The organism is Acinetobacter sp. V89_7, from assembly GCF_029967895.1.
Taxonomy (GTDB): domain Bacteria; phylum Pseudomonadota; class Gammaproteobacteria; order Pseudomonadales; family Moraxellaceae; genus Acinetobacter; species Acinetobacter soli.
This window is the reverse complement of record NZ_JASCAJ010000031.1, coordinates 57,672-115,342: the sequence shown is the minus strand read 5'-3', so window position 1 is coordinate 115,342 and position 57,671 is coordinate 57,672. Positions and strand designations below refer to the sequence as shown.

39 protein-coding genes (2 of these 39 cut by a window edge) are annotated in these 57,671 nt (G+C 44.0%); 9 read left to right on the top strand and 30 right to left on the bottom strand.

Translation table 11 applies throughout. The annotated features are described in order from the left end of the window. The 5 genes in view from QLG00_RS11855 to QLG00_RS11835 are tightly spaced (at most 21 nt apart) and all read right to left on the bottom strand, a layout consistent with a single transcriptional unit that may run on beyond the window. A protein-coding gene (locus QLG00_RS11855; protein WP_104124459.1) for a VOC family protein crosses the window boundary here: on the bottom strand, positions 1–653 show its 5' portion. 283 nt of this gene lie to the left of the window's left edge; 653 of the gene's 936 nt are visible here — the first part of the coding sequence; it begins with the start codon at positions 651–653; its stop codon lies beyond the left edge, outside the window. 11 nt (positions 654–664) lie between these two features. Then, entirely contained in the window at positions 665–1,429 is a 765-nt protein-coding gene (locus QLG00_RS11850; RefSeq protein ID WP_208476980.1) for an SDR family oxidoreductase, read from the bottom strand. A 9-nt stretch (positions 1,430–1,438) separates the two neighbouring features. Then, positions 1,439–2,491, bottom strand: a complete 1,053-nt coding sequence (locus QLG00_RS11845; RefSeq protein WP_208476981.1) for an aromatic ring-hydroxylating dioxygenase subunit alpha — start codon at positions 2,489–2,491, stop codon at positions 1,439–1,441. Between the two features lie 18 nt (positions 2,492–2,509). Further along, positions 2,510–2,809 carry a recombinase-like helix-turn-helix domain-containing protein gene (locus QLG00_RS11840; protein WP_004935877.1) on the bottom strand — a complete coding sequence of 100 codons (300 nt, stop codon included), beginning with the start codon at positions 2,807–2,809 and terminating at the stop codon, positions 2,510–2,512. Between the two features lie 21 nt (positions 2,810–2,830). Then, positions 2,831–3,136: a non-heme iron oxygenase ferredoxin subunit gene (locus tag QLG00_RS11835; protein ID WP_004935872.1), complete on the bottom strand. Its 306-nt coding sequence runs from the start codon at positions 3,134–3,136 to the stop codon at positions 2,831–2,833. Between the two features lie 275 nt (positions 3,137–3,411). On the opposite strand from QLG00_RS11835, the gene QLG00_RS11830 reads away from it, so the two are divergent. Then, positions 3,412–4,224 (top strand): IclR family transcriptional regulator, encoded by an 813-nt coding sequence (locus QLG00_RS11830; RefSeq protein WP_004935867.1) that lies wholly within the window; start codon positions 3,412–3,414, stop codon positions 4,222–4,224. 234 nt (positions 4,225–4,458) lie between these two features. After that, positions 4,459–5,607, top strand: a complete 1,149-nt coding sequence (locus tag QLG00_RS11825) for an FAD-dependent monooxygenase (RefSeq protein ID WP_119690231.1) — start codon at positions 4,459–4,461, stop codon at positions 5,605–5,607. A 117-nt stretch (positions 5,608–5,724) separates the two neighbouring features. Here QLG00_RS11825 and QLG00_RS11820 read toward each other — a convergent pair whose 3' ends face one another. Beyond that, on the bottom strand, positions 5,725–7,077 hold the full coding sequence (locus QLG00_RS11820) for an MFS transporter (protein WP_004946021.1): 1,353 nt from the start codon (positions 7,075–7,077) through the stop codon (positions 5,725–5,727). Positions 7,078–7,610: 533 nt separating this feature from the next. Between QLG00_RS11820 and QLG00_RS11815 the strand changes: the two genes are divergently transcribed. Next, complete coding sequence (locus tag QLG00_RS11815; RefSeq protein WP_282471069.1) at positions 7,611–8,687, top strand: aromatic ring-hydroxylating dioxygenase subunit alpha; 1,077 nt, start codon at positions 7,611–7,613, stop codon at positions 8,685–8,687. Between the two features lie 11 nt (positions 8,688–8,698). Next, positions 8,699–9,646, top strand: a complete 948-nt coding sequence (locus QLG00_RS11810) for a PDR/VanB family oxidoreductase (RefSeq protein WP_119690228.1) — start codon at positions 8,699–8,701, stop codon at positions 9,644–9,646. 43 nt (positions 9,647–9,689) lie between these two features. Here the strand turns inward: QLG00_RS11810 and QLG00_RS11805 are convergent, their stop codons facing one another. The 3 genes from QLG00_RS11805 to QLG00_RS11795 form a co-directional block, all read right to left on the bottom strand. Then, positions 9,690–10,370 (bottom strand): GntR family transcriptional regulator, encoded by a 681-nt coding sequence (locus QLG00_RS11805; protein WP_004935859.1) that lies wholly within the window; start codon positions 10,368–10,370, stop codon positions 9,690–9,692. A 163-nt stretch (positions 10,371–10,533) separates the two neighbouring features. Then, positions 10,534–11,535, bottom strand: coding sequence for a 2OG-Fe(II) oxygenase family protein (locus tag QLG00_RS11800; protein WP_119690227.1), 1,002 nt, complete (start codon positions 11,533–11,535; stop codon positions 10,534–10,536). Positions 11,536–12,005: 470 nt separating this feature from the next. After that, positions 12,006–14,120 (bottom strand): TonB-dependent receptor, encoded by a 2,115-nt coding sequence (locus QLG00_RS11795; RefSeq protein ID WP_282471068.1) that lies wholly within the window; start codon positions 14,118–14,120, stop codon positions 12,006–12,008. Positions 14,121–14,292: 172 nt separating this feature from the next. Here QLG00_RS11795 and QLG00_RS11790 point away from each other — a divergent pair, with 172 nt between their 5' ends. From QLG00_RS11790 to QLG00_RS11780, 3 genes are read left to right on the top strand one after another with little or no spacing between them, the layout of a single operon-like run. Further along, positions 14,293–15,300: an ABC transporter substrate-binding protein gene (locus QLG00_RS11790; RefSeq protein ID WP_282471067.1), complete on the top strand. Its 1,008-nt coding sequence runs from the start codon at positions 14,293–14,295 to the stop codon at positions 15,298–15,300. Between the two features lie 3 nt (positions 15,301–15,303). Beyond that, positions 15,304–16,320, top strand: coding sequence for an iron ABC transporter permease (locus tag QLG00_RS11785; RefSeq protein ID WP_282471066.1), 1,017 nt, complete (start codon positions 15,304–15,306; stop codon positions 16,318–16,320). 5 nt (positions 16,321–16,325) lie between these two features. Beyond that, a complete protein-coding gene (locus tag QLG00_RS11780) occupies positions 16,326–17,102 on the top strand; it encodes an ABC transporter ATP-binding protein (protein ID WP_228274187.1) in 777 nt (258 codons plus the stop codon). Here QLG00_RS11780 and QLG00_RS11775 read toward each other — a convergent pair. Together QLG00_RS11775 and QLG00_RS11770 are read right to left on the bottom strand one after the other, a co-directional pair. Further along, on the bottom strand, positions 17,092–17,781 hold the full coding sequence (locus QLG00_RS11775) for a GntR family transcriptional regulator (protein WP_171496902.1): 690 nt from the start codon (positions 17,779–17,781) through the stop codon (positions 17,092–17,094). The two genes, QLG00_RS11780 and QLG00_RS11775, sit on opposite strands and share 11 nt — an antisense overlap. Positions 17,782–17,890: 109 nt before the next feature. After that, positions 17,891–18,772, bottom strand: coding sequence for a LysR family transcriptional regulator ArgP (locus QLG00_RS11770; RefSeq protein ID WP_119025076.1), 882 nt, complete (start codon positions 18,770–18,772; stop codon positions 17,891–17,893). Between the two features lie 155 nt (positions 18,773–18,927). On the opposite strand from QLG00_RS11770, the gene QLG00_RS11765 reads away from it, so the two are divergent. Then, a complete protein-coding gene (locus tag QLG00_RS11765; protein WP_151977481.1) occupies positions 18,928–19,521 on the top strand; it encodes a LysE/ArgO family amino acid transporter in 594 nt (197 codons plus the stop codon). Positions 19,522–19,572: 51 nt separating this feature from the next. Here QLG00_RS11765 and QLG00_RS11760 read toward each other — a convergent pair whose 3' ends face one another. Then, positions 19,573–21,507 (bottom strand): phosphatase PAP2 family protein, encoded by a 1,935-nt coding sequence (locus QLG00_RS11760; protein WP_282471065.1) that lies wholly within the window; start codon positions 21,505–21,507, stop codon positions 19,573–19,575. A gap of 255 nt (positions 21,508–21,762) precedes the next feature. On the opposite strand from QLG00_RS11760, the gene QLG00_RS11755 reads away from it, so the two are divergent. Continuing rightward, on the top strand, positions 21,763–22,077 hold the full coding sequence (locus QLG00_RS11755; protein ID WP_004946000.1) for a hypothetical protein: 315 nt from the start codon (positions 21,763–21,765) through the stop codon (positions 22,075–22,077). 88 nt (positions 22,078–22,165) lie between these two features. On the opposite strand, the gene QLG00_RS11750 is transcribed toward QLG00_RS11755, so the two are convergent. The 18 genes from QLG00_RS11750 to QLG00_RS11665 form a co-directional block, all read right to left on the bottom strand. Continuing rightward, a complete protein-coding gene (locus tag QLG00_RS11750; RefSeq protein WP_282471064.1) occupies positions 22,166–23,554 on the bottom strand; it encodes an NAD-dependent succinate-semialdehyde dehydrogenase in 1,389 nt (462 codons plus the stop codon). 263 nt (positions 23,555–23,817) lie between these two features. Next, the gene (locus QLG00_RS11745; RefSeq protein ID WP_282471063.1) at positions 23,818–25,296 is read right to left on the bottom strand and encodes an MFS transporter; all 1,479 of its coding nucleotides are present in this window, start codon (positions 25,294–25,296) and stop codon (positions 23,818–23,820) included. Between the two features lie 194 nt (positions 25,297–25,490). Then, positions 25,491–26,882 carry an LLM class flavin-dependent oxidoreductase gene (locus QLG00_RS11740; RefSeq protein WP_149930496.1) on the bottom strand — a complete coding sequence of 464 codons (1,392 nt, stop codon included), beginning with the start codon at positions 26,880–26,882 and terminating at the stop codon, positions 25,491–25,493. Between the two features lie 70 nt (positions 26,883–26,952). Beyond that, on the bottom strand, positions 26,953–28,308 hold the full coding sequence (locus QLG00_RS11735) for an acyl-CoA dehydrogenase family protein (protein WP_282471062.1): 1,356 nt from the start codon (positions 28,306–28,308) through the stop codon (positions 26,953–26,955). 223 nt (positions 28,309–28,531) lie between these two features. Next, positions 28,532–30,724 carry a TonB-dependent receptor gene (locus tag QLG00_RS11730; protein ID WP_282471061.1) on the bottom strand — a complete coding sequence of 731 codons (2,193 nt, stop codon included), beginning with the start codon at positions 30,722–30,724 and terminating at the stop codon, positions 28,532–28,534. Between the two features lie 82 nt (positions 30,725–30,806). Further along, positions 30,807–31,409 carry a GNAT family N-acetyltransferase gene (locus QLG00_RS11725; RefSeq protein ID WP_282471060.1) on the bottom strand — a complete coding sequence of 201 codons (603 nt, stop codon included), beginning with the start codon at positions 31,407–31,409 and terminating at the stop codon, positions 30,807–30,809. Position 31,410: 1 nt separating this feature from the next. Then, on the bottom strand, positions 31,411–32,037 hold the full coding sequence (locus QLG00_RS11720; RefSeq protein ID WP_208477877.1) for an RraA family protein: 627 nt from the start codon (positions 32,035–32,037) through the stop codon (positions 31,411–31,413). Beyond that, a complete protein-coding gene (locus tag QLG00_RS11715) occupies positions 32,022–32,837 on the bottom strand; it encodes a (2Fe-2S)-binding protein (protein ID WP_282471059.1) in 816 nt (271 codons plus the stop codon). Before QLG00_RS11715 ends, QLG00_RS11720 begins: the two co-directional genes overlap by 16 nt. Before the next feature lie 15 nt (positions 32,838–32,852). After that, positions 32,853–34,760, bottom strand: a complete 1,908-nt coding sequence (locus QLG00_RS11710; RefSeq protein ID WP_282471058.1) for an IucA/IucC family protein — start codon at positions 34,758–34,760, stop codon at positions 32,853–32,855. Beyond that, positions 34,757–36,607, bottom strand: coding sequence for an IucA/IucC family protein (locus tag QLG00_RS11705; RefSeq protein ID WP_282471057.1), 1,851 nt, complete (start codon positions 36,605–36,607; stop codon positions 34,757–34,759). Before QLG00_RS11705 ends, QLG00_RS11710 begins: the two co-directional genes overlap by 4 nt. Before the next feature lie 21 nt (positions 36,608–36,628). After that, positions 36,629–38,062: an MFS transporter gene (locus tag QLG00_RS11700; RefSeq protein WP_282471056.1), complete on the bottom strand. Its 1,434-nt coding sequence runs from the start codon at positions 38,060–38,062 to the stop codon at positions 36,629–36,631. Between the two features lie 10 nt (positions 38,063–38,072). After that, positions 38,073–39,479, bottom strand: a complete 1,407-nt coding sequence (locus QLG00_RS11695; RefSeq protein ID WP_282471055.1) for a SidA/IucD/PvdA family monooxygenase — start codon at positions 39,477–39,479, stop codon at positions 38,073–38,075. Continuing rightward, positions 39,472–41,262 carry an IucA/IucC family protein gene (locus QLG00_RS11690; RefSeq protein WP_282471054.1) on the bottom strand — a complete coding sequence of 597 codons (1,791 nt, stop codon included), beginning with the start codon at positions 41,260–41,262 and terminating at the stop codon, positions 39,472–39,474. The genes QLG00_RS11695 and QLG00_RS11690 overlap by 8 nt, the downstream gene beginning before the upstream one ends. Positions 41,263–42,036: 774 nt before the next feature. Further along, positions 42,037–42,192 (bottom strand): hypothetical protein, encoded by a 156-nt coding sequence (locus QLG00_RS11685; RefSeq protein WP_213064095.1) that lies wholly within the window; start codon positions 42,190–42,192, stop codon positions 42,037–42,039. Beyond that, complete coding sequence (locus tag QLG00_RS11680; RefSeq protein ID WP_282471053.1) at positions 42,189–42,524, bottom strand: hemagglutinin repeat-containing protein; 336 nt, start codon at positions 42,522–42,524, stop codon at positions 42,189–42,191. The genes QLG00_RS11685 and QLG00_RS11680 overlap by 4 nt, the downstream gene beginning before the upstream one ends. A 155-nt stretch (positions 42,525–42,679) precedes the next feature. Further along, on the bottom strand, positions 42,680–43,180 hold the full coding sequence (locus tag QLG00_RS11675) for a hypothetical protein (protein ID WP_282471052.1): 501 nt from the start codon (positions 43,178–43,180) through the stop codon (positions 42,680–42,682). Between the two features lie 11 nt (positions 43,181–43,191). After that, positions 43,192–56,229 (bottom strand): hemagglutinin repeat-containing protein, encoded by a 13,038-nt coding sequence (locus tag QLG00_RS11670; protein WP_282471051.1) that lies wholly within the window; start codon positions 56,227–56,229, stop codon positions 43,192–43,194. A 72-nt stretch (positions 56,230–56,301) separates the two neighbouring features. Next, positions 56,302–57,671, bottom strand: the 3' portion of a protein-coding gene (locus tag QLG00_RS11665; RefSeq protein ID WP_282471050.1) for a ShlB/FhaC/HecB family hemolysin secretion/activation protein. Its footprint extends 388 nt past the window's final position; 1,370 of the gene's 1,758 nt are visible here — the last part of the coding sequence; its start codon lies off the right edge, out of view; the stop codon is at positions 56,302–56,304.

Below are 57,671 nucleotides of genomic sequence, written 5' to 3'. Positions count from 1 at the left end.
ACAAAAGCCACATGATTTAGGCCCGCAGGTTTATTTGGAACGGACAACAAGAACAGATCATGGTGATAGCCTTCGCCACGACAGCGCAGAAATGCCCCACGATTGACATAAGCATCGGATAGGTAAAAGCCCAATTTTTCTTTATAAAAATCTTCGGTCTTTGCTAAATCAGGTGTAAAGAACACCACATGACCTATGGCAATCGGCTCACCTTTTTCATATACGGGACTGGCGGCATTAATGCGCTGGATATTGCCGTATTGATTGATACCTTCTGTTTTTTGTTCAGGTATATCGTGCGTGATTGAACGCTGAAATACGATGGTCATACCATTTGGATCGCGGCACTGAACATAACCTTCACCTTGCTCAAAACCGTCGACGTCTTTTAAACACAGCGCAAAGTGATTCAAGTCAGTGTCTTCGCTTACCCCCCATGTCACTTCACGTAAGGTGGAACCCGCTTCAATTGCAGCAGGTAAACGTGAATCGGCGAGATCAAATATATAAAGTTTGCTGCCGTTTTGTGTTTGAAAGAGTTCAGTATTGTCCAGATCAGATGTATGCTGAGACAACCCGAAATCACGCAGAAACTTTGTGGTTTGAGCCCTGTCTTCTACACCAAATTTTAAAATTTCGATTCCCTTGATCATGCATAACGCTCCTAATTAAAGACAAAGCCACCATTGACCGGAATATTCTGTCCCGTCACAAATGAAGCCAGATCGGACAATAAATAAATTGCAGTGCCGTTTAAGTCTTGCGGATGCTGCTGACGCTGGATTGCGCGTCCAGTGACATAAAGATTGTGACGTTCTTGCGGTACATATTCAGTTGCTTCCACCAAGGTTAGGCCCGGTGAAATGGTGTTGACGCAAATCTCAAATTCGCCTAACTCTCGCGCCATTGAACGCGTCATGGAAAGAATGGCCCCTTTACTGGCCACATAAGCCATCAATCGAGGTGCTCCCCACAATGCGGTATCCGAGGCGATATTGACGATTTTTGCGCTACCAGATTGCTTCAAATATGGCACGCATGCCTGCACCATCAGCCATGTGCCTTTTACATTAATGGTCATGACCCGATCCCATAGCACAGGATCATATTCCATTAAATCTTGACCACCGACTCCGGTTGCCAGTGCAGCACAATTGACCAAACCATCCAGCCCGCCCATTTTTTGAATGGCAAACTCAGCACACTGATGTACAGATTCAGGCTGCGACAAATCGAGTGCAGTTGAATAAACCGTTAGGCCCTGCTGTTTTAACTCTGCGGCTTCTTGGTGAACCAGTTCATCTAGAATATCTGCCATCACAACCTCCGCGCCCGCTTGTGCGATAGCTTGTGCAAAGCCAAGCCCCAAGCCACGTGCCGCTCCGGTCACAATGATTTTTTTACCTTGCAGTAATGTATGAGAAGACATAACCAATCCTTAAGGCGTTTGTGCCAGCGCCGAGGTATCCAGCAACGCGATTTTTTTCAGCTGCTTTTCGGCATCTTTTTTCATCAGACGGCGTAAGCGCGATAAGCCCACATCGTGTTGATACAAAAACTCTTTTGAACGTGCATTTGGCGCAAGATTTTCCAAAATGATGCGATCTTGCTCCAGTACATCCCAGTGGAGTTTTTCAAGATGATTGCGATACAAGAACCGCCATACGTGGCGTTGCCAGCCAGACACCTGACGGCAGCGCCAGAAAAACACGCGCGTATTATTGGCATCGATAGGCGTGGCAAAGCCGACAATCCAGAACACTCCACCCGGACCAAATTCTTTGCGATACGGAATAGATAAACGTAACCAGCTGGTTCCAGTTTGGCCATATTCGACCCAGTCGAAGTTCACCCCAGTTTGACCTTCTTTTTCGAAAATAAAGCCATGTTCGGTATTGCGATGCTTCATCTCGGCTGTACGCTCACCTTCTGCCATAGAATGCGAGGTACAGTGCAAATACGTTCCATGCATAGGATCCATCACGTTATCAATTGCATACTGATGATTGACCTTCCAGTCGGCCTGACACAAAAATGAACTCCATTCTTCACTAGCCAATTGCTCCGGGAAAGCTAGTTCCGCTGGTGGTTCGTTCAGATCCAGACCAAACCAAATAAAGATGGCATCGTGCTTTTCTATCACTGGATAGCTTTTTACACATTCAGCGCCTTTGAGTGGACATTCATGTACAGCAGGTACATCTTCAACCATCCCCTTGCCATTCACTTCTACACCGTGATACCAGCAGGCAACTCGGTTTCCAAGATTCCAACCTAACGACAAACGAGCGCCACGGTGCGGACAGCGGTCTTCAAGTGCATGCAATTGACCGTCATGATCACGCCACACCACAATATTTTCACCTAAACGAGTGATTCCAACCGGATTTGCATTGACTTCCCAACTGGCCAGAACGGGATACCATTGATCACGTAAACCCAGTTCAAGATAGTCTTCTGTACTTGAAGCTTGTTGATAGATTGCATTCATGTCTTTTCTTCCCTGATCTCAATAACCCAAACGCTGCATTTCTTCGCTAAAGCTCTGCATGGTCCAAACTTCACCAGATTCGCGACGAAAACCTTGCTGATTTAGCGCTGCAACCAGATCATTTAGCTCTGTAACCCCAGAAGCAAAAGCCTGGATCAGGTGTTTAACAAAATCCTGTTCATATGCAGTAGGTGATTTATAACGGGTTTGCCAAACCAAATGCTCTACTTGACCCGGAATCTGGATATTGTTGATACCAGCTTCCAGTGAAGGTGTGGCGTTAATCCAATTGGCCAGTTTTTCGTTAAATTGTTTCACGGCAAATTTCCTTGCTTGCTATTACAGTTGAATCTGGATCTGTTGCCCGTCCACGCGCACGGGATAAGTACACAGATCACGACATCCTGGTCCGCTTTTTAGTTCACCGGTTTGAATATCAAAAATCGCTTCGTGCAATGGACACTCTACGGTTTGATCTTCAATAAAGCCTTCTGTGAGCAACGCAAACGCATGTGGACACACATTTTCGATTGCAAAGTACTGCTCATCGATAACGAATACACCAATTTTTTTGTCGTTTACTTCAACTGCTTTTGGTTCATCTTCCGAGACATCATCAATGCCACAAACTGAAATCCAACTCATCGTTTGAGCCCTCGATATTGTTTTATATACAAAACATTTGTTTATTTCCAAAACATATGCAAAGGATAATCCTCAAATTGATTTTATGTCAATAAATAAAAAATTATATATTTCATAATCTTAATTATTTTTAAATATTTTATTACGTTTTATCAATTAAATTTAGTTTTATATATAAACATTGTTTTAAGTATTCTTTATCATTACAATAGAATCAAAATAAAGCACATTGCACCAAAATCACTCCCCCTTTTATTTCTAGGAATTTTTATCGAATGAGCATAGCTGTAGAAGAAGATGTCGTAGACGTCGAGGCGAGCAAAAATGACGATCGCTATTTGGTTCCAGGGCTTGTACGCGGTTTAGCCATCTTGCAGGCGTTCAATCAAGAAGCACAGGAAATGACCATTTCTGAAATTGCCGAAATTTTAGATGTGAACCGTTCTAGTGCATTTCGTTTGATTTACACTTTAGAATCCTGTGGATTTTTGCGCAAAGCATCGCAGAAAACCTATGCGCTAGATTCCAAAGTCATGGAGTTAGGTTTTAATAGTTTGTCAAAGCTGTCACTGCTCGATTTATCGACACCTTTGATGAAAGATTTACGCGATCAAACCAAAATTGCAGTACATCTTTCCATTTTAGAAGGTACGCATATTGTCTTTGTAAATAATATTCAGTCGACTGGCCCATTCACCAGTACCATTAGTTTGGGTACGCGCTGGCCAGCTCACGCCACCGTCATTGGTCAATTACTGTTATCAAATTTACCCGAAACAGAAATTCGTCAGCGCTACCGTAAGTTTGATGAATGGGATACTTTTTCCGAACTGACCCCAAAAAATCTAAAAGAACTGCTACTGCGTTTAAACTTTGTGAAAACTCAGGCATCGATGGTGAGCTGGGGTCATTACAACCATGACATGGCAGCATGTGCAGCACCGATTTATCGTCAGTCTTCAAAAGAAATGGTGGCGGTGTTGTCTGTTAGCTGCCCGATCAGCACCTATGACGAAACAACATTTAAGCAAGATATATCCAAACAGGTTATTGAAACTGCTGAAAAAATTTCAAAATTTATTTATTAGTCGTATAGGCAATGGATTGCCGACCACTCATGTTTAATCTTGCATTGTTTTTTGATGATTTCTCCCACTTTATCTGTACCTTAAAAAATCAACATGATTTTCTCTCAAACGAATGACTTGACATTGTTCAAGTTCAGCTTAATGATATAGATTGTTTTATATATTTAACTTTGTTTTGTATTTAAAACAAATAATAACTCGATCTTTTAGGTAAAACAAAACGAGAATACAGGTATGGACACATTACGAATTGCAATCGTTGGCGGTGGTGTTGGCGGCTTGGCTGCCGCAATTGCCTTAAGTAAGTCGGGCCACAAGGTCACGGTCTTTGAACAAGCTGCTACATTTTCACGTGTGGGAGCAGACATTAATCTCACCCCAAATGTGGTTAAAGCACTGGATGGCTTAGGTGCTGGCCAAACCATTCGTAAATTAGGAGCCATGCCAACTTATCGAATCAGTCGTGATTGGGATACGAGCCTTGAAACCTCTCGCTTAGGTATGAGCCAAGTGGCTGAACAACACTATGGTGCACCACAAGTCACCATCCACCGTGCAGATATTATTCACGCTTTGGCTGAATTATTTCCTGTCGAACACATTCAGTTTTCCAAACGTCTGTGTCATTTAGAGCAGCATGCATCCGGCATTGATTTAAGTTTTGAAGATGGTACACAACAACAGTTTGATGTGGTGATTGGTGCAGATGGTATCCATTCACGTGTGCGTAGTGCTTTATTTGGCGAAGAATCTCCACGCTTTACCGGAATTGTGTCCTTTCGCTCTGTTGTACCGACAGAAAGAGTACAACATGTACCCGAAATCGATGCATTTACCAAATGGTGGGGCCCAGTCCCTCAGCAGCAGATTGTGACGTTCCCACTCAATCAAGGTAAAGACACCTTTATTTTTGCGACGACCGGGCAAGAGAGCTGGACAGAAGAATCATGGACCAGTGAAGGTGACGTAAATGAATTGCGCGCATTTTATAAAGATTTTCATGCGGATGCACGTGCCCTGCTTGATGCCTGCGACACGACCCTAAAAAGTGCGCTTTATGAACGTGATCCACTGCAAAATTGGTCTGTCGGTTGTGTAACGCTATTGGGTGATGCCTGTCATCCAATGCTTCCATTTATGGCACAAGGTGCCGGTATGGCAATTGAAGATGCGGTAGTACTTGGACGCTGCCTTGCATCGGTCAGCTCTCACACAGATATTGAACGGGCACTTCAAGTTTATGAACTCACTCGACAAGAGCGTACCGCTAAAATTCAACTCGGTTCTCGTGGCAACCAATGGATGAAGCAACAAGGTAACGCCGACTGGGTCTATCAATACGATGCGTGGCAGACTGAACTTGCCAACACCAGTAACGCTTAAAATCAAAAGATCCTGCTTAAGCAGGATCTTTTTTAAAGCAGTAAGCATTCCTTAAATTGTACTCATGAGTGAACTCAGTAAAGCCAGCATTCAAGAATGATACGAACCATTAACTACTCAAGCCAATGATTTAACAGGTTTAACATCTGTATCTTGATCGTGCTGACGATAAAATGCCTTACCTAGACTTAAAATCAGGAAGATTGCCAAAACAAATACGATACCGTAATAGGCATATAAAGTTGCAGGTGCCAAACCCTTGTCTAAAAACATACCTGCAACCGTTGGCGATATAATGGCACCAATTCGGCCAAATCCAATTGCGTAGCCCACTCCACGACTACGAATATTGGCATCGTAAATGGTTGGCGAAATTGAATACAAGCCTGCCACGCAGCCATTGATGAGTGTGCCAAGCAACAGCCCGACCACCAGTGCAATGCTGACTTGCGATGAGACTGCCACAAAGAGCCAGACACATGCAGCGGTTAAACCTAAAAATACACTGAGCGCATAGAAAATTTTGACACGTGAGGCCAGTAAGCCAATAATTGCCGCACCAAAAATTCCACCAATACTGATTAAAATACCCGTACTCACGCCTTGATCTGGTGACATTCCCATGCTGATCAAAATCTTTGGTGTCCAGCTCATGACAAAATAGAATCCGAACATCACCAAGAAGAATGAAAACCAAAGGCATAAGGTTAAAAAGCCTTGTTTACCCTGAAACAGTTTTGCAATATCACCTGCTTCTTTGGTGCCATTTTTATCGTAGATTGGCAAGGTGTCTAAGCGAACTAACCCCATACGCTGCATGACAGCATTGATTTTTTCGAGTGCTTGTTTTGGTTTTTTAGCCAATAAATAATCCAGCGAATCTGGCAATACCCAATAACTCACCAGCAACATCAGCAGTGTTGTCACGCCACCTGCCAAGAAAATCGAGCGCCAGCCTAAGTGTTCAACAAAGGCCAAAGACAATACACCACCCAGAGTTGCGCCAATACCATAACCTGTTGACATCAGGCTCACTGCAAGGCTACGCCATCTTAGATTGGCATACTCGCTCGCCAATACGTTACTACTGGCCAAGATACCACCCACACCAATACCCGTAATAAAGCGCAATGCAGCCAACATGCCATGACTGGTCACAAAGGCACATGCCAACATACTAAGGCCGGAAATCCCCAAACAAATCAGAATCAGAAAACGGCGACCAATTTTATCTGCCAATGGCGCTAAAAAGATGGAGCCTGCGGCCATACCGAACAAGCCAGCGCTGAGTAACATTCCGATTTGCGCACCTGAAAGTGACCACTCAGCAGAAACTGACGGTGCGGTAAAGGCCATCACCATCACATCAAAGCCATCAATGATATTCAAACAAATACAGATCCCAATCACAAACCACTGATAGCGGCTCATGGGGTTTTGATTAATTTCGCTGAGTACGTCGCGTTGCATGTGGGTATCTCCATGTCTGGACAGCGATACACGCCACATTTAACAGTATAAATGCCGGGTGATTATGCATATCCATATCCATAATTGCCTAAAAGGAATTAAATAACTAAAAATAAATAACAGTAGTGTTCAGGTCTCTGGAGCGTCCTGCTCACGTTAAATAGTGATCAACTCGATTGATCAAAGCAACAATTTCCAGATTTTATTGTTCGATAAACGTACAAATAAATTGATGATCGTACATTTAATTTATTTTTCTCAAGCGAAGCTTCAGGTTCAGTTAAATAACTTCATTTCCTCAAACATGGATCCAATATTGCTTTTCCAATTCGATCTATGAGATTTTTTATTTATGACTTAAATGTGGATTAAACCTATCTCATTTAAATAAAAAAATAATGAATCATGAAATAATTACTGAACTATGTAAAAAAAACATACAAATTTAATTTTGTTCTAAAGAAAAATCTAAATTGACGAATAGTCAAAACTCAATTAAATTGGATCCAATAAGTGATAAGGAGCTGTCACAAATGTTTATAAAAAATGCATGGTACGTCGCCTGCCGTCCAGAAGATCTTCAGGACAAGCCATTAGGTCGAACTATTTGTGGTGAAAAAATCGTCTTTTATCGTGCCAAAGAAAATAAAGTGGCTGCTGTAGAAGATTTCTGTCCGCATCGCGGCGCACCGCTGTCACTCGGTTATGTCGAAGATGGTCATCTGGTTTGTGGCTATCACGGCTTGGTCATGGGCTGCGATGGAAAAACTGTCGCAATGCCAGCACAACGCGTGACTGGTTTTCCGTGCAATAAAGCATATGCTGCTGTGGAAAAATACGGTTTTATCTGGGTTTGGCCAGGCGATATCGGGTTGGCAGACGAGAGCACACTTCCAGAACTTGAATGGGCCGATCATCCCGAATGGGGTTATGGCGGAGGTCTGTTTCATATCCAGTGTGATTATCGATTAATGATTGATAATCTGATGGATCTCACCCACGAAACCTACGTACATTCGAGTAGTATTGGTCAAAAAGAAATTGACGAAGCTTTGCCTGTGACCAAGGTCGACGGCGATCACGTGATTACCGAACGTTATATGGAAAATGTGACTGCCCCACCGTTTTGGAAAATGGCATTACGTGGCAACCATTTGGCCGATGATATTCCAGTTGATCGCTGGCAGCGCTGCCATTTTTATGCACCAAGTAATGTGCATATTGAGGTGGGCGTGGCGCATGCAGGTTATGGCGGATATCATGCACCTACAGACAAGAAAGTCTCGGCGATTGTGGTCGACTTTATTACGCCTGAAACTGAAACCTCGCATTGGTATTTTTGGGGAATGGCACGTCACTTTCAGCCCGAAAATCATGAATTGACCGATCAAATTCGTGAAGGTCAAGGCAAAATCTTTACCGAAGATTTGCAAATGCTGGAACAACAGCAACAAAATATTTTGAACAATCCGCACAGAAAGTTATTAATGTTGAATATCGATGCGGGTGGTGTTCAATCACGAAAAATTATTGAGCGTCTGCTGGCCAAAGAAACAACGCCACCGCCAGATCTTCAAGATCGCCAGTTTCCCAATATTCGCGTGATATAAGGCAGCATGACATGGACGTGATCATTGATAAAATTCATCAGCTCACTGCACATATTCGTGCTTTTGAACTGGTTTCGACACAGGGTGATTCGCTTCCGGCTTTTTCGGCAGGTGCGCATATCGATGTGCATTTAAAAAACGGCTTCACTCGTCAATACTCACTTTCAAACTGTAGCAGCGAAAGACATCGTTACGTGATTGGCGTGTTACACGATGAACATTCACGTGGCGGTTCGCGCTGTATGCATCTGGACTATAGCGAAGGTGATCGTTTACAGATTAGTCCACCACGTAACTTATTTGAGCTGCATCCGCAAACTGGCCGTGCCATGTTATTTGCAGGGGGAATTGGCATCACACCGATCTTATCGATGGCCTATCAATTAAAGCGTGAACAGATTCCATTTGAGCTGCATTATTTTGTGCGGTGCCACGAAATGCTTGCATTTTATGGCAATTTAACCACGCATTTTCCAGATCATCTTCATTTACATATTCAAGATCAACCTGAAACGGCGTGCAATATGGCGCAGGTATTAGCCGATGCCAGTACAGACCATCATCTCTATGTTTGTGGCCCAACAGGTTTTATGCAGTTTGTGATGGATGCAGCCGTTGAGGCGGGTTGGTCAAATGCGCAATTGCATCAGGAACATTTTGCTGCTGCACCAGTCGATCAAACCAGTAACCGGTCTTTTCGAATTAAAGTTCTCGGTTCCGGCCAAACGATTGAGGTTCCGGCCAATCAAACAGCAACCCAAGCACTGCTTGCGCATGGTTTTGACGTGCCTATTTCATGTGAACAAGGCGTATGCGGAACCTGTATGACCCGTGTACTTGCTGGCATTCCAGAGCATCGCGATGTGTTTATGACAGATGAAGAGCATGCGTCAAATCAGTATTTTACGCCATGCTGCTCAAGAGCCAAGTCAGAGACCTTAGTGATTGAGCTTGGATAAAAGGTTTTCTCCTATACATCTTAAGCCCATGTATAGGAGTTTTTTAATCTGCAATCAGATGCCGAACGGTCTCGCCCAAAATGGCAACACTGCTATGTTCGCGCATCAGGTTTTCAGCACGCCCCGCTTGTCGATGCAACAGCGCATCGTAAATGGAGCAATGCTGCAAATGTGCGTAATGCAAACGGCGATATTCTGAAAGCGCCTGAGATGAATCGAAGGTAATGGCTTGCGCTGACGCAAAAGGCAGTTGATTATTCTTAGCGAGCGCCTGCATCAGGGCAATATTTTTTGCCCCTTGAAGAATCGTGTCATGAAAAATCGCATTAAAATGATCATAGGTTTCTATCTCTGCGTCGCCGAAACTGCTGTGCGCTGCAAAAAGCTTTTCGATTTCTTCAATACAGCTTTTAAGTGTGCTTTTCTGCTCATCGTTTAAGCCTTTTTCTGCCAAGGTTTTGGCTGCCAAACCTTCAAGCACACCACGCACTTCAATCGCATCTTGAATCAACTGATCAGAAATTTCACGTACCAGATAACCACGCGTAGGATTCTTGATCAAGAGTCCTTCTTGTTCGAGCAGTCGAAAAGCCATACGCACTGGCTGACGCGATACACCTAGTAGTTCAGCCGTTGGAATTTCAGCAATCCGACTCCCGCCTGCAAGTTCGCCAGCAATAATCATTTTTCTGAGTTTTATTAAGACTTGTTGTCCTGAAGACATTTGCGCCACTTTTTAGCAATCAAGAATCCATTCGATGCTATCAATTTAAGGCGTAATCTGACAATGATAATTATGTGAGTTTTGCTTTAAATTTGAGTGATTTAATGACAAAACAGTCTCGATTTTGATGACTGTCTTGTCAAAAAATCACTTGTAAATGAAATCAATATTTTCCAGAAAAATTGGCACTAACACGCTGTGCTAAATAATCTTTGGCGGTAATGTCGGGATACTTGCCTTGAGGGCTTTGAATCAGCACATCCTCATTGGCTTGACAGAAAAATGCAAGGCTATAGCGAGCGCCTTGATATTCATCATCGGCTGGATTTTTGACACGATGGAAATTAGATGGCAATAAATCATCACTCCAGCGGGTGAGCATATCGCCAATGTTGCAGGTAATGACATCTTTACATGGCTCAATCGAGGTCCACTCCTGCTCGTCCATCTCTTTGCCCGGACACACCTGCAAGCCCCCTTGGCCTTCTTGCTGAAATAATAATGTTAAACAGTCAAAATCGGTGTGTGCGCCTGCACGCCATAATCCTAGTTCTTCTTTAAGCGCAGGATCGACCGCATAATAATGCAACATGCGTAAGGTACTTTGATAACTTGACTGCGAAGGATCATGCGCCTGTGTGAAAAACTCTTCTGCAAAACCGAGTTTATAGGCAAAGCAGGATAAAATTTTCATTCCTACCGACCAGCACTTTTGTTCAAAATCGAGCATATCGGTTTTAAAGTGTGGAAGTTCTTGTTCGGTTGGCCAAAGCTGTTGCATGCGTGGCCGGGTAATTTGATAGGACTCTTTCTGATCGGGCGTTTGTGTAGAGGGCCGAATTTGTGCTTTGCTTTCCCATCCGGCATTACGAGTTAAGGGATACTGTGCTTTGATATCTCGCGGTAAGGCAAAAAATTGCTCGGCCATTTTAAAGGCATGGTCGATATCTCGGCTTGAAATTCCATGGTTATACACCTGAAAAAAACCGATTTCGATTGCAGCAGACCAGAGCTGATCGGCAATTTCGTATTTGCGCTGTTCAAAGTCACTTAAATCGATCATTCGGATTTCACGTTGGGTTTCGGTGCCTATACTGCCCATCCGTGATTCTTTTTGTAGTTCCTGCATTGAAAATTCAGCTTTTGGGTAATGTCGACTGTTCATTTTTATCACTCACATTCAAGTAAATTTTAATGACATGACCCAATACGCTAAAATGATAGTCAAGTATTGAGTCACACTAAACGTCACGCCTTTTTCAAGCTAACGCTTAGAGCAATGACCCACATACTCGTTTTTTATATGTTGACAGCTTCTACTCTCAATTAAATTAAGCAAACACTATGCCAATGTAAAATTGCAAAAAATCATAATGAAACGCAAGATTAAAGGCCCATTCTACCCTGCGCTGCATCAGATTGTGGCAATGTTGGCTGTTTAACTGCATTATGAGTGTGCATGCCTTAATTTTCAGGCAAAAAAAAGCCACATCTGAGGGTGTGGCGAAGGGTATTTCAAGATGCCGATTGGAGATTGGCATAAGCTGCTAGGCTTGATAAGAAGATTAGTGCCCGGAACTTAATTCAAACTTAATTTTATGCAGCGAAATGTAATCATCGCATATTATTTTCATCTTATTGAAAACGATAATTGAGCGTCACAAACATTTCGCGCGGATTGCCCGGCGTCACCCATTCGTCTTTTAAACTAGACACGTAATACGCTTGATTAAACAGATTCTTCAAGCTGAACTGAAAACTGAGCTGAGGCGTCACCTGATAGGCAGCGTTTAAATGCACTAAAGTATAAGCTGGAAGATTAAAACCATTGTCATATACATTGCCTGAGCGCTTTGACAAATATTGAATATTGCTGCCTACAGCAACTTTTTGCCCACCAGACTGCCAAAGATCATACATCATCATCAGGCTGGCATTATGTTTCGGGCTATTGAGTAGCGCACTGCCCTTTTGAATGCCCGCAGCCGCCTCAGTTTTTGATACCTTAGCATCAATATAGGCATAGGCCAGTTTTAGGTTGAGTGCATCGATGGGCTGAGCGGTGAAGTCCCATTCGATACCGCGACTGCTTTCCTCAGCGGCAGTGATCATGTACGACGAGTCGACGGGATTGGTGGTGAGAACATTTTGCTTCTTGATTTGAAAAATAGACCATGATGACATTAGGCGATCATCAAAGGCACTTTTTTTCATGCCAAGTTCATAGGTCCATGCTTTTTCGGGTACAAACGGTTGTTGCTGGATATCTAAGCCAGAATTTAAGTGAAAGGATTGCCCTGCACTCACAAATACTGAAGTGGCATCGTCCACTCGATAATTCAGTGCAGCTTTCGGGCTCCACTGAGTAAAGCGTTGCTGACCCGATGTCTGCGCCACAACCTCGTTATAACGTTGTTGATAATAATCGAAACGACTCGCAAGCAATAAAGTCCACTTAGGTGAAAACTCAATCGCATCACTGAAGCTCAGTGCCACATTATTTTGACGCTCATGTGTGTTGTAAACACTCGACACCGCCGGTAAATTAATCCCGTATTGAGGATGGTAAATATTGATCAGACTCTCGGTCGATCCTTTTTTGCGATAACGCAGCAAATGGTTTTGAATGGTCAAATCGCTATAGCTTAGCCCAATCGACCAGCGGTGCTTGGCTTGTGCTGTTTCTAGCTCACCTTGTACATCATGATTAAACAGATAACTGGTGGTATCGTAGATACGATAGCGTCGCTCACGATTGAGATCACCCTGTGCATTTAAAAGTTGATAAGCTTCAGACGAAAATCCACGCCAAGTGTTGTCTTTGTAGTTAATGGTACTGGTACTGGTCCAGTTATTGGCCCATTGGTGGCGGAGTCTAAGCTGCTGCAAATAATCATTCATGGTCATCAGACCATCGTCTTTTTCACCCAAAAAACGTGTATTGGGAATTTTCCCCAACTGCTGGTTCACAGCGGTCACTCCCCGATCGAACAGGCTGTTGATGACTGTATATTCGCTGTCATAGTCAAGTTGCGTCGCATCATTGGGTTGCCAAGTCAGTTGAGGTGCTACGAACAATCGATTGTTTTTCACTTCATCTCGAAAGCTGTGGTTGTTTTCATATGCCACCCCAATACGATACGCCACGGTGTCGGTTAACGCATTGCTAGCATCAATTGCGGTACGGTACTGATCATAGGAGCCACCCCGAAGCTCGATACTATACTCTGGATGAAATTGCGGTTTTTTGGTCACAATATTGACGGTTCCGCCCGGATCACCCGCACCATAAAGTGCAGCTTCTGGCCCTTTTAAAAACTCGATTCGCTCAATATTAATCAAATCATGCGCAGCATTCAGCCCCAGATACGCATTGACTCCATTTCGTAACGCAGCAGCACCAATGGTCTGATCGGTATTGAAACCACGAAACGAATAATTGTCCCAAAGCCCTCCTAAAGGGTTGAGTAAACTCACACCACTGACCAAGCCAATCACATCCCCAACACGCTGTGCATTGCTGTCTCGGAGCATCGCCTGATTCACCACCTGAACATTCTGCGGAGTTTGAAATGGGTCGGTTCCCGACTTTGTGGCCTCAGAGCTAAGCGTATTTAAATAAGAATGATCTTCCGATTGTGCCATGACCTGAAGCGTCTGCAATACCGCGGTTTCTTGCGCATACCCCGTGTGTAGCACACAAAAAAATGGTGCAAATGAATATAAAAAGTGCCTGCTACGCAGTTTCATTTTGGTGATCCAACAGTTGCAATTACGATAAATTACAATAAAATACCATCTTGTACACAAGTTTGTATAAGTCGTTTGACGTATTTTTTCCAATCTGCTGCCCGAGCACAATGCCTAAACTATGACTGCTGAATTTTTTGGTTTATTTCGATGCATTTTTTTGCTGACATTTATGGGATTGGTATGCGCTGCCTGTACGCCTGTACATGTACCGTCAGATCAGGCAAATACAGTTCAAATAGATGTGACAGACCGATACGGCAATAGAGTTCAACTGCAAAAGCCAGCACAGCGGATTGTGTGCCTGTTTGAGGCCAGCGTCGATGATTTGTATATGCTGGGTGCAGGTTCGGCACTGGTGGGCATTCCTGCCAAAATCTACAGCGCGCCGGATCTGTATCGTGCTTATTCCATTTTGGATCGACGCATTGCCCAAAAACAAATTGCAACGCCAAGTAACTGGGAAGCCTCGACCAATATTGAAAGTGTGGTTGCACTACAGCCCGATCTGGTCGTGGTCAATGCTGGCCAGACCGACGTGATCAAGGTATTACAAAAAATGCAGATTCCGGTATATGCCGTGATGTCGGAAAATCTGCAACAAACCCGAAAAGAATTACATGATTTAGGCACCCTGACAGGACGCACTAAGCGTGCTCAGCAATTACTTCAATTTATTGATGCTGAAATTGCCGCGATGAATGCCAAAAAACACAATACAACGCAGCAAAAAACCGTGTACTACGGCTGGTCTGGAGGGCGGATTTTCTCGACCTCGGGCATCGACTCTATGCCCAATACTGTCATGACACTTGCCGGGGCACGTAATGTGGTCACCACTTCAATTGATCAACCCAATGTCAATCCAGAGAAACTTCTGGAGTGGAATCCGGATGTGATTTTACTGTGGAACAGTCGTCCTGAGCAGATTTATGAGCGCCCAGAACTAAGCATCTTGAGTGCCGTTCGGCAACGGCAGGTGTATAGCTTGCGTCCTGCGTTTTTGTTTAATCCGCATACACCCAAAATTCTGTTGGCTGCCAATCAGTTACAACACTGGTTATCTGGTTCAGTCGATGTGCATCAAGATGCAGCGCATGATATGCAGCGGATTTTAAGTGAATTTTATGGGGCAACGCATGCCACCCAACTCATCCACATGGCTCAATCCAAGGAATAATCAGTGAAGTCTTCTGTTTCTGTTTTGATTTATCTGCTCCCTGTTCCGCTGATTATATTTTCTTTGTTGATTGGGCCATCTGAACAATTTGGTCTACGTGATTTTAGCTATGCACTTTATGCCTTTTTTAGCACGCCAAACCATTTGAGCAATATTGAACTCGCGCAACTAGAACTCATGCAAAACATTATTGTAAATGTTCGAATGCCACGGGTCTTTCTTACCTTTTTAGTTGGCGCTGCACTGGCATCGTCGGGTAATACCCTGCAAGCCTTGTTTCGAAATCCATTGGTAGATTCTTATGTTTTGGGTATTTCGTCTGGCGCGGCTTTAGGTGCTGCGCTTGCACTGCTCACTGGCTGGCTCCCGGTTCAGGTATCTGCATTTTTATTTGGTATTTTAGCCGTATGTATGACCTATGGTTTTGCCCAGCAACGCTATGAAAAAAGTTCGGTGGTGGTGATTTTGCTTTCCGGCATGATTGTTTCTGGGCTGTTTATCGCAGGACTCAGTATTGTGCAGTACTTGAGCGATCCTTATAAATTACAGGCAATTGTACAATGGACTATGGGCAATTTGCATCAAGCCACATGGGACAAAGTCGAACAGGCTGTTTTACCGATTGCCCTGTCTTTACTGGGTATGTATGGCATGCGCTGGCGGCTGAATTTACTGGCACTGGGTCAGCTTGAAGCCCAAGCGGTTGGCGTCGACCCAAGGCGAGATCAGTTTTTGTTGGTGTTATTTGTGACGCTAGCCACTTCATCTTCTGTGGCAGTTGCCGGCATTATTAGTCTTTACGGACTCTTTGTACCGCACGTCGTGCGTATGCTGATTGGGCCAGATAATGCCAAAACTGTTCCAGCGAACATTTTTTTGGGTGGATCATTTTTGTTGATTATCGATAATCTGTCTCGGACATTTTCAACCTTTGAAATTCCAATCGGAATTTTTACGATGCTGCTCGGTGCTCCCTTGTTTTTATATCTTATTCGTCGTTATCGCATGAACTGGGCTTGATGGTTATGAGTACAATTTCAATTCAACAAGTCAATTTTGCCTACCAGAAAAAAACGGTGCTGCATGACATTCAGCTCGAATTCCAGTCCAATTGTTTTTCTGTACTACTTGGTCGAAACGGGAGTGGTAAATCGACACTATTTAATCTGATGGCCGGTATTTATCCACTTCAGTCAGGTCAAATTTTATTTGATGGTCAGCCCTTGGCAAAGCTCAAAGGAAAACAGCGGGCGGTGCAACTGGGTTTTCTTGCACAAAGCCATCGTAGTATTTTTAATTTTAAAGTATTAGATGTGGTGCTGACTGGTCGTGCTGCTTTTTCGGGTTATGCGCCTTCACAAATCGATCGCGACCAAGCCTATGAAGCCCTTCGCATGCTGGAAATTGAGCATTTACAAGATCGCGATTACACCACGCTATCGGGCGGTGAGCGCCAACTGGTCATGATTGCACGCATCTTGACGCAAAACCCCAAAGTCATTTTACTCGATGAACCCACCAATCATCTGGATGTGTACTATCAGGCTTTTCTCATGCAAAAACTGCACGAGTTGTCGCGTCGAGGCTATACCATTGTGGCCATTATGCATGATCCGAATCTTGCATTTTTGTATGCAGATGAGTTTTTCTTTATTAAAGACAGCCAGATTATTCGCGCACAAGACAAAGCACAGGCCGCTGAGGCTGATTTTTTGGCTCAGGTTTATGATTTACCGTTTCAGCAAGCCTATGTGGGCACCCACAAAATCGTCATGCCAAAACGCCGGGAAATCAGTGAATGACACTGAGCATTTGCAAAGTAATATTTTTTACTTCGTTGATGCTCTCAAGCACATGGTGCTCGGCCAAGTGAATGGCCTGTTCGGCATCTTTATTTAAGATACACCGTAAAATCGCACCATGATCTTCGTATGCATGCGCGACATCTAATGCCTTCATGGCCCCCAGACTCAGTACAATACGAATTTTTTCACTGGCCTCCTGATGAATCTTGGCAATTTGCTGATTACCGGCAGCACGTACTAAAGCACAGTGAAAGTCTTCACTTTGTAAGATCAACGCGGCAGTGTCTTTTAAATAGTGTTCGGGAGGAATCAGCCACATGGCCTGTAACGCTTGCAATGCGGGTAATTCTTGCGGCTGTTCGAGTGCACACAGACGTTTGACTGCTTCTTTTTCTAAAATCATGCGTAAATCAAAAAGTTCTTGGTAATACCTAAATTCGAGTGGACGAATTTCCCATCCACTTCGAAAATGCACATGCACAAAACCTTCTTGCTCCAGACGATACAATGCCTGTCGGATCGGAGTACGACTTGCGGCATAACGCTCGGCCAGATCGGTTTCTGTAAAACGCTGACCGGGTTTGAGTACAAAGCTAAAAATATCTTGTTTTAATTGTGCATAAATCAGATCCGAAATGTTATTGGATATTTTTTTTTCAGATGGTGCTTTGGACATGAGATAAACCAATACGGAACGTATAAGCGGCTCATTATAATGGCTTTTGAGATTGAACGTAGCCATGACTGCAACAAATAAATGCGTGCGGATTTAAACCTGTCGAGATTTACACCAGAAAATGCCGTGCATGATGCAGCATATGCTCAGTTAAACGCTGTAACGGTTGCGATTGTTGTGACCAGTGATGCCAATATAACGGAATCTCGATGCTGTAATTAGGCATCAGATTGATCAGCGGTTGCTGGGCGGCTTTAAGCTGGAATTCGGGCACAATGCCATACCCCATGCCCAGTTGCACTGCGGTAAAATAAGACTCAGATGAAGGAATGACATGACACGGATAACTGCCTTGCGGTAGCCCAAACTGGCTTTCTAATACATTAAAATGAATATGATCTTTCTCATTAAAAATGATGGCCGGTGCACTGCGTAGCTGTGTGCGATGAATTCCGTGTGCAAACCATTGCTGCGTGAAGGCCTGAGTCGCGACTAACTGATATTTCATTTTGCCAAGATACTGGGCCTGACAGCCTTTCATGGGGTTACTTTCCACCGAAATACAGCCACTGACAATGCCTTTTTGTAGCCATGAATAGGTGTGAGACTGATCATCAACCCGCAGTTGTAGTAGTATTTTTTCTTGAATAAGCACCGCATGTAATGCAGGCAATAACCATGTCGAAAGCGAATCGGCGTTGGTGGCAATGACGGCTTGAAAAAAACTGGCATTTTGCGGGCCAGCCAGCGTATGCATTAAATTCTGCTCCAGACGACGTGTATGCTGTAAATGCTCAAACAGTTGCTGACCTGCTGGCGTCAGTGTGCATGGGCGTGCCCGAATCAAAAGCAATTGTCCGAGTTGTTTTTCCAGTGCTTGTACGCGCAGCGTAACCGCTGAAGGCGTAATACATAACGTATCGCCCGCCAAATCAAAACTACCGTGTTCCGCAACAGCCATAAATGCATCACATTGCTTACTGTCTAACATAATCACCTAAATTTTTTTTAGTTATCTCGATATCTTCTTAGTATTACTGACTTTAATTAGAAAAACCATCTACCATTGATGACGTTGGATTCCGGTTAAAAGCACACGCTGACGTGGCTTGGGGTTACTTTTATTTTGTTTATGATCGAGTCACTATGAACGCTTTTTTTTCTGGCTTTGCCGTAGGTCTGTCGCTTATTGTCGCCATTGGTGCTCAAAATGCCTTCGTGCTCAAACAAGGGCTTAAACGTCAGCATGTATTTTGGGTATGTCTGGTGTGTGCGTTGTCTGACTCTATTTTGATTTATCTGGGCGTTACAGGATTTTCAAAAATAATCATTCAGTTTCCAGCTTTATTAATCTGTGCCCAGTATTTCGGTGCGCTCTTTTTATTCTTATATGGCATAAAGCACTTTTACGCAGCATTGCAGTCATCGGTATTACGCCCGAGTGATCTGGAAAATCACCAGCTATTGCCTGTAATTGGGATCTGTCTGGCACTCACTTGGCTCAATCCACATGTGTACTTAGATACAGTGGTTTTGGTCGGCTCAATTTCTGTTCAGTTTTCACCTCAAAATTATCTGTTCGCTGCCGGATGCATGCTGGCATCTTGGTCTTTTTTCTTTTTACTCGGTTATGGTGCGCGGCTTGTATCACCTGTGTTTAACCGTCCACATGCATGGAAAGTACTTGATCTTATTATTGGATTTATCATGTGGGGAATTGCGCTGAATCTGATTCTGTAATACATAGCTGGTTTGCCTGTATGACTGACCAGCTGTGTACGCACCTATCAGTTACGATATTTTAAAGCGAAGCGAATTGTCTTGATAAATCGGCGTAATGTCCTGCCCATTTAAAGTCACTTTTTGATAGCTTCCCTGTAGCTTTTTGGCAGTCAGTACGGTGTAGGTTCCTGCCGGCAAAGTGCTGCTGGTACGAATATTTAACAGGCCATTTAAGCTGGCAGTCTGGTCAATTTGTACGGCAGGTTGCATTGCAGATTTAAAATCAACCAGAAGCGTTGAGCTAGCAAGCTGTGTAAAATTGCTCTTGAGGCGTAAAGTGGTTGTGGTGTTGATATTTAAATTGCTATTAGCGCGTACATACACATCGCCTTGCCCTGCTGCATGTTCAGACAATAAACGAATCGTACCTTGAGTAATATCTATACCGCCCGTAAATGTATTGTTGCCATTTAAGCCGAGTGCGCCTGTTCCCAGTTTGGTGAGTTTTCCGGCTCCAGAAATATCATTGCCCCATTGATCAGACTGGTTAAAGCCACCCAATGCGGTATCCATGGTCAGTGTTACATCACCATTAAAATTGCCATAACCTGCACCTGCTTTAAACAGATTTAAGCGCCCATAACCTTCGGCATCATCCATCACAGGATAACCTGATGCAATTGCGGTCGACTTTAAGACCACACGGCGCTGGTTGGCGGTTAAGTAAGGAAAGCGGGTTTCGAGTAAGACCTCTGCACCTTTAGGCACATTTGCAACACGAGTTTTATCTGCAATTTGATTAAATCCATACGTCATCCACAGGCTGACTTTATCTTTTAATGTGTTTAGATCTGCGAACCGATCGTTTTGATCGTAAGGTGTTTTTGCTACAGCATAAAAGGCTTCAAAATTTGTAGTATTGGTGGCTTTCATCAACTGAGTTTGTGCCTGCTGATAGGCCTGTTGGCGCTTTTCAGGCGTCATGGCATTGAGGTTTGCGACATCGGCAGCAATAGACTGAATACGCCCACCGACTACATCAAGTGCCGAGTGCATCCCCGCAATAATACGCGAATCGCCCAAATCCATTCCGCGTGCGATCAGCTCCTGATAGCGCTGCGGCACCAGATATGCCATTGCAATGGCATTTCGACCCGCTTCGGCGGTATGACCACTTGGAAAACCGCCATCGGTATTGGGTGTAGTGCTCTTGGCCGATTCTAAACTAGGCACCACGATGACATCGCGGCTCCAACGATACGGACGTGCATATTTATAAAATCGCTTGGCTGGCTCTGTCGATGCGTTGGTTCCCATAGCCTGAATAAATTCGACCACCTGACCAAAATCGAGATTGCCTTGAGCGGTTGTTAGGCCCGAGTTATTGCCTTGGTCGTCATATTTCACCTGTTGTGCATCAGCGGGTACAGCATTGATGGTGGTGGTTTGTCCCGTTAGTTTGCGCCATGGATCTGTCAGCGCGCCAAGACCAGTGGTCACGCTGTAGCTTTTACCGCGTCGATCATCGAGATAGGCACGCACAGCATCTTCTGCGCTTCGATTATGTGTGGTTTGTACGGAATAATTGATATTGTAATTAAGTACTTCTGCATTTTTTTTGGTTCCATCTGTACTATCACCTGGAATTCCGGTCCAGTTTGAGGCTTTCACCGCTGGAAATCCGTCTCGTGCCTCAGCAGATACGCCTGCATCGACCAATAAACTCGAAGGTGTCCAGACATCAAGATAACCACTTAAAACTCGAACGCCCGCATTGGTTTCAACTGTGGCATAACGCGCATCGCCTCGCTGGTTAGTCGCCCAAGAGTCGACCACTGCATTAAGATTCGACGAAACAGGTGCAGTATCTTCATAGCCCAAACCTTTGGGCGGCTGCGTGATAGCATCCGATGTGGTATCGGTATCATGATCATTACATCCTGTAAACAGCACGGAACAAGACAAAATCGAGAGGCAAAGCGCATTCAACTTGAAACTGGACATGGCGTCATCCATAAGCGTAAATAAAGATGCTATCTTTCAGTAAAAGTGTTTAATTTGTGTTAAATACGATCAAATGATTTTGAGTCGATCTACCTCTTAACTGACAAAAAAACCCATTTAAATCTGGACGCAACGGACGCTTTTATCGTGTGTTCACTTTATCTGGCGTTATTCAATCTGTGTTACGGACGACATTGACTTGATTCGACGCAAAAACCTATATTGGTCGATATAACAACCAAAAGAAGAATAGCAATGAAAAAATTCCTCCTCTGCTGTGCAGTGTTGTTCGGCACCCAACATGCCTTGGCTGCCAACACCACTTGGTCTGCTGGCTCAACCTATAAAGGTACAGTGACCGTACCTATTGAAAGCGGGCCTAATGTGGTCTGGAAATGTAACGGAAAAGCATGCAGCATGTCTGGCCCTTGGGGTGATGAGCTATCGCTCGACTCGTGCCAAAGTTTAGTGATGCGGGTAGGAAAAATTAGTTACTATAAAAACTCGGCTGGAAAAGTGTGGAATGCTCAATCACCCGAACTGGCCGCTTGCAATAAAGCAGCACGTTAAAGATACCAATCCAATAAAAAAACACCAGATCAGCGATGATCTGGTGTTTTTGTTGAGACGATTTATTTAGAAGTTCGCCTCACTTCGGTTAAATCTTGGCATCGATATCGGTCACTGCAATTAATTTGTGGTTTACAAATTCTTTTAAACCCAAATCAATCAGTTCGCGACCATAGCCTGAACGACCTACACCACCAAATGGCAAGTCGGCCTGCGACGTGGTTGGGCTATTGATGTAAACCATACCGGTATGGATTTTTTTGGCCACTTCAACACCGCGTTGATGGTCGGCTGTATACACTGAGCCGCCCAAACCAAACGGTGAATCATTGGCGATACGGATAGCATCGTCCTCATCTTTGGCACGATATAACTGTGTGACTGGCCCGAAAAACTCCCAGTATCGTGCGTCGTTATCATCACTGATATCCGTCATAAGCAAGGGTTGGAAGAATGCACCTTGCTCTGGCACCGGCGCACCGATTGCTTCAACTTTAGCACCTGCTGCTTTGGCTTTTTCGACTTGTTTTTTCAAGTTGTCGGCGGCCTCTTGCGAACATAAAGGTGCCAAAGTGGTTTCCGGGTCCATCGGGTCACCCGCTTTAAGCTTTGCCACGCCTTGTTTGTAAAGCTCGACAAATCGATCATAGACTTGATCGACCACAATAAAACGTTTTGATGCGGTACATACCTGACCGGCATTGCTATGGCGGCCACTGACTGCAAGTTCAGCCGCTTTTTCCAAGTCTGCATCTTCAAGCACGATCAGTGCATCGGCACCCCCTAGTTCAAGCGTCGATTTTTTCAATGCCTTGCCCGCATGTGCAGCCACCTCAGCGCCGGCACCCTCAGAACCTGTCAGTGCCACGCCACACACCCGGTGATCATTTAAAATCAGAGGGATATGTTCATGACTCAAATATAGGTTTTTAAAAGCACCCTTAGGCAAACCTGCTTCAAGCATCAGTTCTTCAAATGCATTTGCACTTTGCGGCACAATCGAGGCATGCTTGAGCAGTACAGTATTTCCAGCGGCCAGCTGCGCACTCAAGATACGGGCAATCTGGTAAAACGGAAAATTCCAAGGTTCTACCGCCATCACAATACCCTGTGGCTCATAGTAAATCATGGCATCGATGTCGGTATTTTCAGTGGTGAGTGGCGTTGGCGATAAAAACTTTTCGGCATGTTTGGCGTAATATTCAAAAATTTGTGCACAAATCTCGACTTCGCCTAATGCTTCTTTAAATAGTTTTCCCATTTCGAGCGTTAAAAATTTTCCATACTTCTCATTGTCGCGGCGTAAAATACTGGCCGCCTGATTCAATACGTTAGCACGTGTTTCAAACGAAGTTTCTTTCCAATCTAAATACGCGGTATAGGCTGCGTCAATTGCTGCATGTACCTCTTTTTCAGTTGCAGTCGGGAATTCTTTTACTTTTTCGCCCGTGTAGGGATTAACCGTTGCATATGCCATGAATCTACCCTCTATTTTTGAAGTTTCAATTTTGAGCGCATTTCTAAAAAAATGCGTGTCCTTTTAAATTACGGTCACGCAGATGATTTCTAAAGTAATTTATTCTGATCTTACAAATCGTATAACGGCGTAACATTCAAAGACAAAATGTATAAAATTAGTTGAGGTTCAGCATTATCGTGTACTCAATACCAGCTTAACCAGTATGTATTTTAGGCTGCAAGCTGATGATTGAGCGTGTCGCCATTCTATATTAATCGACATTAATCGACCACGACATCCGTACTGAGTGCTGTTTTTTGCTTTACTGCGTGCGGATATGCATCGACATCATGCCGAGTGGGTTCATATTTAATCATCAAACCAATCACCACCAAAGGCACCACCGCAAAAAATGAAATAATGAAAAATACATCCGTCTGGTAACGTGCCATCCAAATGGGCAATACAAACATGGCAATGGCTTGTGCGACACCCGTGACTGCTCGGTTAAACCCGACCCCAATGCCACGAATTTCTGCAGGATACGCCATGGTTGGATAAACCATCATCTGCGCCCCAGGCCCAAAGCCTTCGGCAAATAACCAGGCACCCAGTAAAATAACAGCGGTATAAATTAAAAATGGATGCTGTGGTTCTCCAATCCATGCCAGTGCAATCAACGCCACAAACTGTAGCCCGAATCCAGCAAGCAGCACATGCCGTGACGAAAACCGGCTGGCCACATATACACCCAACAGCCCGCCTGTAAAGGCAAAAATCAAGTTAAGCCCAAGTGTGGTGGTAATGGTGGTGAGTGTATCGGTGTGGAAAAACCGTGTCAGAATTGACGGTAAAAAGAACGCAATGGTGGTGTATTGAAATGCAACCGAAACATGAATCACTAAGGAAACGACCGTACGGGAAAGATATTCAGAGTGAAACAAAACTTTGAAACTCAGTTTTTTTGCCTGATGCTGCTGACCCACTTGTTGCGGAATAATGTCGTCTGCGACCTTGGCATTGAGCGCATAGGATTGGCGTAATATTTTTGCTGCACCTTGGAGGTCACCCTGATTGGCCAGCCAGATCGGTGATTCGGTCAGATATTTTCCACGTACAAAAATAATCAACAGCGCAGGCACTGCGCCAAAAATCAACGATGCACGCCAAAGCCAGTTGCTGTGCTCAGGTGGAAGTAAAAAGTAAAGTACCAACACCACAGCAAAACACACCGAAGAAGCGGCGTACCACATTGGGCACCATGCTGCCAAACGCGCCGCCTTATTGCTTTTGCCTTCAAATTTTGAAAATTCAGACAAATATGACATCGCCACAGGTAAATCGATACCGACACTAATTCCCATGACAAAACGTGCCGCAATCAGCACCCAGACATTGGGGGCCAGCCCCGCCACTATCGCGGCAATCACAAACAACACCATATCGGCCATAAACACACGATAACGGCCAATTTTATCGGTGAGCCACCCACCGATAATATTGCCCACAATAGTCCCACAGATGATGCCAGAGGCAACCACACCGGTCATGACAGGCGTTAGCGAAAACTCACTCACCACCTGATCGATACCAAACGATAATGTGGTGAGATCGTAGGCATCTATAAACACCCCTATTAGCGCCAGCCAGATCACATGATTACTTTTACCCTGACCTGCATGTTGAGAAACCAGTTGCGAGACATCTTTCGCACTTCTTATTTCATACGCTGGAATAGTTTGATGATTATAATTACTCATTTTTAAAAGTGCCTGATTTGAAAAGGCTTAATATAAGAGCGATATCGAATTAAAATGAACCAACTAAAATTGAAAACCTCATCTTATTTTTATATTTCATTATTTTTGAAATGAATAGCAAAAGCCTTAAAATAAAAATCTGAAAAAATAAAAAAAGAGGTTACCCTCTTTTTTTATTTAATTTGAATCTCTATTTAAATCGCCTGGGCATATGTTGCACGGTTAAGTTGTCGATAGCTTGCGCCCTTATGTTGCTCGCTTAAATAAGGCCCCTGACCAAATAACTTCTCACGCAAGGTGCCGGTAGTGTACTCTGTTTTATAAACACCGCGTTTTTGTAGCTCGGGCACAATAAAATCCACAACATCGATAAAGGTCTGGTGCGCCAATATATAAGCCAAGTTAAAGCCGTCAATATCAGTTTCCTCGATCCATGCTTGCAAGTGATCTGCAACCGTTTCAGCCCCTCCGACCAAAACGGGGCCATTTCCGCCCAGACTATTCCAGTGCGCGATTTCTTCAATGGTCCAGACACGCTCTGGATCTGCATTGACATAGGCATCGAGTAAAGACTGAATGGCATTGGTTTTGATATATTCGACTTGATCGGTAGGACGGTATTGTGAAAAGTCGACACCAGACCATCCGGACAGTAAAGTTAAGGCACCGTCATAACTGCCATAAGATTGATACTCCTTAAATTTTTGCTGTGCTTCATGGTCTGTCTCTGCCGTTACAATCGACAATAACGTGTATATTTTAACGGAGTAAGGATCACGTCCTTCTTCTTTGAGTTTCTGACGAATCGACTGGACAACTTTTTTAGCCGCAATTTTGGACGGCGCTGCAATAAACACACATTCTGCATTTTGACTGGCAAATTTTTGCCCTCGCGGTGAAGCGCCAGCCTGATATAAAACTGGCGTTCGCTGCGGTGAAGGTTCACACAAGTGAATGCCGGGCACACTAAAGTATTTGCCTTCATGCGCAATTGCATGAACTTTTGCAGGATCGGCAAAAATACCGTTTACTTTGTCTCGGAGTACAGCATCATTTTGCCAAGATCCTTCCCAAAGCTTGTACAGCACTTCCAGATATTCATCGGCAATATCGTAACGGTTGTCATGATTGACCTGACCTTTTTGTCCCAGATTTTTAGATCCGCTGTCTAGGTAAGACGTGACAATATTCCACCCAAGACGACCTCTCGTCAGATGATCCAGCGTACTGATACGCCGCGCAAATGGATACGGATGCTCAAATGAAATAGAGGTGGTCAAGCCAAATCCCAAATGCTGGGTCACGGCCGCCATTGCTGGCACAATCTGTAACGGATCATTAACCGGTACTTGTACGGCACCTTTGAGTGCATGTTCGGCACTATGATGATACACATCATAAATCCCCAGCACATCTGCAATAAAAATTCCGTCGAAACAGCCTTTTTCCAAAATTTTTGCCAGATCCGTCCAGTACTCAAGTGCTTTGTATTCTGTTGAGCGGTCTTTGGGATGTCGCCACAGCCCTGGCGACTGATGCGCGATGCAGTTCATCTCGAATGCATTAAAACTAATCTGTTTTGTCATAGCGGTTATCTTTATATTTTTATGGATGTCTGGTGATTTAAAGCATAAGGGCTTTTACATAGCAGCCAGTTTAGGTTGGAGTGAGTGACACAGATGAGGCATTTTTTAAAGTACTCTGTTCTGCTTGAGCCTCGATCTTTGAGGTATCTCCTATACGCCACTGATAGGGCGGTAAAGTTCCATTCACACTAAAATCACCAATAATTCGTGCTTTAAATACACGCGGATTGTGCGATGCCAAGGTTCGAATATTGCGCCAATAGCGGTCGAAGCCATATTTTTTATCTGCCGCAGATGCACCTAAGGCGTCAAAGAGTAAGGTCGAAGCATCTAGTGCCAATTGGGTAATGACACCCTGAGCTTGGGCACTTTCCAGCTCTGCCAGCGCGTTGAGATCCGCTTCAGACACACTATGTGAATCGAGCGCAGCCGAATAGGTACGCTCGAGGCTTCGTGCAACTTTTTCAACCAACACACCGGCGGTGTATGCTGCGGTGCGGATTTGACCGACCACCTGCAAAATTTGAGGATCATTTTGTACCAAAGGTGTATTGGCATGTGAGTAATTCCGCGTACGCTTGGCAACAGCCGCAGATACATCGTAGGTTGCTGCACGGGTTAAGCCTGTAATAATCGCCAATTGAATCAACTGGTAAAACGCAGCAGAATATTTAAAGCGAGTTCCTTCTGGCAGAAATTCGCTTGGATCGACCAGTACATCAGTAAAGCGTGCTGTGCCACTGGCGGTGAGTTGCTGACCGAATCCATTCCAGTCGTCTAAAATCTCGACGCCCTGTGCATGCCGCGGCACGATCACGGTTGAAGATTCTCCGTGAAGATCGGTCACCCCCACTTCAACCCAATTGGCATATAAACTGCCGGTGGTATAGTACTTTTCTCCATTCAGGCGAATCTTGCCACTTTCATCGGTCGATAAATGCGTTTTAAAGGCGTGAATTGATTCTGTACCACCTTCCGACCATGCACTGCCTATTGTGTCGCCACGCGCCAGACGCTCAAGCCAGCGTTGCTGGAATACCGGATCTTGAGACACCAAAACATCTTCAGTAAATCCAAAATGAATCCGCAAAATTTGAGGTAAATTTGAGTCTGCTTCGGCCAGTTCAATCAATAAGGCAAACAATTCAGGCAATGTGGCCTCATATCCACCATACGCCTTTGGTAAACGTAGGCGTGTAAATCCACTGTCTTTGAGCCACTGGATTTGTTCAATCGGAAGTTCATGACGCTGTTCACGTTGCAATGCATGTTGTTTAATTTGTTCAAATAGAGGACGAAACTGGCTTGCGAGCGTATCGTAGCGTGTGGAAACCGCTTCACCCCATACCCGAAACAATTGCGAAGTCGTGATCTGGGGGCGATGTTGCAGCTGTGTATTGACCGTTGGGTGATAAAAATGTGTCATATGAGCATCCATCAATTTTATTTTTATCTTAGCCAACGCATTTGTTTTTATAAAAATCAAAATGTGATAATCATTGCAGGATTTATTCATTAACCTATCTATTATTTTTTTAATTTTCTGTTATTTTGATTAATAAAAAATAAATATTATGAATAAAAAAATTGCTATTAAATCAGCCGACAAATATGTATTTATCGGCTAGTAAAATTTAAAATGATCAAAATTAATAATTAATGGTATAGCTTAATGCATAGGTTCTGCCTTGAGCTGGAATATCTAGATAGGCATTTGTATTGGTTTTTGCTGCTTGTTGGGCAAACACGGTTTTATACTGGCGATTCCAGACATTATACACCCCAAAATCTACACGACCTTTGAGTGCTGGAAAATGTGCCAAAACATCCATGGTGGTATAGCCCGAAATGTCAGCCGCGTTGTTGTCATCTTTAAAGCCTTTTGCAGCGAAAGCGAGATCGTCTTTGTAGGCCTTATTGCTGCCTTTAATGGCCAAAGCCTGCACACGCACACCGTAACCGTCTTGATCCCATTCACCAAATACAGTTCCTTTTACAGGTGCGACCTGATAGGCGTTTAACTCATGCCATGCACCAGATTCATCTTTATACTGACCGCGCGTGTAAGCGAGCGTTCCACCGACTTTAAATTGCTGCAAAAATGGATAACTTAAGGTTGTTTCAGCGCCATAAACACGTTGATCGGTATCGACAACACGCGCGGCTCGGTTACTAAATTGCACGGTTTTATCCGAGGTATTGTAAAAACCGGTCAAACTGACATTTAACCCTTGATTTTGTTCTAGTCGCCACCCGAGCTCGTAGTTATTTACCGTAATCGGCTGCAAATTCGCGGTGGTAATGTTATACGTCGAAACATCTCGAAGCATACGCTGTACATCTGGATAGCTAAAGCCTTGTGAAAAGTTTGCATAGAGCTGCTGTGCATCGTTCAGTTTATATACCGCACCCAAATTGAATAAAAACTTATCGGCATCGGTACTGCCGGCTGCAATCTCTTTGCTTTCACGTACCGGTACATAGGCATCTGTTTTTGCCTGAATGTATTGATAACGTACACCACCCTGAAGATTCAACCGATCGGTCAGCTCATAATCTGCTTGAACAAATGAACCAATACTATCAATTTTTGTATCTGGCCCCTGACTTTGAACAGCGCCTGTCGCGGTATAAGTCAAACCATTATCCGACGCGATGTATTCATCTGCCCACTGGCGATCATTTTCATGATCGTAATCGATGCCGTAAGTCAGACCCAAATTGCGATCAAGAAGATTAAATTTCGATTGTAAGGTCGAGCGTAGGCCATAAAAATCGTTGTCAGATTCGCTTTGTCTGACTGTTGCACCATTGGTGACTAAAGCCCCGGCATAAGGCACAAAGCGTAATTTTTCTTTACGGTAATACGCATCAATATTCAGGATTTGACCGAATATATCTGTATTTTGATACTGGGTGTTTACACCATAACGCTCTGTAAAAGGTTGATCGGGTACATTCCAGCCTTTAATAGGCACATAATAGTCGGCACTGGTTTTGGTGTAGTCTGGGCCATACTTGGTGTCTTGTCGATCTTTGTAGTACTGAGCACCGAGGCTGAGTGTTTGTGAATCTGACACGTTAAAGCCAATACGTCCATTGATGTCTAGGGTATCGGTATCCATGGTGCTGCCTTGCCATGGACTTAAAGAGATCCGGTTGCCACGACCGTCAAACTGCGCGCCACGGCTGGTAAAGTTGGCGCCTAAAAATCCGTTTATGTTGTCCTGACTAAATGCAGCAGTTTGACCGATTTCATAGGCGAGCCCATCTGCACGGAAATTATCGGCCGATGTGATGCCAACTTTGGTACTCAAACTAAGTGGCTGATCTGGATTGGCACGCTTGGTAATAATATTAATGATGCCACCTGTCGCACCTGAACCATAAATACTGGTGGCTCCAGATACCACTTCGATATGATCGATTAATTCTGGACTAATGCTGTTGAGCTGTCGCGCGGCATCACGGGAACCCGTTTGAGGTACCCCATCAATCATCATCAGAATGGTTCGACCACGCATGGTCTGGCCATAGTTACTGGTGGTTCCGCTGCTCGGTGCCAGCGATGGTACCAATTGAGCCAGAACATCGGCCACCTTACGCCCCGCTCCAGCTTGTTGTGTAATTTCACTTCCCTGAATGGTCTGCACAGTTCCTGCAATTTCGGCAATACTTTTGGGTGTTCGGGTGGCGGTCATGACAATTTTATTGAGCGCCACCACATCTTTTTTAGATGTGTTTTCAGTTGCCGTGCTGTTTGAGTCGGTCTGATCATTTGCATACAGGCAACCCGATATCGCCATGGCCAGCAAACTCAAAGCAAATTGTTTTGTACGCATGTTATCCCCACAGATAAATATAATAAAACTAAGAATAATACTCATTATCAATAAAAAGTAAAATAAAAAGTGTCGTGGTGTTTTAAGCACTTTCACCACAAAGCTGTAAAAACCGATCACGATCACAGTGATACAGCACTGCCTGTTTTTCCGGCATATTCAAAATCTGCTTTGCTTCAAATGCAATCTGATCTGCTACGTATGCATAAGAACGCACTGCGATATCGGGTTCTCCTACAATTTTTAGTGCAGGTGTGTGCTGGAAAACAAACTGACACATCATTTTCATTACTGCCCGAAAATGCCCCTTGCCCACCACACTTTTTTCGCCCAGCAAAATATGCCAGCCCATATCATCTGGATGTGCCACATAGTAAAGGGCTAAACGGTCTCGGGCAGCTTCATAGATTTCTAAATAACCCACGTCAGATGCATCGATTTGAATGATATAAAGCCGCTGATGATCATCCATGTGCATTTTCTCAAAATGCACCGCTAAATCACTCTGGCTGATATTTAACTTCCACTGCGGAATCACATGCGGTTCATGCATCCAGCGATGCAGTATGCGAAGGTCGTGTTCAAGACACACCTCACGTAGTCCATACTTTACTTCGCCCACCTGATAGTCAAAATGGTCAGGTAATCGCGAAGAACGTGTCGATAAACAAGAGCGTCGTTGCATATTAGCGTCTCTGTTCAGCATGGTAATAATCACGAGGATGGTGCTGATTAAAAAAGTGATGACGTTTATGCTGTTCTTGTTCTTCCATATCTTGAAATGTTGGCCATAAATCCTGCGCAATTTCGGGCGATAAAATAAAGACACCGTCTGCATCGCCAATCATCAGATCACCCGATGCAATGCGTGTTTGACCTACCACAATGTCTTGGCCATGTTCGACCAGACTTTCACCCTGATGACGCGTGGTGAGGCAACTGATAGAACGAGCAAAAACTGGCAGTTTCATTTCACGTAACGCCACACAGTCGGTCACATCGCCGATCACCACCACTGCTGCCAATTGATGATAAATGGCCGCACGATGGCGCTGCTCTCCCCAGCAGGCACGATTTGGAATTGCACGCGCATCGATGACCAGCACATCATTCGGTTCGCTTTGTAGTAATGCATCACGCAGGTTCATGGCATTGATCGAAGCGAGCCTAGCGGTTCTGACACGGCCTGTGACATGATGAATGCGATTAATGGCATGAATCTGTGCCAGATGTCCCTCATCGAGCACATGACCAATGGTCGAAGTGGCAATATTTGCGTACTTTTCAATCAGTTCATTTATAGATGTTTGCATTGATGTTTTTCTCGAAGTTTGCTGCGTTGCTGTAATGGACAGTTTTTGCAGTAGTCATGTGCTGCCTCAGGCAACTGAAAGTAGAAGCAGCATTTTTGGCGTTGATAACATTGCTGTCGATTGCTCCACGCATCGAACAATTGTTTAAATGGATTTTTTGCCAGCCCAAAGTCATCGGCGTACAGCATTTGCACGCTTGCTCGTTGCGCTTTGATACGCGCTAAGAATTCTGCTGAAATCTGCCGACGTGCCATCAGATCGTAAAATTGTAAAATTCTCAGTGCCGTGTTTTCCCACAATAAAACCTTGGGTACTTTTGCGACACGGCCCAGCACTTCAAATACTTCATTTAAGTCACTGAAAATAATTTGGAAAAATGCAACAGGATCACTCGGTGGTGACTGCATGCTCTGCTCAAATTCAGCATCGAGATTAAGCTTAAGCACCCGATCCCACGCCCACGATGCATCCAGATCAAGCACGACTTTATCTAATGCCCACGGCATGTGTGGTTTATTAAGCAATACACTGTAAAAGTAGGGATACAACAGTGGCACTGCCCAATACTTGATCAGCATTGAACCTGCACAGGTGAGGTTTTTAACTTGTATTTGGGCAGCAAACTGCTGCACAATTTTCAAGCATCGATCGGGATGTAAAAGATCTGAACCTCGATGATTCGATTGATGGCACAGTTCAATCCGGATATTGAGCACTTGCTCAATCTCTGTCTGTAAGGACGCAAAACCCAGATGTGCTGGATGTGATTCGAGTGCCATAAACGGAATATTTGACTGCATGCCCTACCCTGTTGCCTATTCGTGATATGCAGTCATTCGTTGCAATACATTATGTGTTTGCCCAACCCGCGTGGGCATACTCCCCACTCGATTGTCTTGCTGTAGCAAGGGTCGAAGGAGCTGCTTATGCGGCCAAAGTTTTTCTTCAAATAGACAATGTGTAAGCAAACGACGAGCTTCTGGTGAAAACGGTACCAATTCAAGGGTATCTTTTAATGCCTGAGCCAATGCGAGCCACAAGAGTTTTTCATCTAACTGATAATGACGGGCAACCGACTCTAAAATACTGGCCAGATTGACTTGAATGCCTAAGGTTTGTAAGTACACCAGCAGTTCTTCGACGCTATCGTGATACAAAGTAATTCGAAAATCTGAGGGACTTAAATATACGGGATCGTGTAATCCCGCCTGCTGCATCCAAGGCAGATGAATGCGAACAGAGTCGTGGTCGCGTAGCAGCAAGCCCGCAAACTGGCCTTGTTTGAGTACCAAACATACATTCTGGCCATGGATTTCACCCATTAAACCTAACCGAAACAAGCGCAGGTTAATCTCGAAAAACTCGTGACATAGCGTATAAAAAACATGTTTGACTACTTCGGGAGTAGGCAACTGAGCGCCGAATAGCGATTGAAACACGGATGCATCGGCCAGCCCAGACTGCCCCAGACTGGCCATTGGAATAAGCTGATACGGCGCTTTGAGTAATTCGGCAGGAATGATTCGGCGCTGTGCAGCCAAATGCATCGGTTGCTCTTCAAACAAGGTTTCATTTTGTGGGGTTAAATTGTGCGGTTGATGCGGCATAAAGCCCCACCACTGATGCTCATCACACAACCAGAGTCGGCTGGCCAGTACCGGATCAATGCGCTTTGCCTCGGTTAAAAGTTGCTGATTTTTTTGTCCATTGATCATTTTAACAATCGGCAAAAAGCGCAGTGAACCCAAGGCCTTGATGCCGAGGGGCAGTTTCAGGTGATCTTCGGGATTCAAGCCAGAAATCAGCGTTCGAATAGATGAGCTGGCATAAAAATGATGTACAGAAAATGCCAGTGGGATAAGACATCCAAGATCAATTTCTTGGGCAAAGGTGGAATCTAAAACATGTTCAAACTGCCATGCATGCATTGGCATCGGCAGATAGTTCGAGTCGATTTTTTTGGCGATCAGTTCGGCATGCAGTTGTGCTTGTTGTGTAGGATTAAGAAAGATCCGAGCAGGCTGATCAAGCTCAAGATCATGAATATCACGCCCAACCACCAGCAAATCCTTACGAACCGCAACCCACCGAACTGTAATCGGTTGCTGAAATTCTGGACTATACCGTTGATAGTCTGTCGCTGAAAATCCATCTTTTAATTTCGCTAATGGATGATAAGGCCGATCACGTAAGGCCGCATATTGCTCTAGATTTTGAAAGTGCTCGGCCGGGCTATGGTCTTGCTGACTATTTTTAAAGATTGAAACATTTGCACTCAGCGCCGATTGTGCGTCTGCAAGCATCAGATCGTCTCGAAACTGCTGAATTTTTTCAGCAGTGCAGTCAGCAAAAAGCCCTAAGTGAATGAATGCGTCGTAAAGCATTAAGGCACTGGGTTCGTGATGAATCCGCTGCTCGGTATGATCGAATAGAAAGATGGCGTTTGGCTTGATCTGCCAAGGCTGCTTATAGGCTGGTGTAATCCCGATAATCACAAGCTTGGTGCGACTCTCTGTACCGTAAACCACAAAATGCGTTAGTTCCTGACAAGCCTGTGCAAGAGCGTCTTGTGCATAAGGCGCAAGCTTCTGAATCACTTGTTGTACTTGCGAAGATGTTTGCATGTCGTGCGCTGCAAAAAAATCTTCGGCCAGAAGACTGTTGAGTAAATCCTGCTGGATACTGTGTTGAAGCTGCACATGGAGCTGTAATTTGCTATTCATGCTGTCTGCTCCTTGGCCTGCCATACACGAAAGCGATATAACGGATTTTGCAACTGCTTTAACTGAATTGCCGCATCGCCAAACAAACGACGTTTGGTGAGCGATTCAATGCAATATTCTTTAGCAAAAACATCAAAGATTTCATAACGTGATTGATGTTCAGGATACTGACGCTGAAAAGCATGAATGACTCCAGCCACCTTAGACCAAAAGATTCGCTCATCCAGATTGAGCTGCTGATGCAAACTGATGGCAATATCGCTCAAGGCAACAAAGAATAAACAGGCACAGCTAAAGTCTCGAACCAGATTGACATCTTCAGTTTCGATAAAAGACATCCGGTTTGCTTTTGCATGTTCTTTAGGCAAGGCATGTAGCGTTGGAAATTGATCGGGATGGGTCAAGTGTTGCGGACTAAAGCGCACACCATCGTGAAAGTCTTTTAAAATGATCCGTGTTGGCCAGCCATTTCGATGTACCAAAATCATATTCTGGCCGTGAGATTCCGTCCCAATGCCTTCGGCATAAAGAAAAAATAGAATAGGCTGAATGGTCACCGACAGAAACTGATCGAGCCATTGTTCTGCACCATATTGATCTAGCCAAGGCTGAATGAGTAATTGCCCATTCAATTGTAAATGCCCGACGCCATTAAGTGGCATGGCATCCTCACCTTCACGCAAATAACAATGGACACTCTCTCGCCATAAACTGCCAATCGTGCCATAAGCCTGCTGGGCATGAGAGGATGGCAACTGGGTAAAATCGAGCGCCATGGCATGAGTTTCTCTTAAAATTGCAAAATCTAATGCTTGTGCAATTGGGCTTTGATCCATCAGTGCCTGCAACCAGTCGGTAATGAGAGGTCCATTCATGGCAGCATGAGTGGCTAAAATCCGTGAACTGGAAGTATTGGTCAGACTCATCGAGAGCTTGATATACGGCTGCTCTGGCTGCTTTAGATTGGTCAAAGTTCTGAGAGATTGCTGCGCCACATAAGCCGTTTCTCCACGGCCCAGATAAATCAGTTGTCCAGCGCTAAGTTCCTCAAAAAAAATCGGAATAATAGTGTTTTCCCATTGCCAAGGATGCACAGGTAACCAAATGAATTCATCGGGGCTTTCGGTCTTTTGTATCAGTGTAGCCTGAAACTCTGCCCGATCTTTTGGACTGAGCTGCGCAATTTTAGTGTGATCTTGTGATGCTGATATCGACGTTTGACGCTTGACCAATGAATGATGCACCGCCAGCCAAACCAGATGAATCGGTTCTGCATATTCGACACCGTATTTGGCGTTATCGAGCAGACTGAAACCCACCCGAGACTTGTAACATGGGTGATACGGATGACCATCCATCAAATAGGTTTCCAACTGATCATAACAGTATTGACTGGCCGGAAGTGGATACGCCTGTTTATACGAAATGGACTGTACGTCATGCATAAACGTGCGCTTGATCTCCATCAGAAAATCTTCACATTTCTGCGCATTTGGAATCGCACGTACAATTTCATTTAGCACGCCATTTAAACGAGCTGGTTGTGAAACACCACGGGCATCAATCCGAATTACAGGCGCATGATTAAAATGGATTAAGCCAAAACTTAAATAACGCTGACCATAGGCCCGATAAATCACTGCTTGCTGCTGATCGGTTGCCTGTATCTCAAAGGTCCCATCGTGTTCAAAAACCTGAACAATGTCTTCATAGATCAGTGCTTGCAATAACTGTTTAATTACACGCTGTTCAACCTGCTCTATGGCAGATTGATCGGGCTGCTGCCACGCGATGCTAGGCGATGAAACGCGATATTCATGAAGTGCTGAACTGTTTAAATTTCCCATGTTATTGTTCCTCAATTTTAATTACATGCTCGCTTTACAAGCGGATGAGTTTTTGATGTCTGGAAATTTCCATGCAAAAGGCAATGCCAGTAGCAAGCCGCCTGCACAGATTAGAAATAATTCGCGGATGGCAATTAACTGTGCCCACTGCGGATCGTGTAGGCTCAATAGCGATGCGCTTCGAAACTGTAAATACAAAGCCGCCAAGACCACGGCAACCGCGGAGCATAAACGGCGCAACAGGTTATTGATGGCAGCGCCTTGGGTCACCAGTTCCTGATTATTTAAACTGTTTAGACCTGCTGTGGTTGAGGGCATATACGACATCGCAAATCCGAGCCCATGAACCATCATGCACAGCATCAGAAAAGTAACTGGAAGATGAATGCCCGCGCCAAGCCCTATAAATGCACTCGACGTCAGTAGCAGCCCAACTGAAATCAGGCATTTTGCGCCAAAACGATCAAGACAATTGCCTGCCCATTTACTGCATACACTGGTACACAAAGCACTACTCATAAGTAATGCGCCTGTCCAGAGCGGAGAAAGATGTAAAGCATTTTGAACCAGAAGCGGAATCGCAAAGAGCATGATAAACAGGCCCACGGTATGCAGCACTGAAATGATCAAGCTAAAATTAAAGCCCGGACTGGCAAAAAGTTGTGCCGGAATCAGTACTGCTTTACGTTTTGCAGGCAACCACTGGAACAGCCCGCCCATTAAAATAGCCAGCAGCAGCGGTAGATAAAATGCCGGTGCCCAAAAGTCAGCGCGGGTTTTAATCTGGCTCAATGCCAGTAACAGCGCCACAATTAAAATAGACAGTGTGCTAAAGCCTTGCCAGTCGAAAGCAGAAACGCCGCCTTGTGGCTGCTTGGGTAAGGTTTTATAGCCCACGAATAGTGCAATTAGTCCAAAGGGCAGATTTACACTAAACAATGCGGGCCATCCCCATTTCAGCAGTAACAGTGCACCGAGCATAGGACCACAGGCAAGCGTGAGCATGATCATTGCTCCCCAAATGCCAGTGGCAGCGCCACGTTCCGATTGAGGTGTTACTGCAAAAATAAGCCCCAGCGACAGTGGAATCATGAGTCCGCTGGCAAAGCCCTGAATGGCTCGCACCAGCAACACGGTATTAAAGGACTGCGCCAGCATACCCACCGCCGAAATAGCCACAAAGGTCAGCAATGCCATCAAATACACATTGCGTTTACCCAAGGTCTGGCTCAGATAACCTGCCAACAATAGGCTTAAACTCATGCTCATTAAAAAGATCACCATGACCCAGCTCACTTGTGCCTCTGAAAGCGCAAATTGCTGCATGAGTGTGGCCAGTGCCGGATTAAAACTGCTGTTGCTCAGGCTGACTGTGCCAGTGCCCAGCATTACACTGAGCATGACCCAGCGTGCTGACTGACGAGACGGTTCGTGCTTAAGATGTAAGCGTGCCATACTCTTTCCCTCAGTACTTGCTGCTGTACTCCGAATACGATTCGCTATTTTTACTGGCGCGTTGCGACAGCAGGCCTTCTGCACGAAAAGGTTTATTCAGTCGGCTACGATGGGGAGCGGTCTGCTGCTCACCCAGTGAAAATTCCTGAAAGCTTTGCCTAGACTCCAGTTTAAAATGGGTTTCTGCCAGAATTTGATTGGCAATTTTTGCCGAACGGAATGCCCCAAGTCCTAAGTCTGGGGTACCGACACCGTGATGATGCAAATCGGTATTTTGAACATAAATTTCGCCGTCTCCCTGATACGCCACGCGATGTGACGCATCGATCTGCCAGCGATTTTGTGCATCGTGTGGAATGAGAGCATTGAGTTTGGATAAAAATTTCATTGCAGGATAACGATATCCAGTCGCGGCAATCACAGTTTGCGCCTGCAAATTAAAGACTTGGCGTTTTTGAGTCTGGAAAAATTTGAGTAAAATACGGTTGCCACTGCTCAACTGGGCATTTTCAAGTTGGTGATGCCCTGCCAGCGTTACATGAGTTTCGGCCTGCCCGATGCTACGGTGATATAAACGCTCGTAAATATCGCGAAGGGTTGTACTGCTAATCCCTTTGTATAGATTGGCCTGTTGCAAGGGCAACTGATCTTTTAGCGCTTTGGGCAACTCATAAAAGTACTGCATATAATCTGGACTAAAATTTTCCAAGCCCAGCGGTGTATGCTCCATAGGGAAGAAACCAGCAGAGCGCGTGAGCCAGTACAGATGAAATCGAGGCTCTCCCGTTTCTGGGCAAAGCTGCCGGTCGAATAAATCAATAAAAATCTCGGCAGCCGATTGGCCTGAGCCAATCAGCACCACATTGCCAGACAACTGCTCCTTGCACTGCTGCAAATAACTCGAAGAATGCAAACAATCTGGTGTTTGCTCGGCAATCGATTGTAAAGGCTGCGGCAATGCCGGCACGGTTCCCACGCCAAGGACTAATTTTTTGGCCTGATGCACCGCCAGACGGCCATTGTGCTCGGTAATCACCTGAAAACCTTTGCTGATGGGTGCAATATCGGTGACGGTATGACCAAAGCTTAAATGGCTGAGTTGTTTTACCACCCACTGGCAATAATGGTTATATTCTTTGCGCGGAATATACAGGTTTTCACGAAAATAAAATTTATACAGCCGCTGCTGGTCTTTTAAATAATTTAAAAAGCTAAACGGGCTGGTCGGCTCAACCAGACTGACCAAATCGGCCATAAAAGGCACTTGCAACATCGCTTGCGGCAACTGTAGCCCAGCATGCCAGTCAAAGCCATCACGCTTTTCAAAAAACTGATATTTTAAATCGTCCCGATCATTGAGTAGTGCAGCAAGGCTTAAGTTAAAAGGCCCTAATCCAACCCCGATAAAATCAAGCATGTTCGATCTCCGTGACCTGTGAATGAACACATAGTGGATTTTTTAAATCGACATAGATGGACTGTTGTGAAATATGTGCCTGTAGTTCGTCTAGCTCATAGACACGCGTCATCAGATTGCCTTTATAGGGAAAGGTTTCTTGATATAAAAGCGTGTGTAGCAATGCACTGTCTGGATAACAACGATAGGCTTGAAGCAGATACGACTGCAGCATTTCAATCAGTTGGTACTCGGTGACCACTCCAGTTGCACCCATGGCATTAATGAGGCCAAACAAGGTATTGCCAATAAAATAATAACGGAAACGCTCATCGACCAAAGCCTGTGGACAGACCGCCTGCCCCTCAGTTGCCAAGGCTGGAAAGCGCGTAAGAATTTTACCTGCCAACTCCTGAATGTAATAAAAGCCTTGATTGTCTCGGAACCAAACCGCTTGAGGGAATCCATCTTGCAGCGCAATGAGCGTATTTTGCTGATGTGCTTCGAATGCCATGCCAAATTCGTGGTATAGCTCCATTAAGGGCAAAATGGTGATATCTAAGAAACGCTCAAACCATTCAAGTGCCACAACATGCTGTGATTGGCCAGTACGCGCCGATATTGAGTTAAAAATTTCGTTAAAACGATTGGTTTCAATCGCAGGATGATCCTGACATAACGATGCCACGCAGCTAATATCATCCTGTGTCTTAAACGGATTTTCACGCAAGATGCAAATGGTTTCGTTTAAGACTTCGCCATTAAACTGAATGGCAATCCATGCCGGATCACTCAATGCCTGAAGCTTGGGATTGCGCTGTCGAAAATCGGCTAAACAATCGTCATGCCAAAGCTTGTAGCTGAGTAAACCGCGATGACATTCCTTATGTAAATTTACTCGAACAGAATTGGTAACCGCTACCGTCATGGAGGTTTTAAACATCCACGGCGCCTGCTCGCTATACAGCGTGCGTACCGAGGTGGTTGCCTTCATGTTCCACCCCAGCTCACCAAAGTCGACAAGTTTATTTTGATGTAATAGTGTTTGATACCATGCTTTGTCTTTTAAATAACGTGCCTGCCACGGATGCAAAGGAACAAGTGCGTAGTTGGGATATTGCTGAATTTTCAGACGATGATAGTCATTAAAATACGACTCGAGATCGTGTTTAAATTGCTCAGGAACCGAAAGATTATGCGCATTGTCATGTGCGACATAAGCAGGATGCACATACAAGAAATGCATTTTGAATTGATTTTGGGTTTCAGGTGAAAAGGCTTTCCAGTCGTCTTGAACAAAACCTTGCCGGCTTTTAGGCGATGGATGCATGCTATGCCCAATTATAAGTGCCTGCTCACTTTGAATAAACGATTGCTTGAGGCTGATGAGCTGGTGCAAATCAGCTTCACGATAGTGTAAAAATTGTTGTAATGCTCGGCGGCTCTGAATCCAAGACTCCAGTAATGATGAGGTATCTAAAGCGGAATATTGCTGATGATGTAAAATATTTTCGAGGAGATTGGCTGCCAGCGTGGCAGATGAAACGCGAAGCTCTAAACCATCCCGTTCAACCCAAGGCAACTCAGCAAATCGGTGCCGACCTACATTACTTTGATAAGCAATCGAGACATATAAATTCGCATCGAGGGTATGCAACACAATACTTAAAACGGGTAAGCCCCGACTCTTTTTTAACAATGAAGCAGATTGTTCAGTGGGAGGAATAAAACGACCTTGGCCGGTTTCTTGAAGGTAAGAATTTATCAAATTCTGTAACGCGATCTTATCCGTGATTGATTTCATCAACTTTGCTCTTATAAGAAAGTTGCATGAGAATACGACCAATCAAATAATAATGCAAATGCTAATTATTATCATTTACAATAAATGATAAAAAAATACACTAAAAAAGTGCCAACGGGGCATCGGCACAAAAGGAACAACTCGCTTTATTGATTCACCACCTTGATCACATCAAGCTATCGCTGTGAATCTTTAAATAAACCCTGAACGCTATTTAACAAATGTGCTGTGAAATCTGACTGTTCAACCGCTGCGTTATTCTCCACTCTCTTAAAGGTTAGCTTAATCAATTACAGAGAAACTGCTATGGCAGAGACTTTTACCAAAACAATAGATTTCAGTAATTTAGAAGAAGTTGAACTCATGAGTGGCACTATTTCTCGCGAGCAGATCGATGCACTCAATGATGTCATTTATCATCAAGTAGTAGGTGTTAAGCTCCGTCAGATGTTTAAAGATGTCCTTACTTATCCCCAGAACTGAAGCGCTTAAGCCTGCAATTTTATACTTTCCGGGTGGTGGATTTACTTCGGCAGATTACAACAAATTTATCGAAATCATGGTGATTTAATTTGGTTTCAGCCTTGGGTGATTCATCGAGTCGTCGAGTGGTTTAAAGATAAATTGTCGACATAAATTTTTGAATAATTTCGTTTTTATTCTAGTTAAAATAATAGAGATAAAATCTCTTTAAAATCGACTTAAGATTAATATTATTAGTTGGTTGCCCTTGTTTATTTTTTCTAATACCATCCTAGTCGCCTTAATATTTACTCAGCCACCTACTGCTATACTATTAGCATCGTATTCGGTCTGATTGTGAAGATACGTATAGGTGAGCGTGCCTGTGCTTAAACTATTTTTATTCAAGGTTTCAGCAAGTGGGTTTGAGGTGATAATCGCGCCTTTTAAATCGGTATTATTTTTCACATTGATCTGATAGCCGTCATCGCCTGCATATATCCCTCTGATCTTGTACCGAGATTACTGTTACTGCTACTCGCAGTATCTTGTAAGCTTTCCACATGGATATTATTGACTTGTAGATTGCCCCGATCTTGTATGCTGACTTCTCCGCCTTTGATATTCAGGCTATTTAAGCGACCTTCGGTTTTGTTCAGGCTCACTTCGCTGTTTATGTTGTTTAGGCTGTTGCTTTCTGATGTGCTAGTTTGTTTGCCAATTGAGGCACTGCCACCACCACCATAAGTGTAACTTATGCTCTGGCTATTGGTTTTGCTGTTACTGCTTTGGCTGTTCATTCAAGTCTTTGGTTTCATTAAAACTGGTAGTGCCAGTTGCGGTTATCCTATACATAGGGTACTAAGATTGGGACTTTTACCCAGCTTTATTTACAGGCTCCTAAATGACTCAACTTTACTCTGCTATATACACTATTAGCAATAAAACAAAAGCATCATTCTTTATACTCAGGCTCACCCCATAACTCAGGCATCCAAGGGCATGTTACGAATTTTCTATCTATCCGTTCACGATATTGTGATAAATCAGCAGGTACAAATGGCTCATCAAACCATTCGCTCCATAAAAAAAGTAAAAAATTAAAAAAGTTTTTATCCCAATTATCCCAATTATCCCAATTATCCCAATATTGATTATGAATATTAGGTTTATGGACGTGACTTGCATCTCCATCTAAATTATTTAAATCAACATTACCGAGAGGATATCTTTTTTTGGTAATACAGTATTTTAAATCTGCTTGATATTGATTTTTTTCTTGTTCAGATCTCCATTCTCCAACTTTTAACCATTTATTAATTGCATATCGAACATCTTTTTCATTTGAGAAATCCAAATTGTAGAATTCATCTTCAAAATTATAATATTCTAATGTATCAGGATGCCATGCTCCCTCAATCATACGCTCTATATGTTCAACACTAACATCAATCATATTTATTCTCTTTAAGGATTATTTAGTGGATTAGGCTTGGATTGGCCTAATTTTAAATTTGGATAGGCCGTAAAAGCTTTGCCTGTTTTAGGATCAATATTAACTGTTGCTGTATTACTCCAGCGATATTCACCTATAGGCACATTATCTCTTATATTTGATTTAATATTCCCAGTAAATCCTTCACCTATCGGGCGAGAAAATTCAATATCTATGCTAATCCGTCCTTTATTGATATATTCATTTGGATTTTGTTTATATAGAGTCTCTGCTTTTTCAATCGCAGTTTGCATATCTGTAGAATTAAAAAACTTAGATGCATCTGCAGGTCTACCTTTTTCTCCAGTCTGAGGATTAGTCCCATTCATTGCACGTTCATACTGTTGTTGTAGTGTTGTATAAGCTCCATGTTTACTATCATAATGTGGATTACTAGTACCATTTGCTTCATCTAATCTTTTTTTATTTCCTAAAGAAAAGTCTGCAGCAGAATTTGGATTTCCATCTAAAACATTCGGTAAATCTGCATTAAAATTATTGCTTACTTTTGCAGCAGCCAATTCGGATTTCTCTGCTGCTTCAGCCACTTTTATTGCCTTAAATGCGGTTAAACCATTTTTACCAATGTAAGCTAAATCCGCAACACTGAGTGCTGTACTTGCAATAGTTAATCCTGTTTCAATTTGCTTGCCCTTTACACCCAGATCATCTATTGCTATATCTTGTGGATACGATTGACTATGCTGATTAATCGCTGTATCCAATTTTTTAGCTATTGAAATATTATGGCTATCTTTAACTGCTGACCATATACCTTTAGGTGGAATCACGCCTGAATCTTTATACATTCTTAAATATGCAAGACCTTCCGCTATATTGTATAAGTGACTGATATCAACCGCTGTCTGTTGTGATCCTGATAGTAGTGTTTGCGTTACTTGATTCAAAACTTGGGGGTTTTGTCTAGCATATTGTCTAAAATCATCACCTAACTGTGACATTAATACTTCAGCCTGCACTCTCAAGTTATCTTTACTTGAGCTAATAAAATATGTCTTGTCTGATTGGTTAAGGTTTGCTGCTATAGTCATGCATTGACTTTCTGTACTACATTTTCCTGCAATTCGAAGGTCATTGGCTATGGTTTTTGAGGAAACCATTACACTTTTGTCACTTTTGAAGACCACTGATGAATGAGTGTTCACATCTTTTCTAAGTCGCTCATCTATTGAATTTCCACGTTTAAACGATGGCTGTCTATCTTCAAAGGTATCATTCAAAACCTGCTGTACACTAAGTTTTGCTTGATTTTGTCGTAATAAATCTTGTTGTGCCTGTGCATCATTCACACCCGCAATCACTGGTTTCGGTGTGGCCTGTATATCAGTCTTCGCTGTTTCTATGTTATTGGCATTCACCCAGCTATTGACATTAAATGCAGCTTCTCCCAGTTTTCCTAGACTAATGGCTGAATTTTCCCCAAATCCCGCCTGATGGGCATTTTCATGGGTAATCAGTTCTATACTTTTGTTTTGTGCTTGCCCATCCAGATAAATATCTGTTTTGTTGCTGATGTTGGTGGTCGCATCAACTTTTTGCAGTTCTTTGTTGTATAGCGCATCTGTTAGATTGATCTGTGTTCCGTTGATATTTATTCCATTGATTAATCCTTGATTATATTGATTGAGGAGTCCCTGATTATCAACAACATTGGTATTTAAACCATCTTGTATCAATTGGAGATTAGCTGCTAATTCAGCATCATAAGCTGTATTTGCATTATTTTTAGTTAAGGTTGCAGCATCTTTAACTGTACCATTTTCATCCAGTAAACCAACTATACCTGATCCAAGTATCAATCCGCCTGTTGCCGTTGAACCCGCTATAATTTTTCCATTTTGGGGTAGATCCTTCTGCTCTTTTACAATCTCCGTTCGCCCACTCTCACTCAGCAAGCGATGATCCACCGTCACACTGCCATTCAGCATCCCTGTGGTCTGGTCTCTAGTAATCTCTTGAGTGTTGTTAATGTCTCGATTGGTGTCTGCTGTCGCATTTGTTAGCGTGCCTTGCCCCATGGTTGCTTTGGTCAGTTGCTCTGTTTCTTGTCCACTGCTGTTTAGTCCAATCGTGGTCGAGCCCTTCGGTGCAGTGGAAGCTGCTTTGCTTCCGCCTTGTGGTATCCCGATATTGGTTGACACGTTAACACCACTGCTCTTATTGTAGTTATGGTCTTGTAGGTCTTTAAGTTCTAAATTGCCTGTGTAGTTGAGTTGGTTGTGGTCAATCAGGCTTCCATCTGCATTCTTGCTTGCATTGGCAATCACCCCACCGATGTTGCTGATATTTTTAACTCCCATTGCATCGAGGTTAGCATCGTTTTGTGCGTTACCAATCAGCAGTTTGCTGGTGGTATTCGTCCATGCGCTGTCACTACTACCTTTGCTTTGGTTGTAGCTGGCACTTAAGTTTTTACTACCACTGCCGTATCCACCGCCGATACTTCCACCTCGGTTACTGTTACTGCTACTCGCGGTATCCTTTAGGCTTTCCACATGGATGTTGTTGACTTGTAGATTGCCCCGATCTTGTATGCTGACTTCTCCGCCTTTGATATTCAGGCTGTTTAAGCGACCTTCGGTTTTGTTCAGGCTTACTTCGCTGTTTATGTTGTTTAGGCTTCTGCTTTCTGATGTGCTGGTTTGTTTGCCAATTGAGGCACTGCCACCACCACCATAAGTGTAACTTACGCTCTGGCTATTGGTTTTGCTGTTACTGCTTTGGCTGTTATGTTCTTTTCCTGCAGTAATATTCAGGTCTTTGGTTCCATTAAATGTAGTCGTACCTGATGCGGTAAGGCGACTTCCTTGTATATTGGCGTTTTGTCCTTCTGACTTTAAGGTCAGGTTGTTGAGGTCAAGCGTACTGCCTTGCCATTGGCCTTGTGTGGTATTTGTCATGGTGGTGGTTTCTATTCGCTCTCCATTCGCACCAATGGTAAATCCATAAGTTACTGTACTTGCTGCTGCGGCAGCAGCGGCCGAACCCACGGCAACTTGTGCACTCGCTAGATTGGCTGTCGCCATGGCAATATTGGCTTTGCTATCGTCCAATGCTTCTTTGGTAATTTTGCCTGCTGCATAGTCTTTTTGTGCCTGACTATATTGATCTTTGGCTTGTTTAACTGCTTCGGCTGCATCTTTAACTGCACCCACAGCCAAAGCTGCATCAACATAGGCGTTACGTACCCCAACTTCACTGGTCAGGGTTTCGGTGTGCGTCTTGTCTTCAGTCTCGGTTTTGTTTTCGTAACCACCGATATTGAGTTCACCCCGTCCATGATCCAGTACGGTATCGCCCGTGGCTTTGACATTTTGACCAAGGATATCTATTCCTTCTGCACCTTGTATATTCAGTTTTTCCGTATTGATCTGTCCTGATTTATGCGTGGTGATAGTCGTTGTCGTACTTTGTGTGGTGTCTTCATTTTTGAAACCACCCAGTCGTAGGCTGTCTTTGTTGAGCTTAACGCCTAAGCCCTGTATGGTTTCTTCGCCCTGACTGCTGCTGTGTTTGCTTTGTTCTTCTGCTGCATTCAGGGTGACTTTCTGACCTGATAAACTGATATTTTTGGCACTCAGGTCACTACTGGTGAGTGTGGTTTGTCCGCTTGAACCGATAGCAATGTTGTTGGCCTGAAGTGAGGTACCTTGTTGCAAGGTTTGCTCGCTTCGTTCGCCTTTGCTTTCTCCGATCTTGACAGGGTCATCCAATCCGATACCGACTGCACCTATCGCTAATCCTTTGATCAGTTCTTTGGCAATGCCTCGGTAACCCTTTTGTTGTTCATCCCATTGTTCGTCTTTGGTGGCAAGGGTGGATAAGGTGACGTTCTCTGGCATTAACGATCCGTCTGCTGCTTTGAGGCTGCCATCCGCCTGACGTTGCATCAGGGTATTTCCTACATAGATGCTGTTGCCTGCCTGAACGTCATTGGCTTGTAGTTCTATGTTTTTGGCAACATTGATATCAACAGTATTTCCTGCCTTGAGGGTAGTCTGTGCAACCTCCTGATCGATATAACCACTCTGACGGTTGTTATAGGTGGCAACGCCTTTTTTCGATGAGGTCGAACTCTCACGTTTGTCATCAATTGCAGATAACAGTGCGACATTGCCTTGCTGTGCCTGTATCTGGATATTATTGCCTGCCTCAGCCTGTAAATGGGTCACGCTAATATTACCCTGTGCACTGTTAATAATGATGTTCTGCCCAGCACTCATCTGATTGGCAATGGAGGTGCTGCTGCTCGCATCATAGGTCGAAGATTTTTTACCGCCAAATGATCCTTTACTTTGTGACTGACTCGAAACAGCGCTTTGATTTAAACCATTGTTCAACACAATATCTTTTTGGGCAGACAAGTGTATATTGCCCTGTTGGCTATTTAAATCAACAGCTTTGCCCGTGATATTCTGCCCATTGATCAGCAACGAGCCCTTACTATTAATCTGACTACCCACATCCTGTTTTTGTTTCTGTTGATAACCATTTTTATCATTAATCTTCAGTGTTTCCTGCTTGCCCACACTTGCAGTGCCCAAGTCAACACTACCCGTTGTATTGATTACAGTCGCACCATTACTGTTGTTGATCTGCGCGCCTTTTAAGCTACTATTGCCTGCAACATTCAGCATCAGTGTGGCTTGTTTTGCATCGAATTGCTTTGTACTACCATTGCCGACATATAGCCCTGCAACTCGATCAAGATTGGTGCTGCTCGCACTAAAATTACCTACTTGACTCTCTGAGGTTCGAGTTGTGCTTTCAATATTGAGGTTCCCACCCACTTTGAGTGCCATGGTATCTTTGGCTATGATTTGCCCGCCGATATTATTGAGATCTTTCTGAGTTTCGATCGCCACCTGATTGCCTTGAATCCGTCCATTGAGGTTTTGTACGTTATCGGCTGTAATTTGTACTGCTTCACGGCCTGCAATAGTCGCCCCATTAATCAAATCACCATCCAGTTTCAGGTTAACGCTATTCCCTGAGAGTAAGGTACCATCACCTTTCAGATCTCCCACCCGTGCCTTGACATACACTTGCGGAACTAAGGCCTTAGTGGTCGTTCCATTTGGTAAAGTGATACTTTGTTCGACCAACCACACAATATCACTGGTGAGCTGTGCCGTTTGAGCTGCAGTTAAAGCAATACCTGGACGTAAGCCATACAGCTTGGCAAAAGTGATGCCATTGTTCATCAGCGCTTTGTATTGCGCATCATCATTGGCAAATCCTTCCAGGAAGCGATAGCCTGTCAGATTCGAAATCTGATCTTGCACCAGACGCTGTTCATAGAAACCATCGCCTAAACGTTTCTGCTGTAAGGCAGGATCCAGTCCAAGCGCATCGAGCATGTAATCCGATGACAACCATTTTTTATAATCAGCAAAGGCAGGGTCTGTTTCAATCAAATAGCCTGCTTTGCTGTCTGCATTGACTTTATACAGGGCACTGTTTGGCACTTTAACTTCAGTCAAAGTGACGCTGCGTATTTCATATTCTGTGCTATCTGCCGCTTGCTCAGGGGCATTGGCCTGATCCGTTGTCGCTTTGGAATGAGCCTGATCAGCACGATTTCCCTGTAGCTGGGTATTCTGCTCAACCACAACGGTTATGTTTTTAGATTGTTGCGATGGCTGGTTGTGTTGTCCTGTTTGGGTACTGCTATGGTTTGAGGCACTGCTTGTATCTGCTACATTTAAATTTTGTCCCTGTGCATTTTGTGCCTGACCGACTTGGGTTGAATGATTGCTGTCCTTGAGGCCATTCACATTTTGCTGTTGAATTTGACCCGCTGGTGCTTTATCTCCACTTTGGTTATTTGAAACGACAGTTGTTGAAATCTGATTTTGGTTTAAACTTTGGTTACCTAATGCCTGACTAATATTTAAGTCAAATGTAGTTTCACTAGAAACTTCAAAAGGATTGTTCCATTGTCCTTCATATTTCCAATATTTAATCTGGGTTCCCTTATCAACCACTTTTCTAATCCCTGGGATATTTGTTCCAGATTCAATACTTCCACCTTCATTTTTAAGCTCGCCACCCGCAAGGATCTGACTCTTATCATTAAATACCTGTGCACCGCCCAAGTCTAGATTACCACCTGCCTTGATTTGACCTGGCGCTGATTCAGTCGTTCGGGTTTCATAGGTGATTTCACTGTATTGATATTTCATCCAGTCTTCTTTGGGATTACCATCGTAATAGACCCCATCAAAGGTACACCAAGCGTCACAATATTTTTCTAATCCATCGATGCGCGAAACTTCAAAGTCGTTATCCGTTTTAAAATTCTTATTAATATTATTAATCCGCTTTGCCGAAAGATGCATATCCCCCAACGATTCAATCGTGGCACTTTCATTATTGATCACCTGAGCCTGACCTGTAGCATGGTCATTGGCATCTAATGATCCACCCAGATATAAATTGTTATTACTAAAAATCACGGCCTGACTGGCATAATCCGCCGTATTGGCTAGGTTATTCAAAGTTTGTACGCCCAAATGCATGTCGCCCCGTGAAGCAATCACTGGAGCCACACCCACACTATTCGGACGGTTATTTAAAGTATTGGCTTGAATCGCCAGTGTTGTCCCGTAAATACGACCTGTTCCTTCATTATTCAGGGTATCGGCTTGTAAACGGGTATTATCACCATTAATTAACCCACTATTATTCAGGTTGTTTTGCGCGGTCAGTCGGGTGTCATGGCTTTCAATCTTGCCATTCTGGTTATTGTTGATGTTGGCTGCATTGAATGCCAGTTGATTGCCTGCGTTAATGGTGCCGTTATTGGTGATATTGCCTTGTGTGTTGAGGCTTAAATCCTGATTGGCCTGTAACTGGGCATTGGCATTGTGCACATAATCATTTTGCAAGCTCAGAATGGCGTTGCCTAAGCTCAGCACTTTGCCATCACCTGACAAAGATTTGGCACTGAGGTTTAATCCTGTCCCTGCGAGAATTTGTCCACCCAGATTTTCAATTACCAGTGGATCGCCCTGAATGGTCAATTGTTTTTCGCTGCTGATCTGACCTGACTGGTTATTCAATGCCTGTTGAATATTAAGATTTTGATTTGCACTGCTACGAATTGCACCACTCTGGTTATTTAAGACGTTACTGGTGATATTCAACGTATTCGCATCAATCCCCTGAATCGATGCGTTTGCTGGATCAGTATTTAAGGTATTTTGGTTATCCAGTTGCTGGGTGCTGATCTTCAGCTCACCTGCCGCCATGATATGACTATCGGCATCAGAGTTGTTGGCTTTGCCGTTGTTATTGATCTGATCAATATTCAGGGTCATACCACCCATAGACAATAATTGCCCTGACTGGTTATTTAATAAACTGTTTTGTCCTATTCCCTGTAGGTTCAGTTGAGTGGTCGCCAGTAAAGTTCCTTGCTGGTTCAACACTTGGTTGGCCTGTAAATCCAGTTGTTTGCCACTGGCTAAATAGCCTTGGCTATTGTTCAGTGTCTGGATATGATTCAGTTGAATATCACCCTGACTGAGGATGCCACCTTGCTGTCCACTGTGTGTGTTGATCAGATCCTGTTGATGGGTATCAATCTGAATATTTTGCTGTGCCTGAATCAGTCCCTGATCATTGTTCAGTTTGCCTGAATCAATCTTCAGATTTTCAGCACTCAATGTCCCTTGATGGTTATTTAGCAATTGTCCACGGCTATCCAGTTGTAACTGCTGTTTGCTACTAATCTGACCTTGTGTATTATCAAGTCCTGTGGCACTCAGGTGTAAATCTTGACCTGACTGAATTGTACCTTGTTGGTTATTCAGAAGCTGTGATCCTGTATCGATCAGCACATTGTCCTGAACGCTGCCAATTTGTCCTGCATTATTATTTAAACCTTGGCTGTTTAATTGCAGTTGCTGATTCGCTGCAATCACACCACTATTATTGTTAATATCGTTTGTGGTAGTGATGTCTAAATTATTCTGGCTATTGATCTGACCTTGATCACTATTGTCCAGTTGATCTGCGGTTAAGCTTAAAGCTTTGCCTGATAAGATTACACCTGCCTGATTGCTGAGGATGGCATTGCCCGCATTTAGCGTAACATCACTCTGTGAGCTTCCTATCTGACCTTGATTATTGTTGAGTCCCTGACTATTTAGCGTTAAACCTAAATCCGCTGCAATCAGTCCTTCCAGATTGTTAATATTCTGCTGACTGCTGAGTTCTGTCTTGCCTTGGCTGTTAAGCTGACCTTGCTGGTTATCAATGCGTTTGGCTGTAAGGCTAATATCCTTTTTAGCCTGCACGTTACCAGACTGGTTACTGAAGCGACCTTGTCCTGCATCAAGGCTAAGTTGGTCTTGTAAACTACCGATTTGGCCTTGGTTATTGTTGATGCCTTGGCCTTTCAACTCAACTGCTCCGTTGGCAATCAATTGACCCGTCTGGTTATTGATGTCCGACTGGCTTTGAACATTGAGCTCACCTTTCGCTGTGATCTGTCCTTGTACGCTGTTATCAATCTGCTGCGCAGTGATCTGTTGATCCGTTCCACTATGGATTTGACCCGACTGGTTATTTAAATCACCAGTCAGGTTTAAATTGAGATTGGCTTGATCACCCGTCTGGATCGTACCTGACTGATTACTCAATTGATTGGCCGTGATATTCAGTTGTGCATTCGCAGCAATTTGACCATGATCATTATTGATCTTGTTCTGGCTGTGTAGCTCCAGTGTATTTAAGGCACTGATCACGCCACTATTATTCAAGCTGTTGCTGTTGATGCTTAAGGTTTTACCAGACTGAATTTGACCAGCAAGGTTATCTAGGGCCTGTTGTCCAGTTTGAATATTTAAATCACCCAGTTCTGTTCCAATTTGACCTTGATTGTTGTTTAAACCTTGGCTAGACAGTTGAACATTATTTTTTGCCACAATCGAACCCGCAGCATTATCAATTTCCTCCTGCGTAGTGATATTAATATCACCCTGTGCATTGATTAAACCTTGCTGGCTATTGTCCAGTTGTTTAGCTTCAATCTGGGTGTTCCCTGCGCTGATCAATTGACCTGATTGGCTATTGTCCAGTGTACCACTCAGTTTAAAGTTCAAGTCCTGACCGCTTTGTAATACACCGCCTTGGTTACTCAAGTCTTGCCCAGATAAATTCAAAGTTTTCCCTGAAATCATCTGGCCTTTATTATTGTTCAACCATTGTTGTTGTGTATTCAGTTGAGCCTGTGTCGCAATCAAGCCTGATTGGTTATCAATGCCTTGTGCTTTTAAGCTTAAATCTTTTGTGGATTGCAGTTTGCCTTGCTGGTTGCTTAACACGCCTTGGCCTGTATCGATACTGAGAATACCCTCTACACTACCAATCTGTCCTGAATTGTTGTTCAGCCCCTGACTGTTCAGTTGAACTGCTTGATTAGCAATGATTTGACCTGAGCTGTTATCAATGTCTTTGTGAATATTTACCTGTATCGCGCCTTGCGCATTGATCAATCCTGACTGACTGTTTAATTGATCGGCTGTAAGCTGAATGTCTTTGGCAGCTTGCAATGAACCCAATTGGTTGAGGAGTACACCTTGTCCTGCATCCAGTAATAATCCGCCCTTAATCGAACCAATTTGTCCATGACTGTTGTCTAGCCCTTGTGATTGAATCTGCACGTCACCATTGGCAACGATTTGCCCTAACTGGTTATTGATCTGCTGTTGGCTGGTCAGTTGAAGATTTTGCTGAGCATTGATTTCACCCTGATTGCTGTTGTCGAGTGAACCAACTTGAAGATGCGCTTGATTACCTGCATAGATTTGTCCCGATTGACTGTTATCCAGCTTTCCTCCGACATCTACATCTAAATTCTGACCCTGTGCCGAGCTGAGTGTGCCTCCTTGATTATTCAAGCTACCCGCTTTGATATTCGTTGCTGTTGCACTTTGAATCAGCCCAGCCTGATTATTGAGCTGTTGCTGAATAACAAGATTCAAAGGATTTGATGTCCCCCGCTGAATCAACTGACCTTGCGTGTTATTTAACTCATTGGCTTGAATCACAATCTGATCTGCCGAAGTCACACCACCACTCACATCCAGCGTACCACCTTTAAATTGTAACGCGCCATTGCTCAGGATTTGCCCTAAGTGACCATTCAGTTGAGCTGTCTGAATGTTCAGTTGATTGATTCCTGCATGAACCACTTGACCTTCTGTATTATTCAATAATGTTGTCTTGATATTAAGATCAGCGGCATTACTACGAATTTCCCCCGACTGGTTATTCAAGCTTTGGCTAAAGTTGAGGTCTAACTGATCCTGACCTGTATGTAAAATATGCCCTTGTGTATTATCCAGACGGTTTGCGGTTAGGTTTAACTGCTGAGCACTCAGCGTCCCTTGCTGGTTATCAATCAAATCATGACTTTTAAGACTCAACTGCTCTGCAATCACTGTTGCCGCACGTGTAGAAATATCACCTGTAACACTGGCTAAATCGATATTTTTTGCTTGTAGTTGTCCATTGGTCGCATCAATCTGCTGCTTTGAAGCGACTTTAAGATGCTGACCAGCAAAGCTCTTCCCATGTAATGCGGTTTGATCTGCCGTGATGTCAAGATCGCCTGTATTGGTCAGTTTTCCCTGACGATCCAGCCCCGCAGCAATCAGCGCAGCTTGCTCATGTTGTAATTTTGCCGTATTCAGCTGAATATTTTGCCCCGCAGCAATCGAACCGGTATTCAGTATGTGCTGCCCTGTGATCTTGATATTTTGATCGGCATAAATACTGCCACTGTTATTCAGTACTTGGTGCGTCAATTGACCATTATTGGTATCAATTAACCCTTGATGATTGTCAAATTGATCGACCGTACTGATAAAACTTTGGCCAGCAACAATACTCCCTTGGATATTATTGACGGTTGTATGCTGTTGCTGAATATTTTCTGCTTGAATATGACCAGACGTATTATCAAGCTGTGCACTTGCAAGATTTAACTGAGTTTTAGCCTGAATGATGCCTGATGTGTTATTGATAACTTGATTGGCTTTCAGCTCAATACCTTGTTGTTCTGAATAGATCAGTCCAGACTGATTATTGACTTGATCTGCCTGAATATTAAGTTGTTGCCCACTTGCAATTTGGCCTTCAGTATTATCAAGACTATTCACTACATTGAGATCGAGTTGATCAACAGACTGAATTTTCCCTTTCTGGTTATTGGTCGTTTGAGTTTGAATATTCAGTTTTTGATTTGAGATCAATTGACCAGACTGGTTACTCAAAGTATTCGTTTGAATCTCTGCCTGCTTAACGGTCAATTGCCCCTGATCATTATTAAAGCGCTCGCCCTGTATTTTCACATGACCCAAATTGAGCTGACCACCTTGGTTATCTAACCCATTTTGGCTCTCGACATCTACACCGCCATTGGCAATGATGGTTCCTTGATCATTATTCAGTTGGTCTTTAACATGAATATAACCTTGGTCATACGTTTTTGGCGTGGTGTCTACTGGGGTAGCAACCTGCAAACTTCCCCCATCTTGTGCAGGATTTGATGGAGCGGTCTCTGATCCTGTTCCACCTGTCGACCCGCCAGTACCACCACCTGTGGTACTTTTGGCAATTCCAATTTTACCGCCAAGGTTGGTCATTGAACCTGACTTCAAATCCAGCCCTTGCATACCTGTTTGTTCGATAGATCCACTATTTTTTAAACTGGTCGCATCTATCACAACGCGAGCAGCGTTCAATGTGCCGCTATTATTTAAACGATTCTGTTGATTCAGATGCAACTCATCGGCACTACTGATTAAACCTGTGTTGTCTAGATTTTGACTCTCAACAGAAATTTGTGATGTGGCACTACTCACGTTACCCGTATTTTGAACATTTTGAGCTTTCAGCTGTACCTGATCTTTATTCGCAATCACATTGCCTGTGTTGACCAAATCACCGTTGGCATTGAGGCTAAGCATACCTTGAGTGCTATTGATCGTGCCGGCATTACGTACACCCAAGCCTTGCTCGGTTCCCACCAGAAAGATTTTCCCAGCATACATTCCGCCCAATTGGCCTACATCTAAAGCAAAGTTGGATATCGGTGCACTTGTCGCATCCGTCGTTGCAGTAATTTTAGGCGCTACTTGGTCTTTGACTTGAATATCATTTTGACCTAACACCGTGTTCAGCTCATTGGCATATAGGCCTGCATTGACTTTTAAAGCACGTGTATAGATATCGGTAAACGGGGTTAGACTTCCATTTAAACCTTTACCGTCAATCGTCACTTGCCCCTCGCGAACACGGAACGATTCCAGATAACCCTGATTCATCACCGCCTGCCCTGTGGTCAGGGTAAATCGATCTGCATTAATCACACCACAGCCATCACAGACCAAACCAGACGGATTGGCAATGACCACTTGCGCCTGTTTTCCGGCAACTTCGATATAGCCTTTGAGTAGACTCGGATTACTCGAGTTGACTTCATTTAAAATGACTTTGGCTTCCCCTTTAGCAAGCCAAGGATTGCCCTGTACCCAGCCACCGATTTGAGTTTGGGTGTTATTTCGTGAGTTATTTAAAATGGCGCCTTCTTGCCCCACATCAAACTGAGTATAAGTATTGCGTGACACACCACCGGCACTCGGCGTCTGGATATTCACCTGCGTGGTGCCATTGGCACTGTTTAAGATGGTGGCTTGCTGCGACGTTGGTGCGCTTTTATCGGCAATAATTTGCGTATCTGCCACCGTACTCATGGGTAGACTGATCACTAAAGCGCCCAAACACCCGATCACGGCAAAGTTAAGCGGATTGAGTTTTTTATAATGAATCGGCGAAACCGTGACTGCCACCGTATCTGCCGACGTTAAGGCGGAAGTTTGCCCAGCCTGTTTGGTTTGACTTTTGACAATTTCGGCCACGGCAATAAATAGACCACGGGCCTGACTAAAAATAACACGGTAGCAATTCTTATTCATTTGTTTTACTCAATCTTCATTTCTATAAAAACACATTCACACCATTGGACGGTCGCTTTGATCGTCTAATGCTCAATAGCTCCAGTTCACACTAAAGCCCGTGGTGTAATGGTCTGTTCTAAAGTTATCTGGTTTTTTCAGCGGAGCGCCCACAAAGACGTCGTAACTCATGCGCAGTGGCGCGATCTGGCCACGTAAACCCACGACACTGCCCAGCAAGCTTGTACCTGGCAATGGATTCGGCTGATACGCTGTGCGTCCACCCACTTCACCATAGTCAATACCGGCATACCAGTAATGCGGTTGACTTAAAATCGAACCGCTCAATTCATTTCTCATCAAAAAGCCATTATCGGCCAGTAGGGTTTGTTCGCCATCAAAGCCACGTACGGTATAACGGTTACCAATCGAGAAACGGTCTTGTGGGGTTAAAGGTTTGTTACTTCGTTGCATACGCCATTCGGCGGTATATTGCAGATTCTGCGCGCCCACTTTAAATGGTACTTGCAAGCTAGCATTGGCCTGTAAAATTCCTACACGGGTATATGCTTCATCAAATGCTTCTTCGGGTGCACGCATGGCTCCCAGCCAGCCTGTGCCTCGTTTATAGGTCAGATTGGTTGCTAAAGTCGCATTAGAAAAATATTCAACATGATCCATCATGGCTTTCCAGCCTGCGGTCTTTCGGCGTTGCACTTCAACTTCAACATCTTCAATATAATTTCGAGACTGACGCGACCAGCCTCCCACCCCGAGTGAGGTTTTTCTGTGCGCATCCCGATAGATCACACGAGAGAGATCGACACCCACCAATTCACTTTCGCCGCTATATTGATAGCTCTGGCTGGAACCTGCCACGGTCTGGTTATAATCCGATTTGCTGTAACTACTGGTGAGCAACCAATAGTCGAACGGGATGGTGTAACTCATATACACCCCATCGCTGCCGTGTTTTCCAGAACCTCCCCCCAAATCATGGTTGTAACTGACATAAAATAAGTCATTGAGTGTCAGTAAATGATCGAGCGATACGGTGGCCGTTCCCAGATAACGTCCAGTTGATTTAGCGCCTGAGTCATCAAGGCTTAAATTGATGCGGTAAGGTTTCGATTGCTGCCATGCAAGCATGACATCGCTATAACCCGGTGTATTGTTATTTTCGGCAGGTTGAATTTTAAAATCTGCTTCAACTGTTGGTACACGTTTAAAGTTTTCTAGGCCTTGTTCTAGATCACGTATATTGAGCACATCACCCGATTTAATCGGAAGCGCATTGATATTGTGCGCGCGTGCCGAGGTCCCATGAGCAAACTTGACCTGATCGATTCGCCCAGGGATCACCACCATGCGAAGCTGGCCTGAGGCAATATTTTGTGCAGGCAATAAAACCCGTGTCGTAACATAGCCATCTGCAATGATCCGGTTTTGCACCAGATTCAACA

Bases quoted from the DNA above. Each gene is read 5' to 3' on its own strand.
- QLG00_RS11850 (WP_208476980.1), bottom strand. From the start codon at position 1,429: ATGTCTTCTCATACATTACTGCAAGGTAAAAAAATCATTGTGACCGGA.
- QLG00_RS11845 (WP_208476981.1), bottom strand. From the start codon at position 2,491: ATGAATGCAATCTATCAACAAGCTTCAAGTACAGAAGACTATCTTGAA.
- QLG00_RS11835 (WP_004935872.1), bottom strand. From the start codon at position 3,136: ATGAGTTGGATTTCAGTTTGTGGCATTGATGATGTCTCGGAAGATGAA.
- QLG00_RS11830 (WP_004935867.1), top strand. From the start codon at position 3,412: ATGAGCATAGCTGTAGAAGAAGATGTCGTAGACGTCGAGGCGAGCAAA.
- QLG00_RS11825 (WP_119690231.1), top strand. From the start codon at position 4,459: ATGGACACATTACGAATTGCAATCGTTGGCGGTGGTGTTGGCGGCTTG.
- QLG00_RS11820 (WP_004946021.1), bottom strand. From the start codon at position 7,077: ATGCAACGCGACGTACTCAGCGAAATTAATCAAAACCCCATGAGCCGC.
- QLG00_RS11815 (WP_282471069.1), top strand. From the start codon at position 7,611: ATGTTTATAAAAAATGCATGGTACGTCGCCTGCCGTCCAGAAGATCTT.
- QLG00_RS11810 (WP_119690228.1), top strand. From the start codon at position 8,699: ATGGACGTGATCATTGATAAAATTCATCAGCTCACTGCACATATTCGT.
- QLG00_RS11805 (WP_004935859.1), bottom strand. From the start codon at position 10,370: ATGTCTTCAGGACAACAAGTCTTAATAAAACTCAGAAAAATGATTATT.
- QLG00_RS11800 (WP_119690227.1), bottom strand. From the start codon at position 11,535: ATGAACAGTCGACATTACCCAAAAGCTGAATTTTCAATGCAGGAACTA.
- QLG00_RS11795 (WP_282471068.1), bottom strand. From the start codon at position 14,120: ATGAAACTGCGTAGCAGGCACTTTTTATATTCATTTGCACCATTTTTT.
- QLG00_RS11790 (WP_282471067.1), top strand. From the start codon at position 14,293: ATGGGATTGGTATGCGCTGCCTGTACGCCTGTACATGTACCGTCAGAT.
- QLG00_RS11780 (WP_228274187.1), top strand. From the start codon at position 16,326: ATGAGTACAATTTCAATTCAACAAGTCAATTTTGCCTACCAGAAAAAA.
- QLG00_RS11775 (WP_171496902.1), bottom strand. From the start codon at position 17,781: ATGTCCAAAGCACCATCTGAAAAAAAAATATCCAATAACATTTCGGAT.
- QLG00_RS11770 (WP_119025076.1), bottom strand. From the start codon at position 18,772: ATGTTAGACAGTAAGCAATGTGATGCATTTATGGCTGTTGCGGAACAC.
- QLG00_RS11765 (WP_151977481.1), top strand. From the start codon at position 18,928: ATGAACGCTTTTTTTTCTGGCTTTGCCGTAGGTCTGTCGCTTATTGTC.
- QLG00_RS11760 (WP_282471065.1), bottom strand. From the start codon at position 21,507: ATGTCCAGTTTCAAGTTGAATGCGCTTTGCCTCTCGATTTTGTCTTGT.
- QLG00_RS11755 (WP_004946000.1), top strand. From the start codon at position 21,763: ATGAAAAAATTCCTCCTCTGCTGTGCAGTGTTGTTCGGCACCCAACAT.
- QLG00_RS11750 (WP_282471064.1), bottom strand. From the start codon at position 23,554: ATGGCATATGCAACGGTTAATCCCTACACGGGCGAAAAAGTAAAAGAA.
- QLG00_RS11745 (WP_282471063.1), bottom strand. From the start codon at position 25,296: ATGAGTAATTATAATCATCAAACTATTCCAGCGTATGAAATAAGAAGT.
- QLG00_RS11740 (WP_149930496.1), bottom strand. From the start codon at position 26,882: ATGACAAAACAGATTAGTTTTAATGCATTCGAGATGAACTGCATCGCG.
- QLG00_RS11735 (WP_282471062.1), bottom strand. From the start codon at position 28,308: ATGACACATTTTTATCACCCAACGGTCAATACACAGCTGCAACATCGC.
- QLG00_RS11730 (WP_282471061.1), bottom strand. From the start codon at position 30,724: ATGCGTACAAAACAATTTGCTTTGAGTTTGCTGGCCATGGCGATATCG.
- QLG00_RS11725 (WP_282471060.1), bottom strand. From the start codon at position 31,409: ATGCAACGACGCTCTTGTTTATCGACACGTTCTTCGCGATTACCTGAC.
- QLG00_RS11720 (WP_208477877.1), bottom strand. From the start codon at position 32,037: ATGCAAACATCTATAAATGAACTGATTGAAAAGTACGCAAATATTGCC.
- QLG00_RS11715 (WP_282471059.1), bottom strand. From the start codon at position 32,837: ATGCAGTCAAATATTCCGTTTATGGCACTCGAATCACATCCAGCACAT.
- QLG00_RS11710 (WP_282471058.1), bottom strand. From the start codon at position 34,760: ATGAATAGCAAATTACAGCTCCATGTGCAGCTTCAACACAGTATCCAG.
- QLG00_RS11705 (WP_282471057.1), bottom strand. From the start codon at position 36,607: ATGGGAAATTTAAACAGTTCAGCACTTCATGAATATCGCGTTTCATCG.
- QLG00_RS11700 (WP_282471056.1), bottom strand. From the start codon at position 38,062: ATGGCACGCTTACATCTTAAGCACGAACCGTCTCGTCAGTCAGCACGC.
- QLG00_RS11695 (WP_282471055.1), bottom strand. From the start codon at position 39,479: ATGCTTGATTTTATCGGGGTTGGATTAGGGCCTTTTAACTTAAGCCTT.
- QLG00_RS11690 (WP_282471054.1), bottom strand. From the start codon at position 41,262: ATGAAATCAATCACGGATAAGATCGCGTTACAGAATTTGATAAATTCT.
- QLG00_RS11680 (WP_282471053.1), bottom strand. From the start codon at position 42,524: ATGAACAGCCAAAGCAGTAACAGCAAAACCAATAGCCAGAGCATAAGT.
- QLG00_RS11675 (WP_282471052.1), bottom strand. From the start codon at position 43,180: ATGATTGATGTTAGTGTTGAACATATAGAGCGTATGATTGAGGGAGCA.
- QLG00_RS11670 (WP_282471051.1), bottom strand. From the start codon at position 56,229: ATGAATAAGAATTGCTACCGTGTTATTTTTAGTCAGGCCCGTGGTCTA.